At 72.7% G+C, this 57,671-nt stretch carries 42 protein-coding genes and 1 tRNA gene (1 of these 43 running past the window's edge); 19 read left to right on the top strand and 24 right to left on the bottom strand.

The annotated features are described in order from the left end of the window. Positions 1–855: the 5' portion of a TetR family transcriptional regulator C-terminal domain-containing protein gene (locus ACIQM4_RS03525; protein ID WP_401585357.1), read on the bottom strand. 39 nt of this gene lie to the left of the window's left edge; 855 of the gene's 894 nt are visible here — the first part of the coding sequence; the start codon lies at positions 853–855; its stop codon lies off the left edge, out of view. 336 nt (positions 856–1,191) lie between these two features. On the opposite strand from ACIQM4_RS03525, the gene ACIQM4_RS03520 reads away from it, so the two are divergent. From ACIQM4_RS03520 to ACIQM4_RS03510, 3 genes are all read left to right on the top strand, one after another. Further along, positions 1,192–2,340, top strand: coding sequence for a hypothetical protein (locus tag ACIQM4_RS03520; protein WP_401585354.1), 1,149 nt, complete (start codon positions 1,192–1,194; stop codon positions 2,338–2,340). Between the two features lie 53 nt (positions 2,341–2,393). After that, positions 2,394–3,236, top strand: a complete 843-nt coding sequence (locus ACIQM4_RS03515; protein WP_401585351.1) for an alpha/beta hydrolase — start codon at positions 2,394–2,396, stop codon at positions 3,234–3,236. Positions 3,237–3,309: 73 nt separating this feature from the next. After that, the gene (locus ACIQM4_RS03510) at positions 3,310–4,284 is read left to right on the top strand and encodes an AraC family transcriptional regulator (protein ID WP_401585348.1); all 975 of its coding nucleotides are present in this window, start codon (positions 3,310–3,312) and stop codon (positions 4,282–4,284) included. A gap of 21 nt (positions 4,285–4,305) precedes the next feature. Here ACIQM4_RS03510 and ACIQM4_RS03505 read toward each other — a convergent pair whose 3' ends face one another. After that, complete coding sequence (locus ACIQM4_RS03505) at positions 4,306–5,292, bottom strand: alpha/beta hydrolase (protein ID WP_401586100.1); 987 nt, start codon at positions 5,290–5,292, stop codon at positions 4,306–4,308. A gap of 354 nt (positions 5,293–5,646) precedes the next feature. Between ACIQM4_RS03505 and ACIQM4_RS03500 the strand changes: the two genes are divergently transcribed. Continuing rightward, positions 5,647–6,744, top strand: a complete 1,098-nt coding sequence (locus tag ACIQM4_RS03500) for a helix-turn-helix domain-containing protein (protein WP_401585346.1) — start codon at positions 5,647–5,649, stop codon at positions 6,742–6,744. 58 nt (positions 6,745–6,802) lie between these two features. On the opposite strand, the gene ACIQM4_RS03495 is transcribed toward ACIQM4_RS03500, so the two are convergent. Further along, on the bottom strand, positions 6,803–7,807 hold the full coding sequence (locus tag ACIQM4_RS03495) for an AraC family transcriptional regulator (protein WP_401585343.1): 1,005 nt from the start codon (positions 7,805–7,807) through the stop codon (positions 6,803–6,805). A gap of 293 nt (positions 7,808–8,100) precedes the next feature. On the opposite strand from ACIQM4_RS03495, the gene ACIQM4_RS03490 reads away from it, so the two are divergent. Further along, positions 8,101–11,061: an AAA family ATPase gene (locus tag ACIQM4_RS03490; protein WP_401585340.1), complete on the top strand. Its 2,961-nt coding sequence runs from the start codon at positions 8,101–8,103 to the stop codon at positions 11,059–11,061. Between the two features lie 27 nt (positions 11,062–11,088). Here the strand turns inward: ACIQM4_RS03490 and ACIQM4_RS03485 are convergent, their stop codons facing one another. After that, positions 11,089–14,094 (bottom strand): ATP-binding protein, encoded by a 3,006-nt coding sequence (locus ACIQM4_RS03485; RefSeq protein WP_401585337.1) that lies wholly within the window; start codon positions 14,092–14,094, stop codon positions 11,089–11,091. Positions 14,095–14,470: 376 nt separating this feature from the next. On the opposite strand from ACIQM4_RS03485, the gene ACIQM4_RS03480 reads away from it, so the two are divergent. The 3 genes from ACIQM4_RS03480 (at position 14,471) to ACIQM4_RS03470 (ending at position 17,671) form a co-directional block, all read left to right on the top strand. Next, the gene (locus ACIQM4_RS03480; RefSeq protein ID WP_401585334.1) at positions 14,471–15,442 is read left to right on the top strand and encodes an alpha/beta hydrolase; all 972 of its coding nucleotides are present in this window, start codon (positions 14,471–14,473) and stop codon (positions 15,440–15,442) included. Between the two features lie 52 nt (positions 15,443–15,494). Continuing rightward, positions 15,495–16,211 (top strand): alpha/beta fold hydrolase, encoded by a 717-nt coding sequence (locus tag ACIQM4_RS03475; RefSeq protein ID WP_401585331.1) that lies wholly within the window; start codon positions 15,495–15,497, stop codon positions 16,209–16,211. A 173-nt stretch (positions 16,212–16,384) separates the two neighbouring features. Next, positions 16,385–17,671 carry an MFS transporter gene (locus ACIQM4_RS03470; RefSeq protein ID WP_401585329.1) on the top strand — a complete coding sequence of 429 codons (1,287 nt, stop codon included), beginning with the start codon at positions 16,385–16,387 and terminating at the stop codon, positions 17,669–17,671. 70 nt (positions 17,672–17,741) lie between these two features. On the opposite strand, the gene ACIQM4_RS03465 is transcribed toward ACIQM4_RS03470, so the two are convergent. From ACIQM4_RS03465 to ACIQM4_RS03445, 5 genes are all read right to left on the bottom strand, one after another. After that, on the bottom strand, positions 17,742–20,420 hold the full coding sequence (locus ACIQM4_RS03465; RefSeq protein ID WP_401585326.1) for an ATP-binding protein: 2,679 nt from the start codon (positions 20,418–20,420) through the stop codon (positions 17,742–17,744). A 120-nt stretch (positions 20,421–20,540) separates the two neighbouring features. After that, entirely contained in the window at positions 20,541–21,587 is a 1,047-nt protein-coding gene (locus tag ACIQM4_RS03460; protein ID WP_401585323.1) for a YeiH family protein, read from the bottom strand. Next, complete coding sequence (locus tag ACIQM4_RS03455) at positions 21,587–22,156, bottom strand: cysteine dioxygenase (RefSeq protein WP_401585320.1); 570 nt, start codon at positions 22,154–22,156, stop codon at positions 21,587–21,589. The genes ACIQM4_RS03460 and ACIQM4_RS03455 overlap by 1 nt, the downstream gene beginning before the upstream one ends. A gap of 111 nt (positions 22,157–22,267) precedes the next feature. Next, positions 22,268–23,173 (bottom strand): LysR substrate-binding domain-containing protein, encoded by a 906-nt coding sequence (locus ACIQM4_RS03450; RefSeq protein WP_401585318.1) that lies wholly within the window; start codon positions 23,171–23,173, stop codon positions 22,268–22,270. A gap of 216 nt (positions 23,174–23,389) precedes the next feature. After that, positions 23,390–25,063 (bottom strand): cytochrome bc complex cytochrome b subunit, encoded by a 1,674-nt coding sequence (locus ACIQM4_RS03445; RefSeq protein ID WP_401585315.1) that lies wholly within the window; start codon positions 25,061–25,063, stop codon positions 23,390–23,392. 913 nt (positions 25,064–25,976) lie between these two features. On the opposite strand from ACIQM4_RS03445, the gene ACIQM4_RS03440 reads away from it, so the two are divergent. Beyond that, entirely contained in the window at positions 25,977–27,179 is a 1,203-nt protein-coding gene (locus tag ACIQM4_RS03440; RefSeq protein ID WP_401585312.1) for a hypothetical protein, read from the top strand. Here the strand turns inward: ACIQM4_RS03440 and ACIQM4_RS03435 are convergent. Further along, positions 27,157–29,319: a tetratricopeptide repeat protein gene (locus ACIQM4_RS03435; protein WP_401585309.1), complete on the bottom strand. Its 2,163-nt coding sequence runs from the start codon at positions 29,317–29,319 to the stop codon at positions 27,157–27,159. The genes ACIQM4_RS03440 and ACIQM4_RS03435 overlap by 23 nt on opposite strands. Before the next feature lie 168 nt (positions 29,320–29,487). Here ACIQM4_RS03435 and ACIQM4_RS03430 point away from each other — a divergent pair, with 168 nt between their 5' ends. Further along, positions 29,488–30,621, top strand: a complete 1,134-nt coding sequence (locus ACIQM4_RS03430) for a M20 family metallopeptidase (protein WP_401585307.1) — start codon at positions 29,488–29,490, stop codon at positions 30,619–30,621. A gap of 86 nt (positions 30,622–30,707) precedes the next feature. On the opposite strand, the gene ACIQM4_RS03425 is transcribed toward ACIQM4_RS03430, so the two are convergent. Genes ACIQM4_RS03425 through ACIQM4_RS03415 form a run of 3 tightly spaced genes read right to left on the bottom strand, consistent with a single transcriptional unit; the run spans position 30,708 to position 33,794 of the window. Further along, positions 30,708–31,505 carry an ABC transporter ATP-binding protein gene (locus tag ACIQM4_RS03425; protein WP_401585305.1) on the bottom strand — a complete coding sequence of 266 codons (798 nt, stop codon included), beginning with the start codon at positions 31,503–31,505 and terminating at the stop codon, positions 30,708–30,710. Positions 31,506–31,509: 4 nt separating this feature from the next. Further along, complete coding sequence (locus ACIQM4_RS03420; RefSeq protein WP_401585302.1) at positions 31,510–32,709, bottom strand: FecCD family ABC transporter permease; 1,200 nt, start codon at positions 32,707–32,709, stop codon at positions 31,510–31,512. After that, positions 32,706–33,794: a FecCD family ABC transporter permease gene (locus ACIQM4_RS03415; RefSeq protein WP_401585299.1), complete on the bottom strand. Its 1,089-nt coding sequence runs from the start codon at positions 33,792–33,794 to the stop codon at positions 32,706–32,708. The genes ACIQM4_RS03420 and ACIQM4_RS03415 overlap by 4 nt, the downstream gene beginning before the upstream one ends. Before the next feature lie 152 nt (positions 33,795–33,946). Between ACIQM4_RS03415 and ACIQM4_RS03410 the strand changes: the two genes are divergently transcribed. The 6 genes from ACIQM4_RS03410 to ACIQM4_RS03385 all read left to right on the top strand — a co-directional run bounded on the left by ACIQM4_RS03410 (position 33,947) and on the right by ACIQM4_RS03385 (position 41,896). Continuing rightward, positions 33,947–34,951, top strand: coding sequence for an ABC transporter substrate-binding protein (locus tag ACIQM4_RS03410; protein WP_401586097.1), 1,005 nt, complete (start codon positions 33,947–33,949; stop codon positions 34,949–34,951). Positions 34,952–35,141: 190 nt separating this feature from the next. Continuing rightward, the gene (locus ACIQM4_RS03405) at positions 35,142–36,767 is read left to right on the top strand and encodes a (2,3-dihydroxybenzoyl)adenylate synthase (protein WP_401585297.1); all 1,626 of its coding nucleotides are present in this window, start codon (positions 35,142–35,144) and stop codon (positions 36,765–36,767) included. Between the two features lie 45 nt (positions 36,768–36,812). Then, the gene (locus ACIQM4_RS03400; RefSeq protein WP_401585294.1) at positions 36,813–37,457 is read left to right on the top strand and encodes an isochorismatase family protein; all 645 of its coding nucleotides are present in this window, start codon (positions 36,813–36,815) and stop codon (positions 37,455–37,457) included. 4 nt (positions 37,458–37,461) lie between these two features. Next, complete coding sequence (locus tag ACIQM4_RS03395; protein WP_401585291.1) at positions 37,462–37,710, top strand: phosphopantetheine-binding protein; 249 nt, start codon at positions 37,462–37,464, stop codon at positions 37,708–37,710. Next, positions 37,707–41,708 (top strand): amino acid adenylation domain-containing protein, encoded by a 4,002-nt coding sequence (locus ACIQM4_RS03390; RefSeq protein ID WP_401585288.1) that lies wholly within the window; start codon positions 37,707–37,709, stop codon positions 41,706–41,708. The genes ACIQM4_RS03395 and ACIQM4_RS03390 overlap by 4 nt, the downstream gene beginning before the upstream one ends. Further along, complete coding sequence (locus tag ACIQM4_RS03385; protein WP_401585286.1) at positions 41,705–41,896, top strand: MbtH family NRPS accessory protein; 192 nt, start codon at positions 41,705–41,707, stop codon at positions 41,894–41,896. Before ACIQM4_RS03390 ends, ACIQM4_RS03385 begins: the two co-directional genes overlap by 4 nt. Before the next feature lie 67 nt (positions 41,897–41,963). Here ACIQM4_RS03385 and fes read toward each other — a convergent pair whose 3' ends face one another. Continuing rightward, positions 41,964–43,211, bottom strand: coding sequence for an enterochelin esterase (gene fes / locus ACIQM4_RS03380; RefSeq protein WP_401585283.1), 1,248 nt, complete (start codon positions 43,209–43,211; stop codon positions 41,964–41,966). Positions 43,212–43,334: 123 nt separating this feature from the next. On the opposite strand from fes, the gene ACIQM4_RS03375 reads away from it, so the two are divergent. The 3 genes from ACIQM4_RS03375 to ACIQM4_RS03365 all read left to right on the top strand — a co-directional run bounded on the left by ACIQM4_RS03375 (position 43,335) and on the right by ACIQM4_RS03365 (position 46,590). Further along, on the top strand, positions 43,335–43,988 hold the full coding sequence (locus ACIQM4_RS03375) for a GntR family transcriptional regulator (protein ID WP_401585280.1): 654 nt from the start codon (positions 43,335–43,337) through the stop codon (positions 43,986–43,988). Between the two features lie 283 nt (positions 43,989–44,271). Then, complete coding sequence (locus ACIQM4_RS03370; protein ID WP_401585277.1) at positions 44,272–45,810, top strand: NCS1 family nucleobase:cation symporter-1; 1,539 nt, start codon at positions 44,272–44,274, stop codon at positions 45,808–45,810. A 39-nt stretch (positions 45,811–45,849) separates the two neighbouring features. Continuing rightward, the gene (locus ACIQM4_RS03365; RefSeq protein ID WP_401585275.1) at positions 45,850–46,590 is read left to right on the top strand and encodes an aspartate/glutamate racemase family protein; all 741 of its coding nucleotides are present in this window, start codon (positions 45,850–45,852) and stop codon (positions 46,588–46,590) included. 38 nt (positions 46,591–46,628) lie between these two features. Here the strand turns inward: ACIQM4_RS03365 and ACIQM4_RS03360 are convergent, their stop codons facing one another. The 10 genes from ACIQM4_RS03360 to ACIQM4_RS03315 form a co-directional block, all read right to left on the bottom strand. Beyond that, on the bottom strand, positions 46,629–47,411 hold the full coding sequence (locus tag ACIQM4_RS03360) for a nucleoside phosphorylase (RefSeq protein ID WP_401585272.1): 783 nt from the start codon (positions 47,409–47,411) through the stop codon (positions 46,629–46,631). Between the two features lie 138 nt (positions 47,412–47,549). Next, a tRNA-Leu gene (locus tag ACIQM4_RS03355) sits at positions 47,550–47,637 on the bottom strand. A gap of 376 nt (positions 47,638–48,013) precedes the next feature. After that, positions 48,014–49,075: a sugar phosphate isomerase/epimerase family protein gene (locus tag ACIQM4_RS03350; protein ID WP_401585269.1), complete on the bottom strand. Its 1,062-nt coding sequence runs from the start codon at positions 49,073–49,075 to the stop codon at positions 48,014–48,016. Between the two features lie 105 nt (positions 49,076–49,180). Continuing rightward, positions 49,181–50,539, bottom strand: coding sequence for an alkaline phosphatase family protein (locus ACIQM4_RS03345; protein WP_401586095.1), 1,359 nt, complete (start codon positions 50,537–50,539; stop codon positions 49,181–49,183). 149 nt (positions 50,540–50,688) lie between these two features. Then, on the bottom strand, positions 50,689–52,248 hold the full coding sequence (gene eboE / locus ACIQM4_RS03340; protein WP_401585266.1) for a metabolite traffic protein EboE: 1,560 nt from the start codon (positions 52,246–52,248) through the stop codon (positions 50,689–50,691). A 55-nt stretch (positions 52,249–52,303) separates the two neighbouring features. Then, positions 52,304–53,155 (bottom strand): TatD family hydrolase, encoded by an 852-nt coding sequence (locus ACIQM4_RS03335; RefSeq protein WP_401585263.1) that lies wholly within the window; start codon positions 53,153–53,155, stop codon positions 52,304–52,306. Continuing rightward, positions 53,155–54,105, bottom strand: coding sequence for an EboA domain-containing protein (locus ACIQM4_RS03330; RefSeq protein ID WP_401586093.1), 951 nt, complete (start codon positions 54,103–54,105; stop codon positions 53,155–53,157). Before ACIQM4_RS03330 ends, ACIQM4_RS03335 begins: the two co-directional genes overlap by 1 nt. Before the next feature lie 20 nt (positions 54,106–54,125). Beyond that, a complete protein-coding gene (locus ACIQM4_RS03325; RefSeq protein ID WP_401586091.1) occupies positions 54,126–55,058 on the bottom strand; it encodes a sugar phosphate isomerase/epimerase family protein in 933 nt (310 codons plus the stop codon). A gap of 104 nt (positions 55,059–55,162) precedes the next feature. Continuing rightward, positions 55,163–56,263 (bottom strand): SCO3242 family prenyltransferase, encoded by a 1,101-nt coding sequence (locus tag ACIQM4_RS03320; protein ID WP_401585260.1) that lies wholly within the window; start codon positions 56,261–56,263, stop codon positions 55,163–55,165. Further along, positions 56,260–57,414, bottom strand: coding sequence for an inositol-3-phosphate synthase (locus ACIQM4_RS03315; protein ID WP_401585258.1), 1,155 nt, complete (start codon positions 57,412–57,414; stop codon positions 56,260–56,262). Before ACIQM4_RS03315 ends, ACIQM4_RS03320 begins: the two co-directional genes overlap by 4 nt. Positions 57,415–57,671 lie beyond the last annotated feature (257 nt).

Raw genomic sequence — 57,671 nt, 5'->3', positions numbered from 1 at the left:
CAGCGCCTCGTGCATGTCCTCGGGGCCGGTGCCTCCTGCGACCGCCTCCCCAGGGGTGGAGGCGAGCACCTGGCTCGCCAGGCCGTCGATGAGCGCGGTCAGCCGCAGCGCCGCGGCCTCCGGGTCGGTGCCCGGCCGGAAGGCGCCCTGGGCGACGCCGCGCCGCAGGACGTCGGCGACGGTGGCCCGCCACTGCCGGTAGTACTCCACGTGCAGACGCCCCACGGCGGTCGACCGTGCCGCCTCGGCCCACAGGTCGAGCCACACCCGCCACTGGCGGCGCTGCTGTTCGCTGTAAGGGGTCTGCAGCTCGATGAGCCCGCGTAGCTCCCCCGCCGCGTCGGATTCCTGGGCCGCGCGGACGGCCCGCCGCGCGGTGTCCTCGTCCATGCACCATCTGACGGCGGCTTCGAGGAGGTCGTCCCGGCCGGGGAAGTGGTAGTGGATGGCGGCCGTGCTGGTGGCGCAGGCCGCAGCGATGTCCGCGACGCGCACCGCGTGGAAGCCGTGCTCGGCGATCAGCCTGACCGTCTCACGCACGATCTGGAGCGGCCGTCCGCCTTCGGGAGGCTGGTGCGCCGAGGTGGCCCGTGCTCGCCGGACGGGTGGTGGGGGCGGGGTACGGGACCCGAGCAGCCACCCCGCGTCCACGCCCGCGGTGTCCGCGATCCTGGCGAGTTCCCCGGCCGTGAAGCGCCGGGTGCCGCCGAGGGAACGGGACAGTTTCGACGGGTCGAGGACCACCCGGCGGGCGAACTCCCGCTGGCTGACCCCGGCCGCCGCGATGACCTGCCGGACGCGCTCGGCGACACCGGACGAGGTGTCGGCCGCCGGTCCCGCTGCTTCTTGCTGCATGGTGGGCCACCGTACCCATGCATTGAGGCAATCTCAACACCAGAACGCCATTCACGTGGCAGTTGCGATAGCGACTGACGCATCAGTCACTTTCGCAACACTCTCACTCCGACGAGCGCCACCGTCGGCGTCGACAGCTGCGATGCCGAATTCGCGTGCGGGTCCGAGGTGACGGTTTGTGCGCTGTGGAGACGGGACGCAGGCGCGCTCGGTCAAGTGGCGGTGCCCGCCGGTCGCAACCATGGCAACCGTCATGTTCGGAGCCGGGCCCGAAGAGCCCGGCCGCGTGACAGCCCCCGTGACGGGGCTTCGAAACGAGTGACCGGGGTTGGTCTCATGGGCAGGTCAAGCAGGCGACGCGGCAGGGCCGGGGCGGCGCGGAGGGCGCTGGTCGTACTCTCGGCGTTTCTCCTGGCGTGGGTGGCGGGCGCACCGCCGGCCGCGGCGTCGTGGAGCGAGGGGCGCTGGATCAACTCGGGCGAGAACGCGCGCACGCCCTCGTCCCCGTCGTACACCACCGACGGCACGACGCAGTGGCGGCTGGTGCGCGGCGACGACAACGGGCTGTGGATCTCCCGCAACAACGGCCCCGCTTCCAGGATGAACATCAACAGCGGTCCCGCCGGGGCCACTTATGTCGCTCCGGCCATCATTGCCACGCAGGGCCGGCTGTACGCCTTCCACACGGGCACCGACCGTCAGGTCTACTACAGCTTCAGTGTGCGAGGTAACGACTCGGGCTGGTGGACCGACTGGCGGGCGCTCCCCGGGTTCGCCGACACCAACATGGCGCCCACCGTGAGTGTGCTCGACACCTTGGGTTCGAACGTAGGGGTCTTCATCACCCGCACCAACGGCCACGTCGCCGGAGTCCGGATGGATGTCTCCCTGGACTCGTACCCGCGCTTCCCCACCGCGTGGGGTGAGGTCGCGTACGGCGTCTTCCGCTCTCGTCCGGATGTGACCAGCCGCTTCAACCCGGTCAACGGCCGCACGGAGATCGTCGCGGTGGCCACAGGGTCCGACGGCCACGTCTGGAGCGTGTTCAGCGACGGCACGCTCGGGGGCGGCATCGGTTACGCGCCCATATTCTTCGGTGACCTCGCCGAGACCATCCGTACCAGTCACGGCCCCCAGCGGCTGCCGGGCGCAGCCGCCGCCGGCGAGTGCACCTTCGCCCCGAGCATCGCCCGCGGTGGGCGCGACGACCGGCTGTCCAACGACACCTCCAGTGCGGACTTCCGTAACCAGCAAGGTCTGGCGATCGGCTGCATCAGCTCCAACGACGGCAACCTCTGGGTCACGCGCTCCTCCGACGGCGGGCGCAACGTCACCGGCTGGTCGTCCACCAGTGACGGCGCCGGCCCTTCCAACACCACCCCCGAACTCCACGGCCAGGGCGACGCCGTCTACGCCGCCCTCAGCTGGGACGGCGGCCAGGACCGCCGCTTCCCCGACCACGCCATCATCGAGAAGCGCCTGTAACGACCACCGCCGACGGCCCCTCGCGGACTCCCGCACCGACCCGAAGGACTGGCATGTCTCCCCTCTCTGATCTGGAAAAAATCGAACGCGTCAACGCGGGTGACCGCACCCCTGTGGTCTTCGTGCACGGCCTCTGGCTGCTGCCCAGCAGCTGGGACCGGTGGGCCGCCGTCTTCGAGGAGGCGGGGTACGCGCCGCTGACGCCGGGCTGGCCCGACGACCCCGAGACCGTGGCGCAGGCGCACGCGCACCCGGAGGTCTTCGCTGGCAAGAGCGTCGGTCAGGTCGCCGACCACCTCGGCGCGTTGCTGGGCAAGCTGCACCGCAGGCCGGTCGTCGTCGGGCACTCGTTCGGCGGCCTCGTCACACAGATGCTGGCCGGGCGCGGGCTGGCGGCCGCCTCGGTGGCCATCGACCCCGCCCCCTTCCGCGGCGTGCTCCCGCTGCCCTTCTCCTCGTTGCGGTCCTCCCGTCCGGTGCTCGGCAATCCGGCCAACTACCACCGGGCCGTCCCGCTGACGTACGAACAGTTCCGCTACGCCTTCGCCAACGCCGTCGGTGAGGAGGAGGCCAGGACACTGCACGAGACCTTCGCGGTCGCCGCCCCCGGCGAGCCCCTCTTCCAGGCCGCCACGGCGAACATCAACCCGTGGACCGAGGTCAAGGTCGACACCCTCAACCCGGAGCGCGGCCCGCTGCTGCTCCTGTCCGGTGAGAAGGACCACACCGTGCCGTGGGCCCTGACCAACGCCGCGTACAAGAAGCAGGCGCGCAACGCCGTCGCCGTCACCGAAATCAAGGAGATGGCGGGCCGCGGGCACTCCCTGACGATCGACAGCGGCTGGCGGGAGGTCTGCGACACGGCGCTGGCCTTCGTGCGGCGCTTCGCGCACTGAGGAACAGCTGCCGCAGCGGTGGGCGAGAATATGGCCAGGGGCCGGATCACCGGCCGGGTCGCTGGGGGGCGCCGTGCTGCTGCTGGATCTCGACACCGTTCCTGTGCGCGAACGCGCGGAGGCCTTCCGCCACGCGCTGACGGACGACAGTGTGCCCAACGACGTGTTCCACGAGGAGCCCGCAGGGGGCATTCGCGCCCGCATGGACGCGTGGCGGATCGGTGACCTGGACCTCTTCGCCACCCGCAACACGGGGTTCGAGGTCCGGCGTACGGAAAGGCATGTGCGGCACCACCGGGACCGCCCGGTGGTGTCCGTGTCCCTTCAGCCGCTGGGCACCCACCGTGCCGAGGTCGCTGGCACCCGCGCGCTGCTGGGTCCCGAGGACATCTGTGTCTTCCACGAGCTGTCACCGCGGGTGTACGGCTGGTCCGGCGACGCGGCCTCCCAGTCCGTGCTGTTCGACGCGGACCGCCTCGGTGTGCCGCCGAAGACCGTCGAGGAAGCCTCCCTGCGACTGGGGGCCAGCCCTCTGTACGGCCTGGTGCTCGCGCACCTGCGGGGGCTGTGGCGCGACCCGGGCCGCCTCACCGACGACCCCGGCGCACAGGCCCTCGCGACCGCGACCACGGGGCTCGTCCGGGCGCTCATGCTGTCGGCCGCCGGCTCCGAGGAGTCCGGCACGGTCCGCAGTGCCATGGACGAGACCCTGTTCACGCGCATCGAGTCCTATGTGCACGGGCACCTCGCGGACAGCGATCTGACGCCCGAGCGGATCGCCGCCGCCCACGCCGTCTCCGTACGCAAGCTCTATCAACTCCTGAGCACCGAGGGGCTGAGCCTGGAGCAGTGGCTGATCACCGAGCGGCTCACCAAGGCGCACCGCATGCTGGCCTCGCCCCGTTACGACCGCCTCACCGTCGCCGCGGTCGCCGCCCGGTGCGGGTTCCGCAGCCCCAGCCACTTCAGCCGCCGGTTCCAGGCCGCGTACGGGGCGGCGCCCGGTGAGTGGCGACGCCGGCACCGGGTCGGGGGCGGGCCTGCCTAGCGCGGCGGGGGACCGCGCTCGTCAGGCGGTGTGCAGGGCCGCGTGCAGGGTGTCCGTGACCTGGATGCGCGCCGCCTTGGACGCGTCCGTACCGCGCAGCAGGTCGAACAGGACGAAGCCGTGGATCGTGCCGTGGTAGCGGACCGACACCACCGGCACGTCGGCCTCCCGCAGCCGCGCCGCGTAGGCCTCTCCTTCGTCGCGCAGCACGTCCGCCTCAGCGGTGAGGACCAGGGCCGGCGGCAGGTGGCGGAGCCGGTCGACGTCCGCGCGCAGCGGCGAGACTCTGCGGTGCCGCCGGACCGCGGGGTCCGGTGCGTACTGCTGCCAGTACCGGAGCATGGCGGCCCTGCTCAGGAAATAGCCGTCGGCGAACTGCCGGTAGGACGCGGTGTCCATGGCGCCGTCCGTGACCGGGCAGACCAGTACCTGGTGGCAGAAGCGCGGCCCGCCGCGTTCCTGCGTCACCAGGGTGAGGGCCGCGGCGACCTGGGCGCCCGCGCTGGCGCCGACGACTGCCATGCGGGAGCCGTCCAGCCGGGCCTGCGCCCCGTGCCGGGCGATCCACCGGGCGACCGTGTACGCCCGTTCGACCGCACCGGGGTGACGGGCGTCCTCGGCGACGTCGTACTCGGGTACGACCACGGCGGCGTCCGCGCCGAGCACCAGGTCCGACACCAGCTGCCGGTGCGCGGTCGCGTCGGTCAGCATCCAGCCGAAGCCGTGCAGGTAGAGGACGACGGGCAGGGCCTCGTCGCTGTCGGCGGGGCGCAGGATGCGCACCCTGATCCGCTTGCCGTCGTCGCCAGGCAACGCCAGCCACTCCTCCTCGACATCGGGGTCGTCGTGTCCGTCGCTGTCCCAGAGGGACGCCATCCGGGCGCGGGAGGAGGCGGCATCGATGCCCGGGGCGCAGGGCCATGCGCATGTCGCGAGGAAGTCCCGGGTCCCTCGTTCGAGGGCGGGGGGAACGGGCGTCGCCCCAGGGGCGGGCGCGTCTTCTTCCACGGGTTCCACGGGATCTCCTGCGCGGGGTGTACCACGGGGCCGCACGCGGCGCGTTCCACCGGCACGATCGGGCACGTGAACGTTCATGCCCGTCCCACCGTAGGCGTTGGGGGCGGGCTCCGGGCCGGGCCACCGTACAGACCCGTGCCGCTGCGTGCACACTTCGGGGCCGTCGACGCTCACCCCGCCCCTGGCTGTACGCGGTTCGCGACGAAGTGCAGTCATATGACCTAACGCCGCCGCGGGCAAAGGCCCCAGAGTCGGCGGAGGGGTCGTGGGGCGGTGCGAGCCGCCGCCCCCCGCACCGTGCACGTGTTGAGGACGTGCCCGGACTCAGGACGGAAGGGGAATCCCGTGAGGAATCGTTCCGGGACCGCGGCTCCGCCCGGCGCCGACACCGCCGCCGGGTGGGCGGGTGCGCTGTCGCAGTGGCTGACACCGGTGGCACCGGGGCCCCACCACCGCGAGCCTGTCGACGGGGTGGTGACGGCACATCACTTCGGGTACGTCAGGATGCTCACCTGTGTGTCCGGGCCGCTCCCTTCCGGGCCGCTCCCCTCCGGGCCGTCCTCCGGGCCGCTCCCCTCCGGGCCGTCCTCCGGGCCGATCCCTTCCGTGCCGTCCTCCGGGCCGCTCCCTTCCCGGCCGTCCTCCGGCTCGCTGCATCTCGTACGGGACACGGGCAGGGCTGTGCAGGCCCCGGACGCGATCGCCCTGGTCCTCCTCCTGGGTGACCGGGGCGGAACGGCGGAGCTGGGCCAGGAGGGGCGTACGTCCCTGCTGCGGGGCGGGCAGTTCGCCCTCGTCGACCTGCGCGAGGACTTTGCCCTGCGGGCCGAGGGGGCCGTCGACTGTGTCCTGTTCCGTCTGCCCCTGCACGCACTGCACGTACCTCCGCCCGCCCTGCGGTCCGCCACCGCGCGGGCCCTCCCCGCGAGCGGATCCTCCGGGCCGCTGATGCCCCTGCTGACACATCTGGCGCGGGCCGCTTCGGACCGGTCCGCGGCGACGGCGTCGCGGGTGGTGCGCGAGCGGCTCGGCGGGATCGTCACAGATCAGGTGGCTGCCCTGGTCGAGGACCTCGCGCAGGACGCCGGGCCGGTGGCTGTGGCGGGCCCCGGACAACTGGTGGCGGCGGTACGCGCGTACGTGGACGGCAATCTCGGCGACCTGGACCTGACGGCCGAGCGGATCGCGCGGGCACACCGGATCTCGGTCCGCTATCTGCACCGTCTCTTCGAGAGCGAGGACCTCACGGTGGGCAGGCTGATCCAGCTCCGCCGCGTCGAACGGTGCGCGGAGGAACTGGCCCGGCGCGAGCGGGTGGGGCCGTCCATCGCGGTGGTGGCGGCGCGTTGGGGGTTTCGCAGCGCGGCGCACTTCAGCCGTTCCTTCAAGGCGGTGCACGGCCACCCCCCGCAGCAGTGGCGGCGGCTGGTGTCGGGCGGCTGAGTGGTCCGGGGCGCCGATCGGCCGGACGCGGCCGGCGCCCGGGAGGAAGGCGTGGCGGTCAGCCGGAGTGCGCTGCGGTGCGAGATCCCGGGGGTGGCGGAACGCGGCCGTCCCGCCAGTCGCTCGGCGACATCCCGTACACCGCGCGGAAGCTGCGGCTGAAGTGGGTGGGGCTGGCGAAGCCCCAGCGCCGGGAGACCGCCGACACGGTGCTGTCGGCGCTGCTCGGACGGGCCAGTTCCCGCCGTGCCTCCTCCAGTCGGCGGTGCTGTATCCACCGGCCGATCGTGCGGCCGTGACCCTCGAAGAGCTTGTGGAGGTAGCGGATCGAGAGGTGCTGGGCGGCGGCGACCGAAGCGGGCGTGAGGTCGCGGTCCCAGAGGTGGGCGTCTATGTACGCGTACAGCCGGCGCATCAGTATCTCGCGGCTCTCCGCCCCCGGCCCGCCACCGGGTTCCGGGTCGCCCTGGCCCCGCGTCACGACATCGTCGCTGAGCTCACTGCCCTCGGTGCCGTCGACACCCTCGACGGCGTCGGCGACCAGCAGAGGTGTCAGTTCGGCGACGCTGCCCGCCATCCGGAGGGCTTCGCGAGGTGAGCGCACGGAGGCCGGGTTCGCGAGTTCGCGTACGAGGGCAGCGAGCAGGGGCGCGACCGGACCATCGGCGAACGGGGCGCCCCGGTAGAGGAGTTCCTCCTGCCGGGCGGTGAGGACGAGCGAGCGGCGCGGCATCCGCACCAGGTGAACTTCGTACGCCCCGAACTCGCGCAGCACGAAGGGCTCAGCGCCGTCGCAGGCGAACAGGTCGCCCGGACCGCACACCTCGGTGCCGCCCCGGCGGGCGAGTTCCGTCCCGGCACCGACGGGATCCGCCTCGCCCCGGACGAGTTCCGCCTCGCCGCCGGCCTGGAGTGCGAGCAGCAGGTTCGGGCCGCTCCCGGTGTCCTCGGGCGCTCGGACGTCAGCGGGGGCCGTGCCCCGGAGCGTCGTGAGGGAGAGGAAGCCGACGGTGCGGGAGGGGCCGTCCGCACCGGCTCGGGTGGCCGTGAGCGTCGGATTCATGGGGGTCCCCCTGGAAGAACGAGAAGAAGCATCGTGCGGTGGAACGTCCGCCTTGCGGGACGTGTGGCGCGGAGGTTGGGCAGGTGGGTACGTGTGGCGCGGAGGTTGGGCCGGTGGGTACGTGCGCCCCACGCTTTCCGGCACCAGCCTGCCGCGCTCCCGCACGGGTTGCGAGACGACCGGGTGTGCTGTTCACGGAGGGGCAATCGTTGTGCACACAGGGGCACTCCAGGGGTGTCATCATGTGGCTGGCCTGCGCAAACGTGACTGCGGGGCAGAGCCGAGGGGGTGTCATGGCCGAGGAGAGGAACGGCGCGGCGCTCGTCGGCCGCCAGCGCGAGCGTCTGTTGCTTGAGCAGGCGCTGGACAGCGCCCGGCTGGGATCGGGCGGCTCGGTGACCGTGCTGCGGGGTGAGCCCGGCATCGGCAAGACCGCGCTGCTGGACTGGACTGCGGGGCGCGCCGGGCACAGCGGCTTCACCGTTCTGCGGGCCGCCGGGCACGCGTCGGAGGCAGGCGTCGCCTTCGGCGTGCTGAACCAGGTGCTGCTGCCGCTGCGAAGCCTCCCGGGCCCCCCGGCCGGGCAGCACTCCGACCCTGAGCAGCACACCCGCCCCGGGCCTCATCCTCTTCCCGGCGCGCAGCAGGACGCTCTCGACCGGGTGCTCGGCCTGCGCGCGGGCCTGCCCCCCGACGGTTTCATGGTGGGCGCCGCGGCTCTCGCCCTGCTCGCGGACCGGGCGCGCCGCGGTCCGGTACTGGTCCTGGTGGACGACCTGCACTGGGTGGACCCCTCCAGCGCCGCCGTCCTCGCCTTCGTACGGCAGCGGATCTGCGGGTTGCGTGCCGCCCTGGTGTGCACCAGCCGCCCCGACCCGGCCGCGCCGGAAGGGTGGTCCGGCCAACCGGTGGACATCGGGGCGCTGTCGGGCGAGGACTCCCGTCTGCTGCTGCGGCGGTGGCACCCGGGGCTCGCCGGGTCCACCGCCGAGCGGGTGGCCGCCGAGGCCGAGGGCAATCCGCTGGCCCTGGCCGAACTTCCCGGCCAGTTGGCCGACGAGCAGATCACCGGGGTCGTGCCCCTGCCGGACCGGTTGCCCCTCGGGCAGCGACTGGAGACGCACTTCGCCAGGCGGTTGGCCGACCTGCCCCCGCAGGCGGCGGAACTGCTGCTGCGCGCAGCTCTCGACGGTCCGGGCGCAGCCAGGGCAGTGACTCCCCTCCCACGGGCCGGGGCCGAAGAACCGGCGGTCGCGCACACCCTCGACCGGGAGCGGACGGAGGTCCTCCTCGACCGCATCGAGGCGAGCGGCCTGGCCCGGCTGGACGAGGCCGGGCGGTTGGTCTTCCGGCACCCGTTGGTGGGCAGCGCGGTGATCGGGGCGGCCACGCAGGACCAACGGCGCGGCGCGCACCGCGCACTGGCCTCCCGTATGCACGGAGCAGACCCTCGGCGGCTGCTGCACGAGGCAGCGGCGGCCGAGGGATACGACGAGTCGCTCGCCGTACGCCTCCAGGAGGCCGGCGAGCACCTCGCGCTGCGCGGCGGTGACGCGGAGGCGGCCCGCCTGCTGGACCGGGCGGCCGGTCTCTCGGCCGACCCCGGCAACAGGGTGCGCAGGCTGACCTGGGCGGCTGTGATGTCGGCCAGGGGCGGGCGGCTCGCGTACGCGGCGCGCCTGGTGGAAACGCTGAGGCGGCAGGAGGTGCCGCAGGACGTCGCCCCGCTGTTCGCGTACGCGGTGGTGTACGTGGACCAGAGCCACCACATCGACTTCGCCTCGACGTTCTCGCTGCTGCCCGGCGCGTTGGACGCACTGACCAGGGCCGACGGGAGAGAGCACGGCCCGGGGGGCGCCAGGGCGGGCAGGGTCCATGCCCTGCACGACCTCGTCGAGCAGATGGTGTTCAAGCTGCTGCTGGCAACCGTGTACACCGGCGATCCGCGGGGGACGGCGACGCTGGGGCGGTATCGCCACCACCTGTCGCCCGCCGCGGCGTTGTGCCTGCGCGCCTGGGCGGACCCCCCGCGCACGGCGCACGGCGCCCATGCGGACCTGCTCACGCACGTCGAGCGCGCGTCAACCCGGCGGGAGGCCGGCAACGCGTGGTTGCTGCTGTGGGCAGCCACTGCCGTGGACGGCGCAGGGCCTGAGCTGTGGCGACTGTTCAGCGGCGAGCACGCGTACGCCACCCGGGGGTCCGTCGCGAAGTCCCGCTGCTACCAGGCGTTCCTGGAGGGCCGGTGGGACATGGCGGGGGAATGCCTCGCGGAGGCGGACACCGCGGAGGACCGGGGATACCACTGCAACGCACTGCTTTTCCGTCACTACCACGCGCACTTCCTGGCGGGCCGCGGGGACGAGCGGGGGCTGCACGAGGTGCGGGAGCGGATCGGCGCACGGGCCGCGTCGGCCCGGATGCGCTTCGTGACTGACCACCTGGACAGGCTCGACGCCCTGGCGGCGATGGCGCACGGGCGCTACGCCGAGGCGTACGCGGGGCTGTGCCGGGCGTCGGCCGGGGGTGACGGGGTCGGTACGGGTGAACTGCCGCTCTCCGCTGCCTTGTTCCGCCCTGTGGGCGGTCCTTCCTGGTTCCACCTGACGTTCTTCGATCTCGTCCTCGCGGGCGTGCGCAGCGGGCACCGGGAGCAGGTGCGGACCCTCGTCGCGGCCGGGCGGGCCGCGCGCATGGACGAGATCTCCGGGCACCACCACTTCCTGCTCGCCGCCGCGACCGCGCTGTCGGCGGCGGTTGACGAGGGCGGGGCGGACGGTGGGACGGACGGCGGGACGGGACGCGGGTCTGCGGACGCGGCCTATGCGGCGGCCTACGCCGTGCCGGATGCCGGACGCTGGGTCTTCGACCTGGCCCGGTTGCGGCTGGCGCACGGTTCCTGGCTGCGCAGTCGGGGGCGGCCGGAAGAGGCGTCGGGTCCCCTGCGGGCGGCACTTCGCGCCTTCGAGGACCTGGACGCGGCCCCGTGGGCCGACCAGTGCCGGGCGGAATTGCGTACGACACAGGTCCCCCCGGCCAGGACCGCCAACCCCGCGCCGGACACGGGGCATTCACCCCTGACGGTCCAGGAGTTGCGCATCGCTCGGCTCGTGGCAACCGGGCTGACGAACAGGGAGGTGGGGGCGGAGTTGCGGTTGTCGCACCGCACGGTGTCCGCGCACCTCTACCGGATCTTCCCGAAGCTGGGCATCACCTCACGTGCCGCCCTGGCACGGGCGCTGCCGGACGGCTGACCCGCCGCACGTCGCGCGAGCGGCGTGTCACCCGTGCCTGCTGATCTCGTCGAGGGCGCGGGCGAGAGCGGCACGCGTCGTGATGCCAAGCTTCGGGAACAGCTTGTAGAGGTACGCGCCGATGGTGCGCGGGGAGAGCCCCAGCCGGTCCCCGATCTGACGGTTGGACAATCCCTCTGCGGCGAGCCCGGCGATTCTCAACTCCTGTGCGGTGAGCGACGATTGGGGGCCGTTACCGCGGCTTACCCCCTCCCGCCCCTCCGAAGTGAGGCCCTCCGGGTCAAGGCCCTCCAGTTCACGGGCTGCCTGCGTCGCCCAGGGTGTGGCACCCAAGCCGGTGAAGGCCGTGAGCGCGGCACGCAGATGGGATGCGGCAAGGCCGTGCGGTCCGAGCTGCCGGAGCCGTCTGCCGTGGGCGAGGCGGGCTCTGGCGAGGGGGAAGGGCCACCGATCGGCTCCGCCGTGGGCGTAGACGGCTGCGTACCGTGCCTCCCGCTCCTCGTCATCGGCTGCGAGGGCCTCCGCGACCGTCACGAGGAAGGAGTGGTGGGGCGACCTGTGGGCGATGCCCGCCGCCCTGACCGCGCGCAGCTGCCGTCGGGCGAGCGTCCCGCGTCCACTGCCGACCGCCGCCTGCGTCCAATCGACGAGGGACAGATGGAGCCAGGGAGTACGCCGGGCGAGCGTGCCGCCCGGAACGAGGACCGCCGCGTGGTGCCAAGCCTCGTCGACGCGACCGTGCGCGAGTGCGCACTGCACACGGAGCCAGTCCCAGCGCTCGGCGACCGCACGCAAGCGCTGTTCCCTCGCCCGGGGCGCGAAGACGGCTTCCCGCGCGGCGAGGGCGTCACGGTCGCCGCGAGCGGCAAGCACCTGTGCTTCGTGGAGCGCGAACAGCGTCTCGTGAAACGCGTAGCCGTATGCGGCGGATTCCCGCGCGCCCCGCCGGGACTCCTCAAGCGCCTCGTCCCACCGCCCGTGCAGGAAGTGGTCATGGGCGCGCAGTCCGTCGACGAAGGCGGGCGCGGAGAACGCGGAGCGCCGCACGAGGGGCTTGACCGTCGCCCCGTACTCGCCCACCTGATCCACGGCCGCGGCCGTCCACAGCAGCAGCCAGGAAGCCGCGCTCTCCCGCGGCGCAACACCGTGCGCCGTCGGCCTCGCCTGCGGTCCGAACAGCCCGTCGCCGTGCGCCGTCGCCTCCCGCCCCGTCCAGGCCCGCAGGCACAGGGCTGCCTCCTCGGACACGCCCGGCGCATGCCGCTCCACTGCGGCCCACGCCCGTTCGTCCGCCGTATGGACGGCGACGATCATGAGCAGCAGGAGACTCGGCCCGAGCAGACCTGCCCTGTACGTGCGGCCCGCCGGCGAGGCCAGCAGGTCCATCGCCGCCGGAAGCAGCTCGGCCGCCGGTACGGGGTCGCCGTCGAGCAGCAGCCGGGTGTACGCGACGACGAAGGCGTACGAGGGCGGGGGCCCAGGTGTCGCGGGGCGTGCCTCGGACTCGGCCCGGGTGCGAAGTTCCGCCGCCAGTCGCACACGTCCGCCGCGGGCGGCCATGAGCGCGCCGGACACCAGGCGGGTGGCCCGGTCGGTGGCCTGCGAGCTGAGGGAGGCCGCGCGCGCCATCACGCCTGCTGCCTCCGCGTCACTGCCCCCGGCGGCCATGTCCTGCGCCTCCCTGGCCAGCAGGGCCGCGAGTTCGTCGTCCGTGCCGATCGTCGCGGCTGCCCGATGCATGAGATGCGGCCGGCTCCCGGCGGGCAGGGCGTCGGCGAGCACCCGGTGTGCCGTCCGGCGCTGCGCCGGTGAGGCGAGGTGCACCAGTCCGCCCCGTACCAGCGGGTGGTGGAGGACGACCGCGTCGCGTGCCTCGTCCGCGCGCGCCAGCCCGGACCCGGCCACCTCGTTCCACACCGCCGCCGCCCGCGCACCGGCCACGGACTCATGGGCCGCGACTCCCCGCAGGAAGGAGACACGCCGGGCGGACCTCCCCGCGAGCGCGATAACCAGCAGCAGGCGGCGGGCCTCGTCGGACAGCATGCGCAGCCGGGGCGCGTACAACCCGCCGAGTCGGTCACCGAGTGGCAACTCGTCGTGGAACTGGAGGAGTTCGGCCTCCTCGGGATCGACCAGGAAGGCCGGGTGGTCCTGGGCGGCGGCTCGCAGTCTCGGGGGGAGTTCGTGCAGGGCCAGCGGATTTCCGCCGGCGGTCCGCAGCACCCATCGGCGCGCCAGGTCGGGCAGCCAGGGGTGGAGCCTGCGCAGCAACGCCTCGGAGCACGCCTCGTCCAGGGGGCCCAGACGGACCGTCCGGTCCCACAGCGTGTCGTCTGCGCGCACTCCGTACGGCTCCGGACCCCCGGCTTCCGTGGTGTGGGCAGGAGCCGTGACCGTCCGGGTGGCGCCGATCACGACCACCGGCAGCGGGGCCGGTCGGCGGACCAGCCGGCCGAAGACGGCGGCGCTGGCGGCATCCGCCCACTGGAGGTCGTCCAGGAGCAGCACGAGGGGCCGGACGGCGGCGGCGTCGGCCACCAGGCAGTGAACCGCTTCGGCGACCGCGCCCCACCGCGGCGACTGCCCGCCACGTACTCCCAACGCCCTTTCGAGAACGGCCCGCTGACTGGCTGTCAGCAAACCCGGGGCTGCTTCACCGAGCAGCGGCCAGAGCACTTGGTGCAGAGCTGCGTAGGGCAGCTCGGACTCAGCCTCGGACCCTGCCATACGCAGGACCCGCAATCCCTTGTGCCGGGCCATGGACTCGGCGACCGCGAGCAGTGCGGTCCTGCCCGTTCCTGGTTCGCCCCGCAGGACGACGGAGGTGCCGACGGGGGGTACCGGAGCCGGGACGCACGCCCTCGGCACGGCGGTGCCGGTCACACCGTCCAGCGCCGCTTCGATGATCCGTGTCTGCTCGTCCCGTCCGGTGAGCGCGGGAAAGACGTGTCCCGTCGGCGCAGGACGGGGCTGTCCCGTCAGGAGCGGAGTGCTCCGGGGCCCGTCTCCGGACTCGCTCCCGCCGCTGTTCACTGTCCGTGTCCCCACCCCTGGCCCCGTTCCCCTCCCCTCAGTACACCAGACGGGGCAGGCTGCGGGAGGGGTACGGGCCAGGGGGCAGACCGGTACGACCCGCGTCCCCGAGTGGCGTACGCCGTCCGGCGCCGCGCGACAGTGCACGGCGGGGTTCGCGTGCCCGGCCTCCTTCGACCCGCCCCCCGTCGCGCCGATGCGCTGTGGGAACAGGGGCAGTGCGCTGATCGTCAAGCGCTCGGCGGCCGGCGGTTCTAACGTGAAGGCCGACGCCCGGCGTGAAGCACACCGGGCGCGCCCGGCGCCGTACGGCCGGACGCACCCGCGGGCGGGCCCCGTGCCGCCGCCCCTCCCCACCCAGCATCAGGAGCCACACATGTCCTCAGCAGCCGAACCGGTCCGCCCCGTCCTGGAGCCCGCCGCGGCCGCCTTCGCCGAGGCGACCGCGACCGCCCCCTACCTGTTCGACCTGCCGCCCGCGGAAGGCCGCAAGGCCGTGGACGAGGTGCAGTCCGGCGACATCGCGAAGCCGGCGGTCGACGAGGAGTGGATCACCGTTCCGGGTGGTCCGACGGGCGAGGTCAGGGCGCGGATCGTACGACCGTCCGGTGCGACAGGACCGCTGCCGGTGGTCCTCTACATCCACGGCGCCGGCTGGGTGTTCGGCAACGCCCACACCCACGACCGGCTGGTGCGCGAACTCGCCGTCGGCGCGAACGCCGCCGTGGTCTTCCCCGAGTACGACCTCTCCCCCGAGGCCCGCTACCCCGTCGCCATCGAGCAGAACTACACGGTCGCGCGCTGGATCGTCCAGGAGGGCGCGACCAAGGACCTGGACGGCGCCCGGCTCGCCGTGGCGGGCGACTCGGTCGGCGGCAACATGGCCGCCGCCCTGACCCTGATGGCCAAGGAGCGCGGGGACGTCCCCCTCGTGCACCAGGTGCTCTTCTACCCGGTCACCGACGCCTCCTTCGACACCGGCTCCTACCACCAGTTCGCCACCGGGTACTTCCTGCGGCGCGACGGCATGCAGTGGTTCTGGGACCAGTACACGACCGACGAGGCCGAACGCGCCCAGATCACCGCCTCTCCGCTGCGCGCCACCACCGAGCAGCTCACCGGGCTGCCCCCGGCCCTGGTCGTCACCGGTGAGGCCGACGTCCTGCGCGACGAGGGCGAGGCGTACGCGAACAAACTGCGTGCGGCGGGCGTGGCGGTGACGGCCGTGCGTTTCCAGGGCGTCATCCACGACTTCGTGATGCTCAACGCACTGCGCGAGACGCACGCCGCCGAGGCCGCGATCACCCTGGCCACCGGCACGCTGCGCGGCGCCCTGCACGCGGGCTGACCGGTTACCTCTCCGCCTTCCCCGTCCTCACCTCCCGGAAGAGACAGCAGACATGACCCGCAACCCCACCGTCGTCCTCGTCCACGGCGCGTTCGCGAACTCCGCCTCCTGGAGCGGCGTCGTCGCCGAGCTCCAGGGTGACGGCATCCCCGTACTCGCACCGCCGAACCCCTTGCGCGGGCTCGCCTCCGACGCCGCGTACATCGCCTCGGTGGCCGCCCGGACCGAGGGCCCCGTCATCCTCGTCGGCCACTCGTACGGTGGCGCCGTCATCACCGTGGCCGGGACCGCCGCCAACGTCGTCGGGCTCGTCTACGTCGCCGCCTACGCCCCTGACGAGGGCGAGAGCCTGGGCGAACTCCAGGAGCGCTACCCGCTGTCGTCGCTGGTCAGCAACCTCGTGCAGCAGACGTACCCGGGCCCGGCCGGCGAGGACGCCGTCGAGGTCACCATCACGGCCGAGGCGTTCCCCGAGATCTTCGCCGCGGACCTCCCCGCCGACGTCACCACGGTGCTGGCCGTCTCCCAGGGCCCGCTGGCCGCGTCGTCCTTCACCGAGCCCGCATCCGCCGCCGCGTGGCGGACCAAGCCTTCCTGGGCGCTCGTCGCCGGGGCGGACCGGGCCATCAACCCCGAGGTGGAGCGGTTCGGCGCCGAACGGGCCGGGGCGACCGTCGTCGAGGTGGCGGGCGCCTCGCACGCCGTCGCGGTGTCGCAGCCCAAGGCCGTCGCCGATCTCATCCGTGCGGCGGTACGCGCCACGGGCTGATCGAGCGGACGCCGAGGAGCCGCCGGCCCGGTGCGCGGGGGTGTTGCCGGTACAGGATCGCGAGCAGCTCACCCGCACCTGGCCCAGCCGGTGGGGCGACCGGGACGACCGCAATGTTTCGACCCCGTCAAACCTTCTGGGAGCAGGGACTTACCGGGGTTAGCGTCAGGATCATGACAGAGACCACGACGACCGCCACCCGCCCCGCCCGCCCGGTCCGCCAACTCCTCGCCGCGTCCGTCGGCAACGCGGTTGAATGGTACGACTGGTACGCGTACACCTTCCTCGCCACGTACATCGCCGCGCAGATCTTTCCCAAGAGCTCCGGCAGTCCGCTCGTCCCACTGCTGTCCACCTTCGCGGTCTTCGCGGTCGGCTTCTTCATGCGGCCGGTCGGCGGGCTGCTGCTCGGGGCGGTCGCGGACCGGCGAGGGCGGCGGACCGCGCTGACCGTGACGATCCTGCTGATGGGCGGCAGCAGTCTGCTGGTCGGGCTGACCCCGACGTACGCGTCGGTGGGCGTCCTCGCCCCGATCGTGCTGGTCCTCGCGAGGCTGCTGCAAGGGCTCTCGGTCGGCGGCGAGTTCGCCGCGTCGACGACCTTCCTGGTCGAGTCGGCGGGGCCCGGCAGGCGCGGGCTCTTCTCCAGTTTCCAGTACGTGTCCACGACCGCCGGCCAGCTGGCGGCGTCGGGCATCGCGGCACTGCTGGTGTCGCGGCTGAGCGACGGGCAGATGGACGGGTGGGGCTGGCGCGTCCCCTTCGTGCTGGGCGCGCTGCTGAGTCTGGTCGGGTTCTGGATCCGGCGCGGCGCGCACGAGACGCACGCCCCCGCGGAGCGCACGGAGCGCCCCGGCCTCTTCGACGCGCTGCGCAAGTATCCGCGTCAGTCGCTGCTGATCTGCGGCATCACCGCGGGCGGCACCATCTCGTACTACACCTGGACGTCCTACCTGCCCACCTACGCGGAGCTCAACGGCGGTTTCGAGAAGTCGGACGCGCTGCTCGCGGGGACCATCTCGCTGGCCTTCTTCGCGGTGCTTCAGCCGCTCGGCGGGCTCCTCTCGGACCGGATCGGCCGCAGGCCGCTGCTGCTGTTCTTCGGGCTGGGGTTCGCGCTGCTGATCGTGCCGTTGCTGAAGATCGTGGGCGGCGGGGTCACCTTCGGCACGCTGGTGCTGGTCCAGTGCGCGGGGATGGTGCTGCTGACCGGTTTCACGTCGATCTCTGCGGCGGTCAACGCGGAGATCTTCCCGGCCAGGGTGCGGGCGTCCGGCATCGGCTTCCCGTACTCGCTGACCGTGGCGCTGTTCGGCGGCACGGCGCCGTACATGGGCACGCTCTTCAAGGAGATCGGCAACCCGGGACTCTTCGCCTGGTACGTGGCCGCGCTGTGCCTGGTGTCGTCGGCGGTGTTCTTCCGGCTGCCGGAGAACGCCCACAAGGAGCTGGAGAAGTAACTCGCGGCGCACCACCCATGGGTACGCGTGGAGAGTTGCCGGCGCTGAACAGGCGGGGGAACGCGCCGTGTTACTCGTCGCCCCGCAGGTATCCCAGTCCGCGCAGCGCCCGGTCGGCCGCTGCCACCAGGGCCGCCGCACCGCAGTTGCGGGCGTGGTCGCGACCTCTCTCCAGCTCCGCGCGGGAACCGGTGGCGATGCCCAACTCCACGCGTGCCGCCGCGTGTTCGTAGGCGGAGGGAGACTCCTTGAGGCAGTCCACCGCCCTGCGCAGCAGTTCCACGGCGCGCGGCCCTTCCGCGAGGGCCGCCTGGCAGCGCAGGGCCTCGCCGATCGCCGTGTACGTACCGAACCTCTCGGCCTTCTCGCGTGCGTAGGCGGCGAGCCTGGCCGCTCGCTCCGGCTCGTCGGGCGCTACCGCGCGAGCCAGGTCGAGCGCCCAGGGTGCGAGCACCGTGTTGTGCCTGCCGCGGGCCTTCAGCGCCTCGCCGGCCGCCTCCAGTTCGGCGACGGCTTCCTTCGTGCGCCCCTTGGCGAGGAGCAGCCTGCCCCGAACGGACCGGGCGTCGGGGATGACGATGGTGGTGGGGTAGTCCGGGCCGAACCGGAACTCCTCGGCGGCCTGCCACGCGTGTTCCACCAGGCCACGGGCGAGCAGTGTGTCGATGAGCATGCACACCGCGTCCCAGTGCATGGGCAGTCCGTGCCCGACGCGCTCGGCGAGCCGCACGCTCTCGCGCAGGTCCTCCTCGGCGCGCACCAGGTTGCCGCGCCTGCGCTGGAGATATCCGGTGAGGGCGTACGCGAAGGACAGGTGGCCACCGCTCCAGCCCGCCTCGGTGAACGCCCTGCGGGCCTCGGTGAACAGGCTGTCCGCCCGGTCGAGCCGGTCGGCGAACGCGTAGCTCAGACCGAGGAGGGCGGCCGGCTCGAAGCCCCAGGTGGTGTCGGTCCAGGTCAGCCCGGCGGGCAGGCTGCCGTTGACGAGGGCGCGGTCACCGATGGCGACGATGGACTCCGCGTCCTCGCCGATGGCCGTGGCGTCGAAGGCGCGGAGCATCAGCAGCGCCTGCTCGGTGGTGTTGCCGCCCGCCACCTTGGCGGCCGCCTCGGCGAGGCGGCGGGAGCGGCCGGGGCCGTCGTCCTCGACGGCCAGCACGCCCTCCCACAGGAAGTGCACGGTCTGCAGACGCATCCGGTCGGGCCCCGCGGGTGCGGCGGCCGCCGCGGCGGCGACCATCCGGCCGGCCTCCGAGGTCTGGTTGTTGTGGGTGAGCGCCTGCGAGAGCAGGAACACGGCGTGCGCCTGCTGGGCGACGTCGAGGCCCGGCTGGTCGAGGGCTGCCTTGAGGTGCTCGACGGTGGTGGCGGGGTCGCCGAGGTAGACGGCCTGGCCCAGTTCGTACCGCACCTGGGCCAGGACGGTGGGCAGCGGCGGTTCCTCCAGGGCCCGTTCCAGGCAGCGCCTCGCGGCGTCGGGCGCGCCGACCGCGACGTACTCCCGGGCGGCCGCCCGCATCTGCTCGACCAGCTTGGGGTTCTCCTCCCTCGGTACGTCGAGGAGGTGCCGGGAGGCGGCTGCCGCGCCGTGCCCGGCGCTGGCGAGGACCTCGGCCGCGACTCCGTGCATGGCCTTGCGGAGGTACTTCGGGATGGCGTCGTACACCGCGCCGGCGATCAGCGGGTGGGCGAACTCCAGGTGTTCGTCCGCACCGGTCAGGATGCGCTCCGTGCGCAGCCGGGCCGCCGAATCGGCGGCGTCCCCCGGGGAGATCGCCGCCAGTCTGGCCGCGAGGTGCAGCGGGACGTCGGTCTCCAGGATGGCCGCGGCGAAGGCGAAGTGGGCGGTGGTGGGGCCCATCGCCATCAGCCGCTCGACCAGGCCGGGGGCGCGGGCGGACATGATCAGGGCGCGCAGGGAGCCCGCCGTGTCCTCCACCGGGTCGAGCCCGGTGTCCTTGGCGCGGGCGAGCAGTTCCACCGTCTCGTAGAGGTTGCCGCCGGTGACCGCCCACACCTCGCGGCAGAACGGGTCGTCGGCGTGCTGCCCCAGTTCGGTGCGGGCGAACCGGGCGGTGGCGTCCGGGGACAGCGCCCGCAGGGTCACGGTGCTGCCGGTGGCCCTGGCCGTGGTGTCGAGGACGCGGAGCAGCTCGGCGGTCTCGCCCTCGGCCTCGTTGGTGCGGTAGGCGGCGACGAGCAGCACCGGCAGCCGGTTGCCGCGCTGGGCGTACTTCACCAGCCAGGTCAGCGTCTCCAGGTCGCTCCACTGGGCGTCGTCGACGACCAGCACGAGCGGGCGGTGCGCCTCGGCGAGCCTGCCGACCAGCTCGTCCAGTCCGTCCCTGACGCCCTGCGGGTCGGCCTTCACCTCGCTGTTGGGCGGGGCGATGCCGAGGGCGGGGCCCGCGCTGCCGTACCGGGCACCGAGCAGGGCGCGGGCGGCCGCGTCCCCGTTCAGGTCGAGGGCGGGTTGCAGCAGGTGCCGTACGACGTGGAAGGGGACGGACGTGACGGTCTCGCCGCCGCGCGCGGACCACACGGTGCAGCCCAGCTCGCGGGCCATTCGTTGGATCTCGCCGAGCAGTGCGGTCTTGCCGATGCCCGCGACTCCGCGGTAGAGCAGGACACCACCGAGCGGGCCGGCCGCACAGAGGTTGTCAAGGGCCGCCCTCGCGACGCCCAGTTCGTCCTCGCGCTCCAGCAACAGCGGTACGGGGGCCGGGTCTTCCGGCCGGGACACACCCATCCCATCCCCCTTGCGGTGTCGGAACTCCGAGCCTAGCCCCGCGAGCGGGCGGCTGGCCAGGTTCCCCGGGAATTCACCGGTACGGGCAGGGCGCGCAGCGCTCCGGAGGCCTCGCGCGCGTCAGCCCGAGGTCAGCAGCACACCCCCGTACGACACCCCGGCCACCACCACCCAGGCGCAGAGCCCGAGCCCCGCGACGCGTCCGCCGGTGCGGGCCAGCGAGGGGAGGTGCACCGCGCTGCCGAGCCCGAACAGGGCCGCGGCGAGCAGGAGTTCCTGCGCGTGCTGCGCCACGTCGAGTGCCACGCCCGGCAGTACGCCGGTGCTGCGCAGTGCGACCATGGCGAGGAAGCCGACGACGAACAGCGGCACGATCGGCGGACGCTTCTGTCCGGCCGCGGCCGGCGTCTGCCTGCGCCGTGCACGTACGGACAGGGCGACCGCGGCGACCAGCGGCGCGAGCAGGGCCACCCGCATCAGCTTGACCAGGACCGCCTCGCCGAGCGCGCCGGGCCCCGCGGTCTGCGCGGTGGCGACCACCTGCCCGACGTCGTGCACGCTCGCCCCGACCCAGCGCCCGAACTCCGGGTCGGTGAGCCCCAACGGGCCGTGCAGCAGCGGGAGTACGGCGATGGCGAGGGTTCCGCACAGGGTGACGAGGGCCACCGAGGTGGCGGTGTCGCGCTCGTCGCTCTCGGTGGCCTCGGCGACCGCGCCGATCGCGGAGGCCCCGCAGATCGAGTAGCCGGTGGCGATGAGGAGGGGCTGGTCCCCCGGGAGCCCCATCTTCCGGCCGAGCCACCATGTGCCGAAGAAGGTCGCGGTGACCACCGCGAGGACCATGACGACGGTCGCCCAGCCGATGCCGAGCACGTCGTCCAGGCCGAGCTTCAGGCCGAGCAGGACGATACCCACCCGCATCAGCCGCTTCCCGGCGAAGGTGAGGCCGGGCCGGGCCGCGCCCCTGACCAACGGGCGCGCGATGGGCAGATGGGCGACCACGATGCCGAGCACCACGGCCGCGGTCAGCATCGGCACGGCGGGCAGCAGCAGGTGCACGCACCACGCGAGCGCGACGCCGAGCGCGGCCAGCGCGAGACCCGGCAGGTTGCCGGGTGCGGCGGGGGCTGTGGCGGGCGGACGGGTGGGGCGTTGCAGGAGCGCCATCAGCGGTCGGCCGGGAGTGCGTAGACGCGGCGGACGCTGGAGCCGATGCGGGAGATGTCCGCCCCGTACACGTGCAGGGATATCGCCAGGTCGCCGCCGGCGTTCCGGACCCGGTGGATGTCGCCCGGCGGGGCGAAACCGCAGACCGCTCCCTGCGGATTGACGACGTCCTCGGTGGCGACCAGCCGGGCCCCGGCGCTCTCTCCCGCCGGGATCAGCCGGTAGCGGCGCTCGTGCTCCTCGCCGACGTGCACCCCGGTGGTGCACCAGGCGACGTGGTCGTGCACGGAGGTCCGCTGGCCAGGCAGCCAGACGAGGGCGACGATCGAGAAGCTGCCGTCGTGCTCGGCGTGCAGCAGGTGCTGGCGGTAGCGGGACGGGTCGCTCTCCCGCTGCTCCTCGGTGAGCAGGTCGGGCGCGCCGAGGTACGGGGCGAGGCGCTCGCCGACGAGGTAGGCGGTGAGGTCGGGCGGCAGTCCGCGGCCGACGGCCTCGCGCACCGAGGCGACGAGGGCGTCCAGAGGGGCGGTCGTGCGCGCGGCGGGGCGGGCGGTCGACGTCGTGGTCATAGGCGCAGCGTGGCGCCGGTCGATCCATTACGTCCAACACCGATTCCTACGCCGCTCCCCTACTTCTCCTTATGGGTACGGGGTGGGGGGGGTACGGGTGCGGAGCCGGGCTCAGCAGCCGATCTTGTTGGCGGCGACCGTCTTGAGCTCGTCGAGCACGAGGGCGGTGGCCGGTATCCGCAGGTGTTCGCGCAGGACGTACGCGGAGACCTGCCGTCTGGAGGCCGGGGCGAGGGCGCGCCCGGTGACCTTCTCGTGCCGGAGGAAGTTGAGGACGAGTCCCGGCATCATCGCGATGCCGAGTCCCTCGGCGACCAGGCTCTGCACCACCAGGTTGTCGTCGGTGGTGAAGGCGATGTCGGGGGCGAAGCCCTGTTCGGCGCACTCGTGCAGGAAGTTCACCCGGCAGCGCAGACAGCCCGCGATCCATCGCTCGTCGGCCAGGTCGGCGAGCCGCACGGCCCGTCGCCGGGCCAGTGGGTGCCCGGTCGGCAGCAGCACGAGCAGCTGGTCCTCCAGGAGCGGGACCTCCACCACCTCGTCGGGGACCTCCTCGTCGAGGCCGGGGTAGGTGAAGGCCAGCGTGATGTCGCACTCGCCGCGCACCAGGCGCTGGAGCGACTCCGGGGGCTCGTCCTCGCTCAGCTCGACCCGTACCCCGGGGTGCCCGGCGGCGAGGCGGGCCATGGCCTCGGGGATGAGGGTGGCGTTCGCGCTGGGGAACGCGCACACCCGTACCCGCCCCGAGTGCAGCCGGGTCAGCGCCGTCATCTGCTGCTGGGCGGCGGACATGGTGTCGAGGATCGCGGTGGCGTGCCGGGACAGCGTCTCCCCCGCCTCGGTGAGACGCAGGCCACGGCCGGCCCGGGTGAAGAGCGGAGTGCCGACGTCGCGTTCGAGGGCCCTCATCTGCTGGGTGATCGCCGGCTGGGTGTAGCCCAGGGCGCGGGCGGCGGCGGAGTAGGAACCGGTCCGCACCACTTCGTGGAAGGTCTTGATGTGCCTCGAATCGAACACCGGGCCAGCATAGCCGGGCGTCGCGACCGTGGATCATAAGCAGATTTTGGGCTTCGCGTCGAAACCAGGCGGAGCGCTCGGCGGCGCCGCGCCGGAATCCGGTGGCGCCCTCGGTGGCGCCGCGAGGGCTTCGCGACGGAACCCGGCGGAGCGCTCGGTGGTGCTACGCCGGAACCCTGGCGGCGCCGCGCCACAACCCCGGCGCCGTCGTCGGCCTCAGTGGTGGCGCGACTCCTCGCTGTGGTCGCTGTGCGCGCTCTGCAGCGCCCGGTACTCCTCCACCGTCGGTTTGGGCACGTACGTCCCGGGCCCGTACATGGCCTTCGCCAGCCGGGCGCGGAGCCGGTCGGAGCGTCGGACGGACCGCCGGACGCCGTTCGCGTCGACCTCGGGCCCCACCTCGTACGGCACGGGCTGTTCGTGTGCGGTCAGGGTGTGCAGCTCGCCTTGGCTGAGCGGGGTGTGCACCTCGACGAACTCACCGTGCGGCAGCCGCTTGATGGTGCCGCTCTCCCTGCCGTGCAACGCCTTCTCGCTGTCCCGTAGTTGCAGCCCCTGACAGATCCGCCGGGTGACGACGAAGGCCAGGACCGGCCCCACGAACGAGCCGATCCGCACGAACCAGGTGATGGCGTTGATGGACAGATGGAAGTGGGTGGCCCACAGGTCGTTGCCGCCGCCGATCAGCAGCACCCCGTACAGCGTGAGCCAGGCGACGCCGAGCCCGGTGCGGGTGGGGGCGTTGCGCGGGCGCTGCGCGATGTGGTGCTCGCGCTTGTCGCCGGTCACCCACGCCTCGATGAACGGGTACACGCCGATCGCCACCATGATCAGCGGGAAGAGCGTGAACGGGATGAAGACCCCGAGCTGGAGCGTGTGCCCCCAGGCGCTGATCTCCCAGCTGGGCATCACCCGGATCAGTCCCTCGGAGAAACCGAGGTACCAGTCGGGCTGCGCGCCGGTGGACACCAGGTCGGGCCGGTAGGGGCCGATCGCCCACACGGGGTTGATCGAGAAGGCCGCGGCCATGATCGCCAGGACGCCGAAGACGAGGAAGAAGAAGCCGCCCGCCTTGGCCACGTACACGGGCAGGAAGGGGGCGCCGACGACGTTCTTCTCCGTCCGGCCGGGACCCGCGAACTGGGTGTGCTTGTGGTAGAAGACCAGGATCAGGTGGGCGACGACGAGCCCCAGCATGATGCCGGGGAGCAGCAGGATGTGGATCGGGTAGAGCCGGGCGATGATGTCGTCCCCGGGGAACTCGCCGCCGAAGAGGAAGAAGGCGAGGTAGGTCCCCACCACCGGCACCGACAGGATCGCCCCGTGCGCGAAGCGCAGCCCGGTGCCGGAGAGCAGGTCGTCGGGCAGCGAGTAACCGGTCAGCCCGGTGATCAGGCCGAGGAAGAGCAGCGTCCAGCCGAACAGCCAGTTGATCTCGCGCGGCTTGCGGAACGCCCCGGTGAAGAAGACCCGCATCATGTGGACGAGCATCGCCGCCACGAAGACCAGTGCCGCCCAGTGGTGGATCTGCCGGATCAGCAGCCCGCCGCGCACCTCGAAGCTGATGTCGAGGGTGGACTCGAACGCCCGGGTCATCCGGATGCCGTGCAACGGGGTGTGCACCCCGTTGTAGACGACCTCCGCGCTGCTGGGCTCGAAGAAGAGGGTGAGGTAGATGCCGGTGAGAATGATGATCAGGAAGCTGTAGAGGCAGATCTCGCCGAACATGAAGGACCAGTGGTCCGGGAAGATCTTGCGGATGTTGGCCTTGGCCATCGGGTAGAGGCCCAGCCGCCCGTCCGCCCAGTCGGCGAGTTTCTCGCCCTTTCCCGGCGGCCCCGGCCTCGCGCCGTTGGCTGCGACAGGCCCCCTGCCAGTTCCCTCGCTCATACGTCCCCCTCATTCGGATCCTCAGAGTAGGCGCCACGCCATACAGATCCAACAAGGTTGACGAAGCGGGGAGTTGATATGTGACACGGCGGGCGGAACTCATGGCACGAGGGGCCCCGGTGCGTCCGGTGGACATGGCACAACCGTGACCTGGTTATCGTGTCCGGTCACATGGCGGTGGAGGTACGGAAGCGAGTGCGAGGGGGCGCCAGGTGACGGATCCGGAGCACGAGGACTGGATACGGGTACCGGTCGGGGACGGCGCGGCACGGTGGGCGACCAGGGGGCGGTGCCGACGGGTGCTGATCGTGGTGCACAACGTGACGTCGGCGACCCGCCTGCTGGACGTGCTGCCGCTCTTCGACGACGACGAGGGTGTCCAGCTGCTGGTGACCTGCCCGGGGTCGTCGGCCTTCCGGGGCGGACTGGAGGAGCTGTTCGCGGCGATCGGGCTGCCGGTCCTGCCGTGGGAGCAGGCGCTCGCGACGCCGGTGGACCTGGCGATATCGGCCAGCTTCGGCGGTGAACTTCACCTGATAAAAGGCAACTTGGCCATCCTGTCGCACGGTGTTGGTTACACTAAGAGGCTGGCCACACCGGACACCGGACACCGGACACCGGACACCGGACGCCGGACACCGGACACCGGACGCCGGACACCGGACACCGGACACCGGACACCGGTCGCCTTTCGGCCGGGGCCGGCGCGGCCGGCGGCACGTCCGCGCCACTCCCGTCGACCCAGCTGTCCCCGTCGCCCGCGCGGCCCCCGTCACCCCCCTCGCCCACCTTCGGGCTCTCGCCCGAGTGGCTGCTGCACGACGGCGTACCCGTCGCGGATGTTCTGGTCCTTTCCCATCCCGAGCAGCAGGACCGCCTGAAGGACGTCTGCCCCGAGGCTGCCCACACCGGCGTGCTCGGCGGTGACCCCTGTTTCGACCGGATGCTGGCGGCCCTCCCGTACCGGGAGCGGTTCCGCCGCGCCCTCGACGTACGCCCCGGACAGCGGCTGGTCGTCCTCAACTCCACCTGGAACCCCGAATCGCTCTTCGGTGACGGTGACGAGAACCTGCTGCCCGGCCTGCTCCCCCGCCTGACCTCGGAGCTCCCCGCCGACGAGTACCGGATCGCCGCAGTTCTGCACCCCAACACCTGGTTCGGCCACGGCCCCGGTCAGGTCCGCGCCTGGCTGGACCGGGCGCGACGCGCCGGGCTGGCCCTGGTGGACCCGTTGCACCACTGGCGTCAGGCGATCCTCGCCGCCGACGCGGTCATCGGCGATCACGGGGCGGTCTCCTACTACGCCGCCGCCCTGGGCACGCCCGTCCTGCTCGGCGCCGCCCCGCTCGCCAGGCTCGACCCGGACTCCCCGGTGGCTGCCTTCGTCGCGGGCGCGCCGCGACTGGAGACGTACGCCCCACTCGCCCCGCAACTCGACCAACTCATCGCCGGACACGAACCGTTGGGAGATCCCGCGAAGTTCGTCACGTCCGTGCCCGGTGAGGCGGCGACGCTCTTGCGCCGCCTCTTCTACGCGCTGCTGGAGCGGCCCGAGCCGGTCGGCCCCGCCTTCCCCGTACCGCTGCCCCTCCCGCCGTACGAGCCCGCGCACCGCACAGCGCCCGTGCGCGTGGTGACCCGGAGGACCGGTGGGCCGGGTGAGGTGTCGCTGACCCGACACGCCGACCCCCGTGGTGAGCCCCTGGCCGGCGGGGAGGTGCACACGGCGGTGCACGAGGACGTCCGTGGCCCGGAACGGCTCGCCCTGGCCGACGTGATCCACCGCGCGGGCTCGCCGGACGACCGCAGGTTCGGCGGCCCGGCCCGCTGGACGGCCGAGATCCTGGGCCGCTTCCCGCAGTGCGGGCTCGCCGCCTACGTCACCGGCCCCGACGGGTGCACGGCCCGCACCAGGGACGGCGCACTGTGGACCCTCAACGGCGAAGGCGGCGAAGGCGACAGAGACGACGAGGGCGCCGACCCGGCCGTGTACGCCTCCGCCCTGTACGCCTGCCTGGACTCCTGGCCGGCGGCGGAACTCATCGCCAACGGCCTTGCGGTACGCACCGGTTCAACCGTGCACCGGGTACGGGTCAGACAGTTGGCGGTGGACTGACGCACAGCTCGCGCAGGGTGCGCAGATAGCCGAGGTGCTGGTCGGCGCGCTCGTCGGCCAGGACGGTGAGGGCCTCGTCGATCAAGGGCAGTGCCGCGGCCCGGTCCGCCTCGTCCGGGACCCTCGTCCCGTCGACGTACGTGCGGGCGAGGTCGGTGAGCGTGCGGGCCGTGTTGTACGCGTCCGTGCTGGTACGGAAGTACCGCAGCGCCGCGCCGAGCCGCTCACGGCCCTCGTCGAGGCGGCCGAGGCCGGTGAGCGCGCGTCCCCGGTGGCGTTCGAGCAGGGCGCGGGCCCTGGGCAGGTCGGCGGCTCCCTCGTCGTCCGGGCCGATGCCTGCGTAGAGGGCGCCCACCTCCTCCAGGAGTGCGTACGCCTCGGGTCTGCGCCACTGTGCGAGGCGCAGCAGAGCGAGTCCCTCGACGGCGGAGGCGTGGCCGCGGACGTGCCCGGCCGCGCGCTCGTCACGGGCGGCGGCACTCAGTTCGCTCTCCGCCTCCTCGTACCTTTCGAGCGCGGTCAGGGCGAAGCCGAGGTGGGCGTGCGTCATCGCGGCGGTGCGGGTGTTGGGGAAGTGCGCGTCGGCGGCGTGCACGCCGGTGTGGAGCGCGGGCAGCAGGATCTCCAGATGGCCGGCCTTGAGCTGCACCGGCCACAGGGCGCGCACCAGGCGGCACACCGTCTCGGGCATCCCGAACTCGTCCGCCGCGGCCACCGCCTCCACCAGGTTCGCGGCCTCCACGACGAGCGCGGAGAGGGCTTCACCCTGGCTCGCGTAGGTCAACTCCATGTCGCTGTCGGCCGGTCGGGGCGAGCGCCAGCTCTGGGGCAGCGCGGCGCGGGCGGTCGGCTCGGCGAAGTGCAGATACCCGTGCAGGACCCGGGTGACGGTCGCTCCGCAGGCCGCCGCGCCGTCCTCGCGGAACGCGGCTTCCCTGGCGTGTTCGTGGACGGCGGGCCGTTGCCGGTAGCGGTCTTCGGCCATGGGGTCCAGGAGGCGGCGCTCCGCGAGTTCGGCCAGGGCGCGGCCAGCCTCGTCGACGGTGAGGTTCGCGGACCGGGCGGCGAGCCCCGGGGTGATCACCGGCCACGGCCGCAGCGCGATCGTCCGGTGCACCCGGGCGGTCACCGGGTCCAGGCAGGAGTAGGAGTCCGCCACGGCGGCACGGACGGCGTCGGGCTCGCGCATGGCTGGTAAGCGGGTCCTCTCCCTGCGGGGCGGTGGTACGAAGGCCAGTCTGGGCGCGGCGGACACCACCGCGTAGGGCGAGCCCGCACAGTCGGCGAGCACCGAGGGCAGCAGGTGCCGTGCCGCCTCGACGGCGGGCCGGCCCGCCGTCGCCACCAGCAGACGGTGGGCGTACTTGTCGGCGAGCGGGCCGACGGGCACCCGCAGGGCCGGGAGGCCGAGGAGCGGGTCACGGGCGGCCACCACCGTCACCACACCGGGCGCCGCGGTGAGCAGCGGCCGCACCTGGGCGGCGGAGCTCGCGTGGTCCAGGACGACGAGCAGTCGCAGACCGGCGACGCAGCGGCGGAAGTGTTCCGCCCGGTACTCCAGGGACGGGGGGATCTCCGCCTCGGGCAGGCCGAGCTGGCGGAACACCTCGTTCAGTGCGGTGCCCGCGTCCATCGCGCCGCCGGGGGCGCCGCGCAGATCGACGTACACCTGCCCGTCGGGGAAGCGGCCGGCTGCCTCCCGGCTGCCCCAGTACAGGGCGACCTCCGTGGTGCCGATGCCTTCGGGGCCGTGCAGCAGGGCCACCCGTGGCCGGCCGTCCTGTTTGCGGGAGGCCTCCGAGTCGAGCTGTTTCAGCACCCGTTGACGGTTCTCGAAGTCCCGTGAAGGGGTGGGCAGCCGCGGTGCGAACCGGGCGCCGCCCGAGGCGAGCCGCACCGTGCGCGCGAAGACGTCCCAGTCCCCGGCGAGGCGGGGGTCACGCACCATCGCCTCGTGCAACTGACCCGACAGCTCGTCGAGTTGACGCTGTCCCGTGGGCGCCTGGACCTCCCGGCCGAGCATCCGCTGCACCAGTGCGCCGGTCGACTGCCAGACCCACTTTCCCGCCTCGGACGCGGTACCGGACGCGACGGCGCCCAGCACCGTCGAGATCGCCCCCACCGAGATGAGATCAAGCATCAGCCGCTCCCCCGCAGTCGTCGTCCTCGGCCCTCGTCCCGCGGATCAACCGTATCGACAGGAGCAGCCCCGACAACACCGCCTCGGCGAAAGGGCGTTCATATCCGCGCCCCAGGCGGCCGTATGGTGGCAAGGACGGTACAAAACCCATGGTCAGGAGGACGACACGTGTCGGAGAGCGGCGACGTCAAGGCAGCGGTACGCGCCAGGGTGGCGGAAGTGCGCGAGGAGCTCCTCACCCTCAGCCGCCGCATCCACGCCCATCCGGAGACCGCTTTCCAGGAGCACCGCGCCGCCGGCTGGTGCGCGGAGGTGCTGCGCGGGCACGGCTTCACGGTGACGGCTCCCGCGTACGGACTGGCCACCGCCTTCGAGGCGCGGACCGGGGCGGGCCCCGTGACGGTCGCCCTGGCCTGTGAGTACGACTCGCTGCCCGGGATGGGGCACGCCTGCGGGCACAACCTGATCGCGGCGGCCGGGATCGGCGCCGCCCTGGCGCTCGCCCCGCATGTCGACGAACTCGGTCTGACCCTGCGGGTGTTGGGCACCCCCGCCGAGGAGAGCGGAGCGGGGAAGGCGTTGCTGCTCGACGCGGGGGCCTTCGCCGGCGTGGACGCGGCGATGATGATCCACCCGTGCCCCTTCGAGGTGGCGGACTTCCGCTCGTTCGCGATGGGCTCGCTCGACGTCACGTACACGGGGAGGTCCGCGCACGCGGCGATGAACCCGCAGGACGGGCGGAACGCCGCGGACGCCCTCACCGTGGCGCAGGTGGCGCTCGGTCTGCTGCGCCAGCAGCTGCCCAGCGAGTGGAAGGTGCACGGGATCGCCACCGAGGCGGGCACCGCGCTCAACGCGATTCCGGAACGGGCCCGCGCCTCCTACGCCCTGCGCACCCCCTCGGTGGAGGAGTTGCGGGAGCTGCGCGGCCGGGTGGAGGACTGTTTCCGGGCGGGGGCGCTGGCCACCGGGTGCGGGATCGACCTCGTACAGCCTTCGCCGGACTATCTGGACTTCCGCTCGGACCCGGGGCTGGTGGCGCTGTGGACGGCGAACGCGCGGGAGTTGGGGCGGCCCGAGCCCGAGGTGCGCGGCCCCTTCGCGTCGACCGACATGGGCAACGTGTCGCACGCGGTGCCCTCGATCCATCCGGTGCTCGACATCGGCAGCGGCCCGAGCGGTCCGCACCAGCCGGAGTTCGCGACGGCGGCCGCCACCCCGGCCGCCGAACGGGCCATGCTCGACGGCGCGGTGGGGCTGGCGTGGACGGCCGCGGACTTCGCGCTCGGCCGACGGGCATGAAACTGAAATCCGGCCGACGGGCACAGCCTCACGCTCAGCCGACAGGCGCCAGGCTCGCGCTCAGCCGACGGGCCTGTCCCTCGCGCTCAGCCGACAGGCGCCAGGCTCGCGTTCCTCGCCGTCGGCACGACGATGGGTGAGCCGTCGCCCGGCGCCTGGAGGATGTCGGCCTCGATGCCGTACAGCTCCTTGACCAGGGCGGCGGTGACCACCTCACGGGCGGGCCCCTGCGCCACGACGCGGCCCTCGTTCATGGCCACGACGGTGTCGGCGTAGCGGGCTGCGCTGGCCAGGTCGTGCAGGACCATGACGACGGTGCGGCCGGCCGCCGCGACCTCGCGCACCAGGGAGAGCACTTCGACGGCGTGGCCGAGGTCGAGTGCGCTGGTCGGCTCGTCGAGCAGCACGATCGGGGTCTCCTGCGCGAGGACCATCGCCAGCCAGCAGCGCTGCCGCTGTCCGCCGGAGAGCTGGTCGAGGCGCCGCTCGGCGAGCGCGGTGGTGCCGGTGGCCTCCAGCGCGGCCCGTACCGCCGTCTCGTCCTCGCGGGACCACTGGCGGAACAGCCCCTGGTGCGGATGGCGCCCGTACCGTACGAGACCTGCGACGGTGACCGCCTCGGGGGCCTGCGGGGACTGTGCGAGCAATGCGATGCGGTGGGCCGCCTTGCGCTGGGTGAGCTGCCAGACGTCGGCGTCCCCGGCCCGTACGCTGCCGGACTCCGGCTTGTGGAGGCGGGCGACCGCGCGCAACAGGGTCGACTTCCCGCAGCCGTTGGGGCCGACGATCGCGACGACCCGGCCGCTGGGCACGGTGAGGTCGACGGCGTCGACGACGGGATGGCCGGGGTAACCGGCGGTGAGCGCCTCTACGGTCAGTTCCACGGGGTCAGGCCTTTCCGGTCTTCGGTGCGGCGGAGGGCGCGCCGGGGGACGTCTGGGACTTCTTGCCGAACAGGACCCACAGCAGGAAGGGGCCGCCGAGCACACTCGTGACGACTCCGACGGGGATCTCCACCGGGGCGATGACCCGGCCGAGCGCGTCCGCGCCACCGACCAGGGCCGCGCCGACGAGTGCGGAGCCGATGACCGGTACCCGGGTGGGGCCGCCGAGCCGGGAGGCGAGGACGGGTGCGGCGAGCGCGACGAAGGCGATCGGGCCGCCGATCCCGACGGCGATGCCGGACAGCGCGACCGCGAGGGCGAGCGTCAGTGCCCGTACCCGGGCGACGTTGACGCCGAGGGTGGCGGCCGTGTCGTCGTCGAAGCGCAGGAACTGCAGGCGGCTGCCTGCGACGAGCGCGAGGGGGACGAGGATCAGCAGGAGGTACGCGAGGGGGGTGCCGACGCCCCAGTCCCGGCCGTTGAGCGAGCCGACGGTCCACAGGAAGACGCCGCCCGCGGTGTTGTCGTTCTCCCGGGACATGACGAGGTCGGTGACGGCGCCGATGACGGTGGAGACGCCGATGCCGACGACGAGGATGCGGTATCCGCTGCGGCCCGCACCGCCCGCGCAGGCGACGACGACCATCGCGGCGGCGGCCGCACCGAGCGGGCCGAGCCACCAGTCACCGATCATGCCGGTCGAGGAGCCGACCACGGAGGCGACGACGGCAGCGGTGGCGCCGTCGTTGACGCCGATGATGTCAGGGGTGGCGAGCCGGTTGCCCGCCAGGGTCTGGGTGAGGCACCCGGCGACGCCGAGGGCCGCGCCGACCATGAGACCGACCGCGATGCGCGGCAGCCGGAACTCCTGTACGAGCATCACGGTGGCGTGGTCACCGGTGCCGAGGAGTCCGGAGACGCTCTCGGAGAAGCTCATGCTGGTGGAGCTGGCGAAGGCCGCGAGGGAGACGATCACCCCGATCAGCACGGCGAGGCCGACCGCGACGAGGGCGCTGCGGTGCGGGAACAGCCAGGAGAAGGTACGGATGCGGACGGGGACGGAGTCGGGCGGGGTGAGTGCCTCGCCGCCGCCGCGCACGGTCCTGCCGTCGGCCGGTCTGCGGCGACGGTCTTCGACGGGGGGACGGACGCCGTCTTCCGAGGTCGCTCCCTCCGCGGCGTCCTGGCTCAGCTCCTGGCTCATGCGTTCCCCCCTGCCGTCGACATGCGCTGCGAGCGCGCGATCCAGATCAGCAACGGGCCGCCGATGAAGGCGAGGAGCACGCTCACCGGTGTCTCCCACGGCCGGATGACGACCCGGGCGAGGAGGTCGGCGGCGATCATCACGCACGCCCCGACCAGCCCGGACAGCACCAACTGACCGGCCATCCGCGGGCCGGTGACCATGCGTGCGGCGTACGGCGCGAGCAACCCGAGGAAGGCGATAGGTCCGGCCAGCGCGACCGCGGCCCCCGCCAGCAGCGTGACCGCCACCGCCACGACCAGGCGGATCCGCCCCGGGTGGTGGCCGAGCGAGCGCGCGCTGTCGTCCCCGAGGGCCAGCGCCGCCAGGGGCCGGACACAGCAGAAGGCGATCAGCAGGCCGACCGCGATCAGTGGGATCAGCGGGTAGGTGTCCTTGGTGTCGATGCCGGCGAGGGAGCCGATCGTCCAGTAGCGGTAGGTGTCGAAGGTCGACTGCGTACCGAGCAGGACGTACGAGGTGGCGCCGTGGAAGGTCGCACCGAGCGCCGACCCCGCGAGCACCAGACGCAGCGGTGACCCGGCGGCCCGCCCCGAGGCGGCGAGCAGCAGCACCACGGCGCTCGCGGCCATGCCGCCCGCCAGTGCCCAGACGAGGATTCCGTACGCCGAGGTGACGCCGAAGTACGTGAGTCCGATCACCACGCCCAGCGCCGCACCGGAGTTGACGCCCAGCAGTCCGGTCTCGGCGAGCGGGTTGCGGGTCACGGCCTGGAGCAGACAGCCGGCCGCACCGAGCGCGATGCCGACCAGCAGCCCGGCGAGGGTGCGCGGCAGCCGTACGTCCATGACGGCGAGCCGTATCTGGGCGTCGGCGCGGGCGGCGGGGTCCCCGGTGAGGAAGCCCCAGGCGCGGCCGATCGGGTTGGACCCGGAGCCGATCAGCAGCGACAGCACGACCAGCGCCAGCAGGAGCAGGACCAGGGCGGCGGCCGCCCGGAGGGTGGGGCGATGGAGTCTCGCCGAGCCCGGTATCGGGGGTTCGGTTCCGGTCTCCCGGACCCGCCCCTCTTGCGCAACCAACATGAAGTTAGCCTAACCTAACCAAGACGTGGAACCCTTGGCCGGGGCGCCGCGAACTCCCTGTTCCGACAGGGGGGTTTCGCTATGCCCTGACTACAGGTGTGTCACCCCGTATGTCCGGATCCCGTCCGGACAACAACTTCGCCTTCACCAGCATGGAGATCACGGACATGTCCTCGAACCTCATCCCGCGCGCCCGGCTGACCGCGGTGGCGGCCCTCACCCTGGCCTCCGCTCTCACCCTTTCCGCCTGCGGTTCGGACGACTCCGGCTCCGGCTCGGGCTCCGCCGGCCAGGCGAAGAACGCCAAGGACACCGCCGCCGTCACGGACGCCACGGGCGCCGAGGTGAAGGTGCCCACCGCGCCGAAGAACGTCGTCGTGCTCAGCGAGATGGACCTGGACTCCGCCATCGCGCTCGGTGTGAAGCCGGTCGGCCTGTCCGCGGGCCGCGGCCAAAAGGGCGCCCCCGGTTACCTCACCGAGCAGGCGAAGGGCATCCCGGTCGTCGGCGCGGTCACGGGGCCCGACATCGAGAAGGTCGTCGCGGCCAAGCCGGACGTCATCCTGGCCGGGCAGCTCGCCGACAAGCAGGTCCTCAAGCAGCTCCAGGCGATAGCCCCGACCGTCGTCACCATCGACAAGAAGAAGGACTGGAAGAAGTCCCTCGAACTGACCGGCAAGGTGCTCGGCAAGTCCAACGAGGCGTCCACCTTCCTCAAGGGGTACGAAGCCAAGCTCGCCGAGGTGAAGACGGCTCTCGGCAAGAACGCCGGCAGCAACGTCTCGGTGGCCCGTTACTCGGCCAAGGGCACCGCGGTCATGCAGCAGGGCGTCTTCATCTCCGACGTGCTGGCGGACCTGGGCCTCAAGCGTCCGGGCATCCAGAACGAGAAGGGGCAGGGCCACTCGACGCCGCTCAGCGACGAGGACCTCAAGCAGATCGACGCGGACTGGCTGTTCATCGGCACGCTCACGTCGGGCGGCAAGGACGCCGACCTCTTCAAGCAGCTGAAGGAGAAGGCCGCTTACAAGGAGCTGGACGCGGTCAAGAAGAACCGCACCACCGAGATCGACGGCTCCAAGTGGACGAGCCTCGGCGGCGCCCAGGCGGCGGTGTCCGTTCTCGACGACATCAAGAAGGCCATGTCCGCCAAGTAGCGGACACCGTCGCGGGCATCCGCCCCGCCGCAGCCGGGCAGCACGAGCCGCGAGGCTCCGCCCTGCCGCCACGCACCGAAACCCCCGCCGGTCCCCGCCGCCGCGCCCGGCGGGGACCGGCCCTCACAACCCCCCGCCGGGCGGGGGCCGGCCCGTACGCCCCCGCCCCTCACCATCTGCCGAGGTCAAAGTGACGACCCCCACCCCGGACGCCCCCACCTGGCCCGAGGAAGCCGCCGCCCGCTACCGCGCCGCCGGCTACTGGCAAGGCGAGACCTTCGCCGAGATGCTCCGCGCCCGCGCCGAGTCCCACCCCGACCGCGTCGCCGTCACCGACGGCGACCGGCACTGGACGTACGGAGAACTCCACACCCGGGCCGCCCGCCTGGCCGCCGGGTTCGCCGACCGCGGCATCGCCAAGGGCGACCGCGTGGTCGTCCAGCTGCCCAACGTCGCCGAGTTCTTCGAAGTGATCTTCGCGCTCTTTCGCATCGGCGCGCTTCCCGTCTTCGCCCTCCCCGCGCACCGCGAGACGGAGATCCACTACTTCTGCGAGTTCACCGAGGCCGTCGCCTACGTCATCCCCGACCGGCACGCGGGCTTCGACCACCGCGACCTCGCCGGCAAGGTCCGCGCCGAGGTGCCCACGCTCCGGCACGTCTTCGTCGTGGGCGAACCCGGTGAGCACACCCCCCTCCGCGAGGTCCCGCTCCCCGACACGGAGTTGAAGGCCGAGGCCCCGGCCCCCTCGGACCTCGCCTTCCTCCAGCTGTCCGGCGGCAGCACCGGCGTCCCCAAGCTGATCCCGCGCACCCACGACGACTACATCTACTCGCTCTGGGGCTCCAACGAGCTGTGCGGCGTCACCGAGCACTCCGTCTACCTCGTCACCCTCCCCGCCGCCCACAACTTCCCGCTCTCCTCCCCCGGTTCGCTGGGCATCCTGTACGCCGGCGGGCGCGTCGTGATGTGCCCGCAGCCCGACCCGGACACCGCGTTCCCCCTCATCGAGCGCGAACGGGTCACGATCACCGGGGTCGTCCCGCCGCTCGCCCTGGTCTGGACGGAGGCGGGCGCCGCCACCTCGTACGACCTCTCCAGCCTCGATGTGCTTCTGGTGGGCGGTGCGAAGTTCAGCGAGGCGGCGGCCCGCCGGGTCGGACCGGCCCTCGGCTGCACCCTCCAGCAGGTGTTCGGCATGGCCGAGGGACTGGTCAACTACACCCGGCTGGACGACGACCCGGAGACGATCGTCACCACCCAGGGCCGTCCGATCTCCGCCGACGACGAGATCCGCATCGTCGACGACGCCGACCGGGACGTCCCGGACGGCGAGCCGGGCCACCTCCTGACCCGAGGCCCGTACACCATCCGCGGCTACTGGCGCGCCCCCGAGCACAACGCCCGCTCCTTCACCGCCGACGGCTTCTACCGCACCGGTGACATCGTCCGCCGTACCCCGAGCGGCCATCTGGTCGTCGAGGGCCGGGCGAAGGACCAGATCAACCGCGGCGGCGAGAAGATCGCCCCCGAGGAGATCGAGAACATCATCCTCGGCCACCCCTCGGTGCACGACGTGTCCCTGGTCGCCGTCCCCGACGACTACCTCGGCGAGCGCACCCTCGCGTACGTGATCCTGCGCGCCGGCGCCGAGCCGCTGAAGTCCCTGGCGATCAAGAAGTTCGTACGGGAGAAGGGGCTCGCCGCGTACAAGATCCCCGACCTCGTCGAGTTCGTGACCGCGTTCCCGCAGACCGGCATCGGCAAGATCAGTAAGAAGGACCAGCGGACGATCGCCACCGCCCCCCAGGCCTGACCCGCCGCGAACGCACCACCCCCGCAACTTCGAAAGGCCCCGCTCATGGCTCTCCCCGCCGTCGTCCCGTACCCGATGCCCACCCCCGACGAGCTGCCCGACAACCGCGTCGCGTGGACCGTCGACCCGCAGCGGGCGGTGCTGCTCGTCCACGACCTGCAGAACCACTTCCTCACGGCGTACACCCCCGACACTTCGCCGACCAACGAACTCCTGGCAAATGTGGCCGAGTTGGCCAAGGCGGCGAGGTCGGCGGGCATCCCGGTCCTGTACTCCGCGCAGCCAGGGGGGCAGACTCCGGCCGAACGAGGTCTCCAGCAGGACTTCTGGGGTCCCGGCCTGCCGGACGACGAGCACGCGAAGGCGATCGCGGGGCCGGTCGCGCCCGAGCCCGGCGACACCGTGATCACCAAGTGGAAGTACAGCGCCTACGTCCGCACCGACCTGGAGGAGCGGATGCGCCTGGCGGGCCGCGACCAGATCGTCATCGTCGGCGTGTACGCGAACATCGGGGTGCTGATGACGGCCTGCGACGCGTGGATGCGGGACGTGCAGGCGTTCGTCGTCGCGGACGCGGTGGCGGACTTCTCCCGCGAGGACCACGACGCGGCGCTGCGGTACGCGGCCGGCCGGTGCGCGGTCGTCACCACCACCGAGGACGTCAAGAACACCGTGCTGAAGGGAATCTGACGACATGACAGGCACCGGACCCACCGCCCTGACCGTCGAACGGATTCGCGCGGACGTCGCCGACGTCCTGGGCGAGGACCCCGAGGACATACCCGTCGACGAGAACCTGGTCGACTACGGCCTGGACTCGATGCGCATCATGTCGCTCGTCGAGCGGTGGCGCCGAGACCACGGCATCACGACGACCTTCGTCGACCTGGCGGAACGTCCCGCGATCGAGGCCTGGGCGCCTCTCCTGGGGGCGGTCTCATGACGGCCCCGCACGAGCCGGCCGCGAACCCGCCCGCCCTGGACGGCCTGGACGCGCCGGCCGCGCACCCGTCGGCGCCGGCCGCCCCGGCCCTCTCCACGCCCGGCCGGCCGCCGTTGAAGCTGACCGCCGCCCAGTCGGGCATGTGGTTCGCGCAGGCGCTGGATCCGCTGAGCCCGGCACAGAACACCGCCGAGTGCCTGGAGATCCACGGCCCCGTCGACCCGGAACTCTTCGCCACGGCGCTCCGCCAGGTCGTCACCGAGGCCGACTCCTTGCGGATGCGGGTGGTCGACGGGGACGAAGGACCGCGCCAGTGGGAGGTCGAGGACCTCGAACTGCCCCTGCACGTCAGCGATCTGCGCACCTCGTCCAATCCGTTCGCGGACGCGTACGCCTGGATGCACGCCGACCTCGCCGTGCCGTTCGACCTGGCGACGGGGCCGCTGTTCGCGCACGCGCTGTTCCGCGTCGCGGACGACCGGTGGCTCTGGTACCAGCGGGTGCACCACATCGTGATGGACGGTTTCGGGTACTCGCTGCTGGCCCGCCGCACCGCCGAGGTGTACACCGCGCTCACCGACGGTCTCGCGCCGCCGACGAGCCCGTTCGCCCCGCTGTCCGACCTGGTCGACGAGGACGCCGGCTACCGCGTCTCGGAGACGTACGACAAGGACCGCAGGTACTGGGACGGCGCCTTCGCCGACCGGCCCGAGGCCCCCACCCTGGCCGGGCGCACCGCGCTGCCCTCGCGCACCTTCCACCGCCGCAGCGCGCACCTCTCTCCCCTGGCCACCGACCAGCTCCGCGAGCTCGCCTCGTCGATCAAGGCGACCTGGCCCGAGGTGCTGATCGCCGCGCAGGCGCTGTACGTGTCCCGGGCCACCCACAGCGCCGAGGTCGTCCTGGGCCTGCCGATGATGGGCCGGATGGGCTCGGTGGCGCTGCGGGTGCCCGGCATGGTGATGAACGTGCTGCCGCTGCGGCTCACCGTCGCCCCCGGCGCTACGTTCGCCGAGCTGACCCGGCAGGTCGTGCTGGGCATCCGGGCCGCCCGCCGCCACCAGCGCTACCGGTACGAGGACATCCGCCGCGACCTGGGACTGCTGGGCGAGGGCCGCTCGCTGGTCGGCCCCCTGGTCAACGTGATGCCGTTCGACTACCAGCTGACCTTCGCGGGCGCCCGCACCGAGGCGCACAACCTGTCCGCGGGCCCGGTCGACGACCTGACGGTCAACGTGTACGACCGCACCGACGGATCCGGTCTGCGGATCGACTACGACGGCAACCCGGCACTGTACGAACCCGACGAGCTGGCCCTGCACCAGTCCCGCTTCCTGGAGCTCCTGGAGCGCATCGCCGACTCCGGCCCGCACGCCCAGCTCGCCGCACACACGATCGCGCGCGAGAGCGAACTCACCCTCGTGCTCGACGGGTTCAACGCGACCGGGCGGACGTTGCCCGCCACCACGCTCATCGGCCCGATCGAGGAGCAGGCGGCCCGCACCCCGGACGCGACCGCCCTCGTCTTCGGCGACCAGCAGCTGACGTACGCGGAGCTGAACGCGCGGGCGAACCGGCTCGCCCACCACCTGGCGGAGGCGGGGGTGCGCCCCGGCGCCCTCGCGGCGGTCGCCGTGCCCCGCTCCCTGGACCTGGTGGTCTCGCTCCTCGCGGTGCTCAAGGCGGGCGGCGCGTACCTGCCGCTCGACCCGGACTACCCGGCGGACCGGCTCTCCTACATGCTGGCGGACGCGGAGCCCGCCTGTGTGATCGCCGACCGCGCCGACCGGACGCCGGCCGCCGGCATTCCCGTCGTCGCCCTGGACCGGCTGGACACGGCCCACCACCCGGACCGCAACCCCGCTCCCGGCCTCACCCCCCAGGACCCGGCCTACGTCATCTACACGTCCGGCTCGACGGGCCGCCCCAAGGGCGTCGTCGTCGGGCACGCGGCGATCGACAACCGGCTGCGCTGGATGCAGCACGAGTACACGATCGGCCCCGGCGACCGGGTGCTGCAGAAGACTCCGTCCGGCTTCGACGTGTCGGTGTGGGAGTTCTTCTGGGCGTTGCGGGTCGGCGCGACGCTCGTCGTCGCGGAGCCGGGCGGCCACAAGGACCCGGCGTATCTCGCCCGCGTCATCAGCGAACAGGCCGTCACCGCCTGCCACTTCGTGCCGTCGATGCTCCAGGTGTTCCTCGCCGAGCCCGCCGCCTCGACGTGCACGGGCCTGCGGCACGTGTTCTGCAGCGGTGAGGCGCTCCCCCGCGAGACCGTCCGCGAGTTCGGGCGGGTGCTGGGCGGCGTACCGCTGCACAACCTGTACGGGCCGACCGAGGCCGCCGTCGACGTGACGTACCACTCCTGCGACCCGGACGGGGCGGGTCCCGTCCCGATCGGCAAGCCGGTGTGGAACACCCGGCTGTACGTCCTGGACGCGGCCCTCCAGCCGTGCCCGCCCGGCGTACGGGGCGAACTCTTCCTGGCGGGCGTGCAGTTGGCCGACGGTTACCTCGGCCGTCCGGCGCTCACCGCGGCCCGGTTCGTCGCCGACCCGTACGGCGCGCCCGGCGCGCGGATGTACCGCACCGGTGACCTCGCGCAGTGGACCGGCTCGGGCGAGATCGAATATCTCGGACGCACCGACCACCAGGTGAAGCTGCGCGGACAGCGCATCGAACTCGGCGAGATCGAGGCGGAGCTGGCACAGGATCCGACGGTCGGCGCGGCCGGCGTCCTGGTCCGAGAGGACCGTCCGGGCGACCAGCGGCTGGTCGGCTACGTGACGCCCGCCGCGGGCGAGCAGGCCCCCGACCCGGAGGCGCTGCGCGCCCGGCTGGCGCGTACGCTCCCCGAGCACATGCTGCCCGGTGCCATCGTCGTCCTGGCCGACTTCCCGCTCAGCCCGAACGGCAAGCTGGACCGCAAGGCCCTGCCCGCCCCCGCGTTCACCGGTTCGGGCGACGGGGGCAGGGCGCCGGCCAACCACCGCGAGGAGACCCTCACCCGGCTCTTCGCCGAGATACTCGGGGTGGCCAGGGTCGGTGTCGACGACGCCTTCTTCGACCTCGGCGGGACCTCGCTGCTCGCGGCCCGTCTGGTCGCCCGGGTGAGGGACACGCTCGGCGCCGAGCTCACCATCGGCACCCTGTTCCAGGCCCAGTCCCCGGCGTCCCTGGCCGCGCAGCTCGACGCGGGGAACGCGGAGTCGGACCACGCCCTGGACACCCTGCTGCCACTGCGGGCCGCCGGTGACCGCACCCCGCTGTTCGCGTTCCACCCGGCGGGCGGCATCAGCTGGTGCTACTCGGGGGTGTTGTCGCGGCTCGATGCGGGCCAGCCGGTGTACGGGCTCCAGGCCCGCGGTCTGCACGGCGAGGGCCCCCTGCCCGCGACCATGGAGGAGATGGCGGCCGAGTACGTCGACGCGCTGCGCACGGTTCGCCCGCACGGGCCGTACCGGCTGCTCGGCTGGTCGGTGGGCGGCGTGCTCGCGCACACGGTCGCCGTGCGGCTCCAGGAGGCGGGCGAGGAGGTGGAGTTGCTGGCCCTGATGGACGCCTACCCGTCCGACCAGTGGCAGGACTCGGCGATCCCGGCCGAGGCCGACGCCCTGACGGCGCTGCTTCGGATGGCGGGGTACGACCGCACCGACGAGCTGACCCGCGAGGACGTGCTGGCCACCCTGCACCGGGAGGGCAGCGCACTCGCCGGGCTGCCGGACCGCACACTGTCCGCGGTGGTCGACATCGTGGTCAACAACGCCCGGCTGATGCGTGCCCACACCCACCGGCGCTTCGACGGCGAGGTGCTGTTCTTCACGGCGGCAGCCCCGCGCGAGGAGAGCTGGCTGACGCCGAACGCCTGGGCACCGTACACCGGCGGGCTCGAAAACCACGAACTGGACTGCCTGCACCCGGAGTTGACCCAGCCGGGTCCCCTCGACGAGGTGTGCGCCGTGCTCGCCGCCCGACTCAAGGAGTTGGACCACTCATGACGACGTCACCCTTCGACGCCCCCGACCAGGAGGCGGGCGGCGAGCCCACGCACCTGCTGCTGCGCAACGGGCAGGGCGCACACTCGCTGTGGCCGGTGTTCCGCGCGGTGCCCGAGGGCTGGGAGACGGTGCACGGCCCGGCCCCGTACGGCCAGTGCGTCGCGCGTCTGCAGGAACCGCCCGGGTAGGGAGAGCGACGGGACCACGATCGAGGGGGCCGCCCGATGGGCGGCCCCCTCGGCTGTCAGCCGACTGTCACTTCAGCAACTCCACCAGGCCGTCGGCCAGTTCGGTGCGCCAGCACAGGTAGTCGTGCCCACCGTTGTACTCGCGGTAGGCGGCGTCGTCGTACCCCTTGCGCTCCAGGGTGTCGCGCAGCCGGCGTGCGGCGGGCAGGGCGACCCACTCCTGCTCGCCGACCGAGAGCCAGAACCGTACCGGCAGCCGCTCGGCGGCGGCGATCCGCCCGGTGAGCCACTCGCAGTCCGCGGGGTCGGGCCGGTCGGGCCACCAGAACGACCCTGACTGCGCGAGCACCCGGCCGAACCGCGAGGGCGCGGTCACCGCCGCGTACGCGGCGGTCAGCCCACCGAGGCTCTGACCGGCCACCACGGTCCGCGCGGGGTCCTCGGTCAGCGGCAGCCACTCCCCCGCCCAGGGCAGCAGCTCGTGCTCCAGGAAGCCGACGAAGCCTTCGTTGCAGGCGAGTTCGGCCCACCGCTGGTCCGAGTCCACCGACTCGGGCAGCAGGGCGACGAGCGGCGGGATCCTTCCGTCGTCGATGAGGTTGTCCAGGAGCGCCGCGACGTCGAGCCCCGGCTGCCACATCTCGCCGTCCATCAGCACCAGGACGGGCAGGTCGCTGCCGCCCCCCGGCGGCTCGTACACGTGCACCTGCCGTTCGTTGCCGAGCAGTTCGCTGCGTACGGTGTGCTCGCTGACCCTGCCGCGCGGGACCTCGTCGCGCCGTTGCCAGTCCGCGCCGTGCGGGGCCTCCGGCAGTTCCACGTACGACACCGGGGGGCCGCCCCAACGGCGGGTCAGCGTACGGGCGTTCAGCGGGTCCTGTTGCTGGCTGCCGCGCAGCCACGGCCAGTAGGCCGCTCCCTGCGGGCCGCCGCCCTCGTCCGCGCAGAAGCTGTACGTGGCCCGCCAGTCGGCCCGCATCCGCACCGACCAGTGCCAGATGTCCGTGCCGGGCACCCGCTCCATCAGGTTGCCCGCGAGGTCACGCGGGTCGACGATCTTGTTCGGCATGACCAGGACCGCCCGGGTGGCGTCGCCGCCCTGCCACAGGAAGGTCACCACGCGGTACGCCTCGTCCCCCGCCGGGTCGGGCTCGACCACCGGGGCGCCGCCCGCCTCGCGTACCGCTCCCCAGAAGTCGTCCGAGGCGAGGGCCCGCTCCAGCCAGCTGCCGGCCGCGCGGGCCACGGGCTCCGGCCGGGCGATACGGGGCGGCCTGCGGGTCGTCCCGACGGGCGGCGGGGCGGTCAGCGGCATGTGGGGCCTCCAGCGATCACTTCGACGACTGCCTCGGGACCTGCCGGCCGCCTCGGCTGATAAGGCTCACCTTACTTGCGGTGACCTCGGGTCGTTTCGCGCCCTGGTGACAGAATGGCCGCCATGGCAGGTTCCTCCGAAGAATTCGAGCCCGAGTCTGACCGGGTCACCCGGCAGCTGCGCGACGACATCCTCGACGGAGTGCGCCGTCCCGGCAGCAAGCTCGTCGAGCGGGAACTCGCCGCCGAGCTCGGGGTGAGCCGGCTGCCCGTCCGCGAGGCGCTCAGGGCACTGGTGGCGGAGGGCCTGGTGACCCCCCGGCCGCGCACATGGGCGGTGGTGCGGGAGTTCAGCCCCACGGACATCGCGGACCTGGACGAGGTGCGTTCCGCACTGGACACGCTCACCTTCCGCCTGGCCGCCCAGCGGCGCTCCCGCGCGGGGCTCGGCAAACTGCGCGCCGACCTCGACGCCGAGCTGGCGGCGGCACACCGCGGTGACGCGGTGACGGCGCGGCGCGCCGCGGCCGACTTCCACGAGACGGTGACCGAGCTGGCGGCGAACGACCTGCTGAGCGAGCTGGAAGGCACGCTGCGCAGCCGGATGCGCTGGCTGCTGGTGCGCCACGACGACCTCGTGGACGTCGCCCGGGAGCACGAGGAGCTCTACGACGCGATCGCGGCTCGGGACGTGCCCCGGGTGGAGGACCTGATCCGCAAGCACCTGGAGTCGGGGCGCAGCGCGGCGGCGGCACACCTACGGGCGTCCAAGGAGTAACGGACCGGGGCGCATCCGGGCGTCCAGGGAGGGACGGACCAGCACGCCTCCCGGCGTCCACGGAGGGAACGGACCGGCACACCTCCGGGCATCCAGGAAGGGAACGGACCGGCACGCCTCCGGGCGTGCAGGGAAAAACGGAGCGGTGTCCTCCAGCCGCACCCTCGCCCAAATTTTGGTATCCCATTTCTATTGACCACCCCTCGTCGACACCCGTAGCGTCCCCGTCACTTGCTCCAGAACCCGATTTCGTGGCCCGGAATCGCTGAGAAGGGTGGCTGACGTGACCACAGCTCAGACCGCATCAGGCACCAATGGGATACCAACCGGTGCCGGAGATGCGAGCGCCGCGACCCAGGACCCCGGCAGCGCCCACCCCGGCACCAGCCCCCGGCTCTACAGCCCCGACCTCGCGCCGACCCTGCGCGAGGGGCGCAGCTGGGGCGCCTACAACGTCTTCACGCTGTGGGGCAACGACGTGCACAGCCTGGGCAACTACGCCTTCGCGCTCGGCCTCTTCGCCCTGGGAATGGGCGTGTGGGACATCCTGGCGGCCTTCGTGCTCGCGTCCGTCTTCCTCTTCGTGCTGCTCAGCCTATCCGGCTACATGGGTTCCAGGACCGGGGTGCCGTTCCCGGTGATGAGCCGGATCGCGTTCGGCGTCCGGGGCGCCCAACTGCCGGCGGTCATCAGGGGCGCGGTGGCGGTCGCCTGGTTCGGCATCCAGACCTATCTGGCCTCCTCCGTGCTCTCCGCGCTCCTCGTGACCCTCGCGCCGGGGACGAAGGCGTGGGAGCAGCACTCCTTCCTGGGCCTCTCCGCCCTCGGGTGGCTCTCGTTCGTCGCGCTGTGGCTGGTGCAGGTACTGATCGTCAGTTACGGCATGAACGTCATCCGCAAGTACATCGCGGTGGCGGCGCCCGCCGTACTGGTGACGCTGCTGGCGCTGGCCGTGTGGATGTTCGCCAGGGCGGACTGGTCCATCGCGATGGACGCCGGAAATCCGTTCACCGGGGGTGACCGCGTCCTGCACGTGCTGGAGGCCGCCGCGCTGTGGGTGGTCATCTACGGTACGTTCGTCCTCAACTTCTGCGACTTCACGCGGTCCGCGAGGAGCAACCGTTCCGTCCTGGTCGGCAACCTCGTGGGCATCCCGGTGAACATGCTGTTCTTCGCAGGCATCGTGGTCGTCCTCAGCGGTGCCCAGTTCAAGCTGAACGGCCGGGTCATCACCAACCCCGCGGAGATCGTGCAGGCGATCCCCAGCACGTTCCTGCTGGTACTGGCCTCGCTCGCGCTCATCGTACTGACGGTCGCGGTCAATCTGATGGCGAACTTCGTGGCGCCCGTCTACACCCTGGTCAACCTCTTCCCGCAGAAGCTGAACTTCCGGCGGGCGGGCCTCGTCAGCGCCGTGCTCGGCCTGGTCATCCTGCCGTGGAACCTCTACAACAGCCCGGTCGTCGTGGAGTACTTCCTCGGCGGGCTCGGCGCGTTCCTCGGCCCGGTCTTCGGCATCGTGATGGCCGACTACTGGCTGATCCGCAGGGCCCGGGTGCACGTCCCGCACCTGTACACCGAGGACCCGGCGGCCAGTTACGCCTACCGCTCGGGCATCAACCCCCGCGCCGTGACCGCGCTCGTACCCGCGGCGGCCGTCGCCGTCGCCGTGGCATTCGTCCCGGCCCTGTCCGCCGCATCCGGCTTCTCCTGGTTCGTCGGCACCCTGCTCGCCGCGCTGTTGTTCACCGTCCTCCCCGGCCGGCCCCGGGGACCCCACGCGGACGTGGACGGCGAGCACATCGCCGTACCCAGCGCGTAACACCTCCCACGTCGTACACCGTCAGAGACAGGAACACCCATGCGGCTGCTGGTCGTCAATGTCAACACCACCGAGTCGATGACGAGGAGCATCGGGGCGCAGGCGGCGGCCGCCGCCGCGCCGGGCACGGAGATCGTGCCGCTCACCCCGGCGTTCGGCGCAGAGTCCGTCGAAGGCAACTACGAGAGCCACCTCGCCGCGGTCGCCGTCATGGAGGCCGTGCGGGCCTACCCGGAGCCCTTCGACGCGGTGATCCAGGCGGGTTACGGGGAGCACGGCCGCGAGGGGCTCCAGGAACTGCTCGACGTGCCGGTCGTCGACATCACCGAGGCGGCGGCCTCGACAGCGCAGTTCCTGGGCCGCAGTTACTCGGTGGTGACCACGCTCGACCGGGCGGTCCCGCTCATCGAGGACCGCCTGGCGCTCGCCGGTCTCGCCGCCCGCTGTGCCTCGGTACGGGCGAGCGGACTGGCCGTACTGGACCTGGAGAGCGACCCGTCCGCCGCGGTGGAGGCCATCGTCGAGCAGGCCGTACTGGCCGTCGAGCAGGACCGCGCGGAAGTCGTCTGCCTGGGCTGCGGGGGGATGTCGGGCCTGGCCGAACGCGTCGTCGAGCGCACCGGCGTCCCGGTGGTGGACGGTGTGACCGCGGCGGTCACCGTCGCCGAGTCCCTGGTCAGGCTGGGCCTCAGCACCTCCAAGGTGCGTACGTACGCCCCACCCCGCCGCAAACACTTCCGCGCCTGGCCGCCGACGCCGGCGGCAACGAGCACGCGCTGACCCCCGAAGCTGACCCCCGAAGAAGCACCCGAACCCGCTCACCGCCCCGCGGCCTCCCCCTCACTCCCGCTCTCGCCCTCGGCCAGCAGCCGCAGCGCATCGAGCGCGACGACGCTGCCGCGTGCGACACCCTCGGCGACGACGTCCCGGTGCGGGTCGTAACCGCCGGTGGCCTTGGCGTCGGCGAGTTCGTCGGCGTTCACGCCGTCGATGACCAGGACACCGCCCGCGACAAGACCGCGGGTGGATGCCAGGACCAGGAGCGCGGAGAGTTCCATCTCGATCGCGACGATCCCGGCCCGGGTATACGTGTCCACCGGCAGCTCGGTGAAGCCGGGCTGGAAGGCGGCGCGGGTCCACACCACGCCGCGGTGGTACGGGGCCGCGGCCTCGCGGGCGGCCCGCTGGAGCGCGAGGACGCTCTCCGGGGCGGCGAAGGCGGGGTACTCGGGCGGCAGCAGTTGCCCGGTGACGCCGTCGTCACGTACGGCGGCCTCCGCGATGACGAGGTCTCCGTCACGGATGCCGGGTGCGACGGCGCCTGCGGTGCCGAGCCGCAGGACGGTCCGCGCGCCTGCGTCGGCAAGTTCCTGGAACAGCAGGATCGCGCCGGGTGCGCCGACGCCGTGCGAGGCCACGGTGACCGGGGTGCCCTTCCACAAACCGGCGAAAACGCGGTACTCACGGTGATGGGAAACCTCCCGCGACTCCTGCAGGAGCGCGGCGACGGCTGCCGCACGCGCGGGATCGCCCACGACGACCGCGCGAGGGGGCAGCCCGGTCCGGGGCATACGGGTGATGGGCAGCAGATCCTGCGTCATGGTTCGGACACTCCGGCGTGAGGTCGGACACGGACACGCCGGCGTCGGGCCGTCGCGGGGAACAGTGCGGTCAGCGTAACGAGGCGCGGGGCCAGAGCCCGAAAAAGCAAAAAACCCCTGTTCGACAGGGGTCTGAGCTGGTGTCCGAGGGGGGACTTGAACCCCCACGCCCGATAAAGGGCACTAGCACCTCAAGCTAGCGCGTCTGCCATTCCGCCACCCGGACAAGGTGTTTGCCGTGTGAGCCGGTGTGTTCCGGCCCGTTGCGACATGGAAAACAATACCAGGGGTTCACGGTGGGTTTCACCCGCGTATTGCATGGTCAGTGACCTGCGGCCGGTCTTGCGGGAGGTGGTCCGGACCTCGTCCGGCGGGGAGAGTCCGCTGTTCCTCGCGCCGGAGCGAGGGCGGGGGCGTGCTTCGGCACCGTGCGCCCCTGGTGGGGGCTGTGGGGCGCACGGTGCCCGACGCGGCTGAGCGGGTGTTCGAGCTCATGGCCGGCCGAGCTCACCCCGCCGACGTGGCTCTGGTGGCCGCGCTCGCGCAGGGAGAGCAGTCGTAGTACTAATGGCCGCGGCTCGCGCAGCGAGTGCAGTCGCGGGTCAGTGGCCACGCTCGCGCAGCGAGTGCAGGTGGGCGCTGGACTTGCGGGCGAAGGCGAGCGAGTCGGTGGGGTTGTCGTGTTCGACCTGCCAGTGGTGGTCGCGGCCGCGGTGGGTGCGGTTGACCGCCGAGATGAAGCGCTTGTAGTCGATGTCTCCGTCCCCGACGTCCGTCATGCGGTAGCCGTCCGTGGCGGCGGCGTCGTGCTCGCCGTCCTTGACGTGGAAGAGCGGGTAGCGGTGGGGCTGCTTCAGCACGTAGCGCAGCGGGTCGAAGGGGGCCGGGGTGCCGTCGACCCGCTTGGAGAAGCGGAACTGCGCGACGTACGCCCAGTAGATGTCCATCTCCAGGTGGACCAGGCGGGGATCGGTCTCGGCGAGGAGCACGTCGTACAGGCGGGTCTTCGGGTCGTCCGTGGCGAAGGAGAACTCCTCGGCGTGGTTGTGCTGGTAGAACTTCATGCCGCGCTTGCGCGCCGCCTCGCCGTACGTGTTGAAGTCCTCGGCGCAGCGCTTCCAGCCGTCGACGGTCGCGCCGTAGCGCCAGGGGCCCGAGGCCGTGCCGATGTGCTCCAGGCCGAGGGTCTGGGCGTCGTCGAGGACCTTGTTGAGGTTCTGGGCGAAGGTGTACGCGTTCGGGTTGCCGTCGTCGTAGTACCCGACGTGGCTGCCGATGCCCCGCAGGCCGTGGTCGCGGGCGAGGCGGCGGAGCTGGGGCAGGGTGATGGCGCCGACCGAGCCCTGGGTGTAGCCCGCGTACTCGACCTCGTCGTAGCCGTACAGCTCCAGCTCCGCGAAGACCTTCGCGAAGCCGAGGCTGGCGACCTTGTCGCGCAGGGAGTAGAGCTGGATGCCGAGCCGGCCGGGCGGGAGTACGGGCCGGCCGCTGCGGCCCTTGTCCTGGGAGGTGCTCCGGGTTGTCGCCGCCGTTGCCGGGGTCGCGGCGGCGGCGCCCAGCAGGGCTGCCGCGGTCGTTCCGGCGGCCACTCCGAGCATGTTCCGCCTGGAGAGGCGGTGAGAGAGCTCGGGATCGTGCACGGACTTGTTGGTGTTGCGGGGCATGCGGGCTCCTTGAGTGGGTGTGCGGGACGGTCCAGGGGGGCGGGGCGCGGGGCTCGCGGGTCCGGGGCGGGCCCCGGTCAGGCGGCCCCCGTCACGGGGGAGGTGTCAGTGCAGGCCTGCCAGCCGGAGCAGCAGTGCCTTCACCTCGGTGGCCTCGGTGCGGCCGTCGAGCGCGTGGGGGGTGGAGCAGAGGATGAGCGGACCTTCGTCGTCGCTCGCGGGGAGGCGGCCGTGGCTGCCCCGGATGGGCGTCGGGTCCAGGGGGACCACGGCCATCCGGTAGCGCATGCCGAGTTTCTTGCGGGCCACCGCGGTGGCCGCCCTGACCCGTACGTACGGGTCGAGGGGGTCGAGGAAGAGCTCGACCGGGTCGTAGCCGGGTTTGCGGTGGATCTCGACGAGCTGGGCGAAGTCCGGGGCCTTGGCGTCGTCGAGCCAGTAGTAGTACGTGAACCACGCGTCGGGGGAGGCCACCGCGACCAGTTCGCCGGAGCGGGGGTGATCGAGCCCGTGGGCCTTCTTTCCCTCGTCGTCGAGGAGCTCGTCGATCCCCGCGAGGCCGGCGAGCGCCGCCCGGGTGGCTTCCATGTCCTCGGGCCTGCGGACGTAGATGTGCGCGATCTGGTGGTCGGCGACGGCGAACGCCCGTGAGGTCATCGGGTCGAGGTACTCCATGCCGTCCTGCGTGTGGACCTCGATCAGGCCGGCGCGGCGCAGGGCCCGGTTGATGTCCACGGCGCGCGAGACGCGGGTGATCCCGTACTCGGAGAGCGCGACGACGGTGCGCCCTGCCGCCTCGGCATCGTCCAGGAGCGGTGCCATGACCGCGTCCAGGTCGGCTGCCGCGCGGTACGCCCTGGGGTCGTCGGGGCCGTAGCGCTGGAGGTCGTAATCGAGGTGCGGGAGGTAACAGAGGGCCAGGTCGGGCTGGTTCGTACGGAGGATGTGGCGGGTCGCGTCGACGATCCAGCGCGAGGAGGTGAGGTCGGCTCCCGGGCCCCAGAAGTGGAAGAGCGGGAACGTGCCGAACTTCTCGGTCAGTTCGTCGTGGAGGGCCGGCGGACGCGTGTAACAGTCGGGCTCCTTGCGGCCGTCGGCGTAGTAGACGGGGCGCGGGGTGACGGTGATGTCCGTGTCGGCGCCCATCGCGTACCACCAGCAGATGTTGGCGACGGTGTAGTCGGGGTGCACGCGGCGGGCAGCGTCCCAGACCTTGTCGCCGGAGACCAGGCCGTTGTGCTGGCGCCAGAGGAGCACCTCGCCCAGCTCTCGGAAGTACCAGCCGTTGCCCACGATGCCGTGTTCGGCCGGGGCGGTGCCGGTGAGGAAGGTGGACTGCGCCGAGCAGGTGACGGCGGGCAGGACGGTGGTGAGGGGCGCCCGGGAACCGGCTTCGGCGAGCTTCTTGAGGCGGGGCATGTGGTCGAGGAGGCGCGGGGTGAGACCTACGACGTCCAGAACCAGGAGCGGGGTGGGGCGCGGGGGCGACGCGGGGGCCGAGGAGGAGGCGGCAGCGGCAGCGGCAGCGGCAGCGGCAGCAGCTGGAGCTGGAGCATGGGAAGGAGTGGGCGGTGTGGGCGGTGTGGACTGGGTGGACGGTGTGGACTGTGAGGTCACGGAAGCTCCTTCAGGCCCAGGTCAGCCAGGAGGTCGCGGGCGAGTGTGAGTTCGGCGGCGATGCCGTCGGCGAGCTGGGCGCGGGTACGGGGCCGAAGCTCCTGCGGGAGGGCCTGCCAGGTGTACGTCTCGACCTCAAGATGACGGGTCAAGGGGTGCCCCGACGGACCGCCCATGAGACGGGTCAGTACGTCCTGGAGGACGGAGAGGGTGGAGGTGAGGGGCGGCGCGGGCGGCGCGTGGAGGGGGACGTGGAAGTGGGCGCGCCAGGGGGAGGCGGTCGGGAGGGGGAAGGAGGGGGTCGCCTCTGTCGGGGGCGCTGCGGGGGTGAGCACCGGGGGGTCGGTGGTGGCGACCGTCAGGGGGTCGGTGGTGAGCGCAGGGGTGGTCGTGACGGTTACCCGGGGCGCTGGGTGGGCTGGGGACGCGGTGATGAGGGGTGTGGCGGCCGGAGTGATGACGGCGCCGGAAGCTGCGACCCGTGGGGGATCGCTCTCCCCGACGGCTCCGGACGCGGCGGCCCCCCGAACCACGCCCTCGCAGACGACCGCTCCGGGCGCGGCGGTCTCGCGCGAGTCCGCCCCGGGCAGTGCGACGGGCGGGGCGGTCTCACACAAGTCCGCCCCGGGCAGTCCGGCCGGCGGCGTGGAGGTCAAAGGTGCGGCGGCGGTCCGCGGAGTGAGCGCCTCGGGAAGGTCGTCCGTGCCGTGGAGGGTGTCCGGGGCCGTGCGCGTCTGGTGGAGGAAGCGGGGTTCCGCGAAGTGGGCGAGGGCGCTGCGGACCTCGGGGAGATGGGGGTGTTCCGCGTGCAGGGCGGCCGAGAGCTGGGCCTTGGCGATGGTGATGTCCGCCGCGGCCAGGGCGTTCAGGGCGGTGGCCGGGTCCTCGAAGGACGTCGCCAGATGGCAGGTGTCCACACAGACGCCGATCCGTGGGTTCGCCAGCTCACCGAGCGGGGCGATGGCGTCGGCCGTCGTCTCGATCGTGCAGCCCGGCTCGGGTTCCAGACCGATGCGGATGGACTTGCCGGTCAGGTCCTCCAGCGCGTCGAGGCGTTCGGCGAGGGTGGTGAGGGCCGCGCGGGCCGTGTCGGCGGCGGCGGGGTCCTGCTCGTACGGGATACGCCACGCCAGCGGCAGGGTGGAGATGCTCCCCTCGCTCACGTCGTCCGGGAGCAGCACGGCGAGGAGGCGGGCCAGGGTGGTGGTGTAGGCGAGGCGTTCCGGGTCGGTCCAATCCGGTTTGTACACCCGGTACTTGACCTCCTGCGCGCCGAACCCTTCGTACGGGAACCCGTTGAGGGTGACGACTTCGAGGCCGCGCCGGTCGAGTTCGGCGCGCAGGCCGCGCAGTGCCGCAGGGTCGGAGACCAGCGTGTGCGCGGCGGCCCTGGCCAGCCAGAGGCCGATACCGAGCCGGTCCCGGCCGAGACGCCTGCGAACGGGCTCGCAGTGGTCCCGGAGCTGTGCCAGCACGCCGTCGAGGGTCTCGGCGGGGTGGACGTTGGTGCAGTACGCGAGGTGGACGGTCGAACCGTCGGGGTGGCGGAAGCGCATGTGGGGTGTCCCCTTCCGGTGCCGCGCTTGGGGGCGTGAGAGGTGCGGAGCGCCGCTACTCCCCGCCGCGGAGGATGGAGTTGCCCTCGTGCAGGAGTGGCGAGGCCTCGGCGGCTGTCAGGTCGAGCCGGCCGCTGAGGCTGTAGAACGCGACCGGGTTGCGCCACATGACCTGGTCCACGTCGTCCTCTGAGAACCCGGCGGCGAGCAGCGCGTCGGCCGCCTTGCGGGTCATGAGGGGGTCGCTCCTCCCCCAGTCCGCGGCCGAGTTGATCAGGACACGGTCCGTGCCGTGCTTCTGGATGATCGCGACCATCCGGTCCGCGTCCATCTTGGTGTCCGGGTAGAGCGAGAAACCGAGCCAGCAGCCGCTGTCGGACGCCGCCTGCACGGTGGTCTCGTTGAGGTGGTCGACGAGGACCCGGTCCGGCGGCAGCTGCGACTCCCGTACGACGTCGAGGGTGCGGTGGAGTCCCGCGAGCTTGTCGCGGTGCGGGGTGTGGACCATGGCGGGCAGACCGTGCTCGACCGCGAGTTGGAGCTGGGCGGCGAGGGCGTGGTCCTCGGCCGGGGTCATCGAGTCGTAGCCGATCTCGCCGACGGCGACGACGGAGTCCTTGACGAGGTAGCGGGGAAGCTCGTCGAGTACGGGGGTGCAGCGGGGGTCGTTCGCCTCCTTGGGGTTGAGGGCGAGCGTGCAGTGGTGGGCGATGCCGTACTGGGCGGCGCGGAAGGGCTCCCAGCCGAGGAGGCCGTCGAAGTAGTCGAAGAAACTCGCGGGCGAGGTGCGGGGCTGACCCAGCCAGAAGGCCGGCTCGACGACGGCGCGCACCCCGGCGGCGTACATCGCCTCGTAGTCGTCCGTGGTGCGTGAGGTCATGTGGATGTGCGGGTCGAAGATGCGCATCAGGACTCCTCCGGGAGTGCATCGGGGCCGGGGGCGGGGGCGGAAACCGTTCCGGGGCCGGGAGCGGGTGCTGCTCCGGGGACGGGGGCGGGGACGGGGCCGGATGCCGTCCCGGCGTCGGAAGCGGGGGCCGTTTCGGGAGCAGGAGGGTCGGCCTGAGTCGTGCGGGCGAGGGCGAGTACGACGTGGAGGTCGGCGGGCACGGCACGGCCGGCGGCGGTGCGTTCGGCTGCGTAGTCGGTCAGCATGCGGGCCAGCTCCGTATCGCCTCCTGCGCGGTGGGCCAGAGCATGGACGGCGTCGACGGGGACGCCGGTGAAGAGGCACTTGAGAACGGCGTGCCGCCACGCATGCGGGTCCAGGTGGGTGGAGGCGTACGGTCCGACCGCGGCGGCGATCAGACGGGTGTCGTTGGCACGGAGCGCGTCCTCCACGAGAGGCAGGGCGGAGCCGTCCCGGACATGTTCGAGGTACGGCAGTGCCAGCAGGACCGCCTTGCGCTCGGCGGCCGCGCCCTGGGCGTAGAGCCGGTGGACGGTGACACGGTCGGCCTGAGCCGCACAGAGGAGAAGCACGCGGGCGGCGGAGGCAGCGTCGGGGGTCCGTGCGGGGGCCGGTGCGGAGATGGCGGACGACCCGTGGGCCGGGGCCGACCCTCCAGCCTGCCCCCCTGGTACGGCAGCCCCGGTCTCCCGCGCACGGCAGTGCCTGCCCGCCTCCGCGAATCGGGCCTCCCAGGTCGGCAGGGCCGTACGCCGCGCGCCGAAGCCCGTAACCCCCGTCGAAGCGTCCGCGGCCCGCGCCGAGGCATCCGAGGCCCCCGCCCCGGAACCTCCAGCCCCGGCAGCAGCCGCCCCTGCTGCCGCTGCCGCCTCCGCCAGTGCCTCGTGGAGCCATGCTCTCGATGCGCCTGTGAGCTGGGATTCGAGGGAGTGCCTCAGTGCGGTCAGGCTGCCGTCTGCGGTTGTCGTCACGGTGTGCCTTTCGCGGGTGCGGTGGTGGTGGCCCGGGGTGGCCGCTCCGAACGGTCCGGCCGCTGGATCCCCGTTGCCGCCTTGCTCAGGAACTCCATGGAACTGCGGGCCAGTTCGGGGCCGGCGTGGGAGTGGCGGGGCAGTTCGACCACCGTCAGGCCCTGGTAGCCGGTCTCGGCCAGAGCGGCCAGGACCGGTGGAAAATCGATCTCGCCCTCGCCGAACGGCAGGTGCTCGTGCACACCGCGCCGCATGTCCTCGATCTGTACGTGACACAGCCACGGCGCCGCCTCGCGTACGCACTCGGCGGGCGAGGCCGGTTCCAGGCACTGGCAGTGGCCGATGTCCAGGGTGAGCCCGAGCTGTCGCGGATCGTCGAGGGCACGGCGGAGCTGGTGGAAGTCGGCGAGGGTGGCCACCAGATGGCCCGGTTCGGGTTCCACGGCCAGGGGAATGCCGGCCGACGCCGCCGCTTCCAGCACAGGAGCCATGGAGTCCACGAGCCGCTGCCACGCGACCTGCGCCGGCGTGCGGGCAGGAGCCGTACCGCTGAAGCAGTGCACGGCGTGGGCCCCCAGGTCGGCGCCGACCCGTACCGCCGTACGGAGGAGTCCGGCCCGCGCGCTCCGATCCGCCGGGTCCGCGTCCAGGAGGGTGGGGCCGTGCTTGCGACGAGGGTCCAGGACGTAGCGGGCACCGGTCTCGACGGTGACGGTGAGACCCAGCCTGTCCAGCCGCGTGGCCAACTTGGTTGTCAATGCCGGTAGTTCCGGTGACATCGGGTCGAGGTGCATGTGGTCGAGCGTGAGGCCCACACCGTCGTAGCCGAGGTCCGCGAGGAGCGCCAGAGCGTCGTACAGCCGCAGATCCGTGAGGCCGTTGGTGCCGTAGCCGAAGCGGAGAGACCTCTCGCGGGGCGGGTGAGGGATTTCGCGGGGCGGGTGAGGGCTCTCACGGGGCGGCTGAGGACTCTCCGGAGGCGGTACGGGGCTCGCCGAGGGTGGTATATGGCTCGCCGAGGGCTGCAGAGGGTTCACGTGGGGCTCACCTTCCGCGCGAGGCGGCGGGCCACGGGGGCCAGCGCGAGCAGCGCCGCCCCCGTTCCCAGCGCGCCGGACCTGGCCGCCAGGGCCGCCTGGAGCGGGATCATCGCGCGGATGCCTCCACCGACCGCCCGCTGGGTGAGGGGCGGGGACGGATTGAGCGCGGCGTGCAGGAGGGGCAGGCCTGCGGTCCGCAGATAGGTCGCTGCGAGAACACGGGCCACGGCGCGGCGGGCCAGGGGATCGGGCCACGCGCCGAGCTGCCCGCCGACACCCCGCCGATCCCCTCCCGGCCGCGCCGGACCCGACGAAACAGCGGCCGTCCGCACGGCCGAGCGCACACTACCGCCCTCGTTCGGGGCGGTGCCCCTTTCCGCCCCTCGGGAGAGACCGATCGCGATGGCGGCGACCGTGCCAAGGGCCCCTGCGGGGACCGCCGTTGAGCCGCCCTGGACCTCGTGCCGGGACACCTCCGTCACTCCGTAGGTGTGCGCGGCGAGCAGGGCGGCGGCGGACAGCGCGTGCGCCGCGTGCGCGGACGGAAGCCTGCTGGCGGTGGCCGCCCGGTCGGCAGGACTCGCCCCTCCGCGGCCCGAGCGGGGCGCACCGCCCCCGGCCGGGCGGAAGGACCCCGTCGCCGTCGCCCCCATCAGCAGGTCGAGTGCTCTCGCGGTCGCCATCGCCGCCGGGGCCAGCGCCGTGTGCTTGAGTTTCAGGTCGTACGCCCAGACCGTCGCGGTGACCGCCGACGCCACGGCCAGCGTGGGGCGGCCTGCCCGCGAGGCCAGCAGGAGACCTGCGGCCGACAGGGCCCCGGCGGCCGAGAGCGCGGCGGTCGGGGAGATGCGGCCGGACGGGATCGGGCGGTGCGGCCGGTCGATCGCGTCCTCCGCGCGGTCCGCCCAGTCGTTCAGGGCCATGCCCGCCTCGTACAGACAGAGGGAGGAGGCGACGGCGAGCGCCGTGCCCCTGTTCGGGCGCACGGCGAGCGCGGCAGCGCCTGCGAGCGCGTCCCCAGGTACGGTCAACAGGGCCGACACGCGGAGGAGTTCGAGCCACGCCTGGGTGTGCGCGCCGCGCGGCCCCGTCATGCGGCCCCGCCCGCCAGCACCGTACCGAAGGCCACGAGGTCCGCGTACTGATCGGCCAGTGCGGCCGAGCCTTCGCCGTCCGGGTCCTTGAAGTAAAAGGCAAGGGCGGGCAGCGGTCCGGACAGGCCGCGTTCGTGGGCTCGGGCGAGGAGCCGGACCAGGTCCAGGACCAGGGGGGCGGCGAGCGCCGAGTCGCAGCCCTGCCAGGTGGTCTGGAGCGTCATTCGGGAGCCGAGGAAACCCTCGAAGGCGATGTGGTCCCAGGCGGTCTTCCAGTCGCCGAGCGCGGGAACCTCGTCGATGTGCACCTGCCCCTGCGGGAGTTGGCCGAGGGTGTCGGTCAGGACGCGGTTCTTGCCCGCGTTCTTGGCCGCCGCCGCTGCCGGGTCCGCGAGCGCGGCGCCGTCACCGCCGCCGAGCAGGTTCGTGCCCGACCAGGCCCGGACCGGGAGCGCACGCTGCAGGAACATGGGGGCGAGGACCGCGCGCAGGAGCGTCTGGCCGGTCTTGCCGTCCCGGCCGGCGTACGGCAGCCCGCTCGCGGCGAGGTCCGCCGCCAGGGCGGGTGCGTACAGGCCGGTGGACGGGGTGAAGTTGACGTACGGGCAGCCTGCGCGGATCGCCGCCGCCGCGTAGAGGGAACTGGGCGCGAGCGCCTCGTCACCCGGTGCGGGCTCGGTGGAGGACACGTTGACGACCACCACCCGTGACAGCCCGTGGCGGTCCCGGAAGTCGGTCATGTCGGCGGCGAAGGCAGAGATCAGCGCGTCGTGCGGCCTGCTGTCGCCAGGCAGCGGCCCGCCCGGCCTGATCTCCGCGTCCGCCGCGGCCAGTTCGGCGCGTACGGCTGCGGTCAGGCCGTGCGGCAGGACGCCGCCGGCCTCCAGTTCCTCGGCCCGTTTGGGCAGCGGGCAGCTCGCCGTGTCGTGGCCCCCGAAGACCAGTGCGGAGAGGGCCGGAAGTCCGGATGCCGCGAAGGGCGCGGTCTCGGTGACCATCCCGGTCGGCGGGTGCAGGCCTCCCGCGGTGGCCGCGCACCCCGCGACGGCGGTGGTGGCGACCGAGCCTCGTGCACCGACCAACCAGACGCCGGTACGGGCCGGGGCGGGAGAGTGGCGTTCGACATCTGTGGGCACGGCATCTGTGGGCACGGCGGAGCCTCCCTGCGCTGTAAAGCTGAAAGCACTGAAGTGGGTGGTGGAGGGGGAAGTCGCGGACTCGCGGGCGGGCGGGACGGCGGTGGAGGAAGAGACGGGGCAGAGGGGGGGGTGGGGCACGACGGGTGGCTGGTGAGGGGCGGTGGGGGGGGGGGGGCGAGCCACCCCCCCCCCCCGCCCTCGGCACGCCCCCGCCCGGCGCCGGGGCCGTCCCTACCCAGGATGTAGCGGGACCAAACCAGGGCCTCGGG

It is taken from the genome of Streptomyces sp. NPDC091272, from assembly GCF_044757485.1.
Classification (GTDB): domain Bacteria; phylum Actinomycetota; class Actinomycetes; order Streptomycetales; family Streptomycetaceae; genus Streptomyces.
This window is presented reverse-complemented; position numbering and strand designations above follow the sequence as displayed.

Excerpts from the sequence above, each read along its gene's own strand:
- ACIQM4_RS03520 (WP_401585354.1), top strand. The coding sequence starts at position 1,192 with ATGGGCAGGTCAAGCAGGCGACGCGGCAGGGCCGGGGCGGCGCGGAGG.
- ACIQM4_RS03515 (WP_401585351.1), top strand. The coding sequence starts at position 2,394 with ATGTCTCCCCTCTCTGATCTGGAAAAAATCGAACGCGTCAACGCGGGT.
- ACIQM4_RS03495 (WP_401585343.1), bottom strand. The coding sequence starts at position 7,807 with ATGAATCCGACGCTCACGGCCACCCGAGCCGGTGCGGACGGCCCCTCC.
- ACIQM4_RS03490 (WP_401585340.1), top strand. The coding sequence starts at position 8,101 with ATGGCCGAGGAGAGGAACGGCGCGGCGCTCGTCGGCCGCCAGCGCGAG.
- ACIQM4_RS03480 (WP_401585334.1), top strand. The coding sequence starts at position 14,471 with ATGTCCTCAGCAGCCGAACCGGTCCGCCCCGTCCTGGAGCCCGCCGCG.
- ACIQM4_RS03475 (WP_401585331.1), top strand. The coding sequence starts at position 15,495 with ATGACCCGCAACCCCACCGTCGTCCTCGTCCACGGCGCGTTCGCGAAC.
- ACIQM4_RS03470 (WP_401585329.1), top strand. The coding sequence starts at position 16,385 with ATGACAGAGACCACGACGACCGCCACCCGCCCCGCCCGCCCGGTCCGC.
- ACIQM4_RS03465 (WP_401585326.1), bottom strand. The coding sequence starts at position 20,420 with ATGGGTGTGTCCCGGCCGGAAGACCCGGCCCCCGTACCGCTGTTGCTG.
- ACIQM4_RS03460 (WP_401585323.1), bottom strand. The coding sequence starts at position 21,587 with ATGGCGCTCCTGCAACGCCCCACCCGTCCGCCCGCCACAGCCCCCGCC.
- ACIQM4_RS03455 (WP_401585320.1), bottom strand. The coding sequence starts at position 22,156 with ATGACCACGACGTCGACCGCCCGCCCCGCCGCGCGCACGACCGCCCCT.
- ACIQM4_RS03445 (WP_401585315.1), bottom strand. The coding sequence starts at position 25,063 with ATGAGCGAGGGAACTGGCAGGGGGCCTGTCGCAGCCAACGGCGCGAGG.
- ACIQM4_RS03435 (WP_401585309.1), bottom strand. The coding sequence starts at position 29,319 with ATGCTTGATCTCATCTCGGTGGGGGCGATCTCGACGGTGCTGGGCGCC.
- ACIQM4_RS03420 (WP_401585302.1), bottom strand. The coding sequence starts at position 32,709 with ATGAGCCAGGAGCTGAGCCAGGACGCCGCGGAGGGAGCGACCTCGGAA.
- ACIQM4_RS03415 (WP_401585299.1), bottom strand. The coding sequence starts at position 33,794 with ATGTTGGTTGCGCAAGAGGGGCGGGTCCGGGAGACCGGAACCGAACCC.
- ACIQM4_RS03410 (WP_401586097.1), top strand. The coding sequence starts at position 33,947 with ATGGAGATCACGGACATGTCCTCGAACCTCATCCCGCGCGCCCGGCTG.
- ACIQM4_RS03400 (WP_401585294.1), top strand. The coding sequence starts at position 36,813 with ATGGCTCTCCCCGCCGTCGTCCCGTACCCGATGCCCACCCCCGACGAG.
- ACIQM4_RS03395 (WP_401585291.1), top strand. The coding sequence starts at position 37,462 with ATGACAGGCACCGGACCCACCGCCCTGACCGTCGAACGGATTCGCGCG.
- ACIQM4_RS03390 (WP_401585288.1), top strand. The coding sequence starts at position 37,707 with ATGACGGCCCCGCACGAGCCGGCCGCGAACCCGCCCGCCCTGGACGGC.
- ACIQM4_RS03385 (WP_401585286.1), top strand. The coding sequence starts at position 41,705 with ATGACGACGTCACCCTTCGACGCCCCCGACCAGGAGGCGGGCGGCGAG.
- fes (WP_401585283.1), bottom strand. The coding sequence starts at position 43,211 with ATGCCGCTGACCGCCCCGCCGCCCGTCGGGACGACCCGCAGGCCGCCC.
- ACIQM4_RS03375 (WP_401585280.1), top strand. The coding sequence starts at position 43,335 with ATGGCAGGTTCCTCCGAAGAATTCGAGCCCGAGTCTGACCGGGTCACC.
- ACIQM4_RS03365 (WP_401585275.1), top strand. The coding sequence starts at position 45,850 with ATGCGGCTGCTGGTCGTCAATGTCAACACCACCGAGTCGATGACGAGG.
- ACIQM4_RS03360 (WP_401585272.1), bottom strand. The coding sequence starts at position 47,411 with ATGACGCAGGATCTGCTGCCCATCACCCGTATGCCCCGGACCGGGCTG.
- ACIQM4_RS03350 (WP_401585269.1), bottom strand. The coding sequence starts at position 49,075 with ATGCCCCGCAACACCAACAAGTCCGTGCACGATCCCGAGCTCTCTCAC.
- eboE (WP_401585266.1), bottom strand. The coding sequence starts at position 52,248 with ATGCGCTTCCGCCACCCCGACGGTTCGACCGTCCACCTCGCGTACTGC.
- ACIQM4_RS03335 (WP_401585263.1), bottom strand. The coding sequence starts at position 53,155 with ATGCGCATCTTCGACCCGCACATCCACATGACCTCACGCACCACGGAC.
- ACIQM4_RS03320 (WP_401585260.1), bottom strand. The coding sequence starts at position 56,263 with ATGACGGGGCCGCGCGGCGCGCACACCCAGGCGTGGCTCGAACTCCTC.